This is a genomic window from Curtobacterium sp. SORGH_AS_0776 (genome assembly GCF_031453355.1).
Lineage (GTDB): Bacteria > Actinomycetota > Actinomycetes > Actinomycetales > Microbacteriaceae > Curtobacterium.
In genome coordinates this window covers 341654-398626 of the sequence record NZ_JAVIYU010000001.1, presented here as the reverse complement: position 1 = coordinate 398626, position 56973 = coordinate 341654, and the positions used below count along the sequence as shown (strand labels likewise).

The following is a 56973-nucleotide window of genomic DNA, read 5'->3' as shown; positions in this document are numbered from 1 at the left end:
CGCGTGCGCCGGGGACGGAGCCGCAGCCCGCGTTCCCGTGGAGCACCGAGGAGTTCGTCGCGGGTCGAGACGACGTCGAGGACGCCGACGACCGGGCCCGTGCTGAGGGCGGCTCCGTGCCGTCCTCGCCGCCCGTCCAGCAGCAGCGATGGGACGCAACGGACCAGATCCCCGAGGACGAGCTGCCGTGGTGGCGCCGCCCGAAGGACGACCGGTGACCGCAGCCCGGTAGGGTTGTCCCGTGCTCGAACTGGTCGTCCTGATCTCCGGTGCCGGCTCGAACCTCCGGGCCCTGCTCGAGGCGACCCTCGACGCGGAGTACCCCGCTCGGGTCGTCGCCATCGGTGCCGACCGCGACGCCGAGGGGCTCGGTCTGGGCGAGGAGTTCTCCATCCCGACGTTCACGGTGCCGTTCTCGCGGTTCGACTCGCGCGAGGAGTGGGGCCGCGAGCTCGCCGCCCAGATCCGGCCGTGGTCGCCGGACCTGCTCGTGCTGTCGGGCCTCATGCGGCTGCTGCCGCCGGCGGTCGTCTCCGAGTTCGGCCCCGCGGTGATCAACACGCACCCCGCGTACCTGCCCGAGTTCCCGGGCGCCCACGGCGTGCGGGACGCCCTGGCCGCCGGCGTGGAGCAGACCGGTGCGAGCGTGATCCAGGTCGACGACGGCGTCGACAGCGGTCCGATCCTCGCCCAGGAGCGCGTCCCCGTGCTCCCCGGCGACTCCGAGTCGACGCTGCACGACCGGATCAAGCCGGTCGAGCGACGCCTGCTCATCCAGACCATCCTCGACATCGCCAACGGCACCACCGACCTGAAGGGCACCCCGAGCGCATGAGCGTGCACGCAGCCGACCCCAGCCTGTACCGCGACCGGGACCTCGTCCCCGTGCGGCGGGCGCTCATCTCGGTGAGCGACAAGTCCGGCCTGCTCGAGCTCGCCGGGGCCCTCGCCGACGCCGGTGTCGAGATCGTGTCGACCGGTTCCACGGCGCAGACCATCCGCGACGCCGGGTACGCCGTCACGGACGTGTCGAGCGTCACGGGCTTCCCGGAGTCGCTCGACGGCCGGGTGAAGACGCTGCACCCGTCCGTGCACGCGGGGCTCCTCGCCGATCTCCGACTCGAGTCGCACGAGCAGCAGCTCGCCGACCTCGGCATCGAGCCGTTCGAGCTCGTGGTGGTCAACCTGTACCCGTTCGTCGAGACGGTGGCCTCGGGTGCCGACACCGCGACAGTGGTCGAGAACGTCGACATCGGCGGCCCCGCCATGGTCCGCGCCTCGGCGAAGAACCACCCGAACGTTGCGATCGTCGTGTCGCCGTCGTCCTACGCCGAGGTGGTCGAGGCCGTCCGCGCCGGCGGCACCACGCTCGAGCTGCGGAAGCGCCTCGCCGCCCAGGCCTTCGCGCACACCGCCGCGTACGACACCGCGGTCGCCGGCTACTTCGCGAGCGACGTCGTGGCGGACGCCGCGGCACCGACCACGCGAGGGGACATCGAGACGCCGGGGTCGTTCGACGAGCACCTGACGGTGGACGCCGACCTCGCGGCGACGCTCCGGTACGGCGAGAACGCCCACCAGGCCGCGGCGCTGTACACGAGCGCCGGTGGCACCGGGATCGCCCAGGCGGCGCAGCTGCACGGCAAGGAGATGTCGTACAACAACTACGTCGACGCCGATGCCGCCGTCCGCGCGGCCTACGACTTCGCCGAGCCCGCCGTCGCGATCATCAAGCACGCCAACCCGTGCGGGATCGCGATCGCCCCGGCGGACGCGGCCGACCCGATCGCCGCCGCGCACGCCGCTGCGCACGCGTGCGACCCGCTCTCGGCGTTCGGCGGGGTCATCGCCGCCAACCGACCCGTCACGAAGCAGATGGCCGAGACGGTCGCCGACATCTTCACCGAGGTAGTCGTCGCGCCGGCCTTCGACCCCGAGGCGATCGAGATCCTCTCGCGGAAGAAGAACATCCGCCTGCTCACGCTGCCGACCGACTTCGCCCTCGCCCCGCGCGAGGTCAAGCAGATCTCCGGCGGGTTCCTCGTGCAGGACGCCGACCGCTTCACCGCGTTCGACCAGTCCACGTGGACCCTCGTCGCGGGCGAACCGGCCGACGAGCAGACCCTGGCCGACCTCGCCTTCGCGTGGAAGGCGAGCCGTGCGGTGAAGTCGAACGCGATCCTCCTGGCGAACCAGGGCGCGAGCGTCGGCGTCGGCATGGGTCAGGTGAACCGGGTCGACTCGTGCCACCTCGCGGTGAACCGTGCGGGTGAGCGCGCCACCGGCAGCGTCGCGGCCTCCGATGCCTTCTTCCCGTTCGCGGACGGGCTGCAGGTGCTCCTCGACGCGGGCGTCCGTGCGGTCGCCCAGCCCGGTGGGAGCGTCCGCGACGACGAGGTCATCGCCGCGGCGAAGGCTGCCGGCGTGACGATGTACTTCACGGGCGAGCGGCACTTCTTCCACTGAGTCGAACAACCGGCAACTCCGGGAAACGCTTGCGCACCACGTTCGACTGTGAATAGTCTGTAAGGCTCCGCGACAGGCACGCCGACGGCCCCAGTGTCCACGACAGACACCGGCCGGCGGCACCGCGGACACAACGGTGACGATGACGACGACTGGAGTGACGATGAACACGACGACCGGAACCGTGGCGACGGCTGCCCGTGCGGGTCTCGTGCTCTTCGTGGGGACCGCTCCCGACGCACGACCGTCCGGTGGGGCACGTGGCATCCGCCCGCGTCCCGCACACGCGGCCGTCGCGCCGTACCCCCACCGGGGTGCGCCCGCCGTCACGGCACCGCTGTCCGCGTAGGGCTGCCTCCCACAGCCAGCGACGAGCCGTCGGCACCGCCCGACGACGACGAGCACGCGACGAGCCGTCGGCACCGCCCGACGACGACGAGCACGCGACGAGCCGCCGCGACACCAGCGACGACGACGAGCACGGGCCAGCGCGAGCCCACGCCTGAACCCGGGGGACGACTGTCTCCCGGTGCACTCCGACCGAACCGACGCCGCGCGCGACGCGGCGGCGGGCGACCGCGACGAGGACCGAGCACGCCCCACCAGGGCGGGCACGGCCCGGGACGCGACCGACCCGCTCGGCCGACGACCACCACGCAACGGACACCGAGCCTCCAGACCGACGGCTGCGACAGCAGCGGCCGGTCCAGAGGGTCTCGGCACGACGCACGAGGACGCAATCCATGTCCAAGACGCCAGACCAGGCGCGCCCGTCCACCGACCGCCCCTCGACCTTCCGCGCGATCGCGCGGATCTACCCCTACGTGAAGCCCTACCAGGGCCGGCTCATCGGCGGCATGTTCGCCGCCATGGGCGCCTCCCTGGTCGCGCTCGCGATCCCCTACGTCCTGCAGTGGCTCGTCGACGGCCCGCTGTCCTCGAAGGACTCCGCACAGATCTGGCCCGCGGGTCTCGGTGTGCTCGCGCTCGGCGTGCTCGAGGCGTTCTTCATCGCGTCCCGGCGTCGGATGGTCATGCGGCCGTCGACGCGCATCGAGACGAGCATGCGGAACGCGCTCTACGCGAAGCTGCAGGACCTGCCGGTGGCGTTTCACGACCGGTGGGAGTCCGGACAGCTGCTGTCCCGCTCCGTGTCCGACCTGTCGCTGATCCGCCGGTGGCTGGCCTTCGGCGTCGTGCTGCTGGTCGTCAACATCGTGACGATCGTCGTCGGCTTCGTCGTGCTGTTCACCTTCGGGTGGCTGCTCGGCCTGGTGTTCCTCGTCGCGTCGATCCCGCTGTGGATCAACGGCCTGCTGTTCGAACGCCGGTACTCCGTCGTCGCGCGCCGCAGCCAGGACCAGGTCGGCGACCTCGCCACGAGCGTCGAGCAGTCGGTGCACGGCATCCGCGTGCTCAAGGCGTTCGGCCGCGGTCGCTACAAGCTCGACGAGTTCAGCGAGCAGGCCGAGGCGCTGCGCGGCACCGAGATCGAGAAGGCGAAGGCGATCGCGGGGATCTGGCTGTGGCTGCTGCTCGTGCCCGACGTCGCATTCGCGCTCTGCCTGCTCGCCGGCATCTGGCTCGCGAGCCAGGGGGAACTGTCCGTCGGACAGCTCTTCGCGTTCTTCGCGACGGCGACGGTGCTCCGGTTCCCGATCGAGTCGATCGGCTTCCTGCTCTCGATGACGTTCGACACGCGCACCGCGGTCGACCGCTTCTTCGAGGTCATGGACTCCGAGAACACGATCACGGACCCCGAGCACCCGGAGACGATCGCGGAGCCGCACGGTGCGCTGTCGTTCAACGGCGTGCACTTCCGGTACCAGGACTCCCCACCGCAGTTCCCGGACCTCATCAACGGGGTCGACCTGCAGCTCCGACCCGGTGAGACCATGGCGCTCGTCGGGCTGACCGGCTGCGGCAAGACCACGCTGCTGTCGCTCGTGCCACGGCTGTACGACGTCACGGGCGGCTCCGTGACGATCGACGGCGTCGACATCCGCTCGCTGACCCGAGCGGAGCTGCGTCGCCACGTCGGTGTCGCGTTCGAGGACGCCACCCTGTTCTCGACGACCGTGCGCGAGAACGTGCTGCTCGGTCGCCCGGACCTGTCCGGCGACGAGGCCGAGGCCCTCATGCGCGAGGCCCTCGACATCGCCCAGGCGTCCTTCGTGGACGACCTGCCCGACGGGGTCGACACCCGTGTCGGCGAAGAGGGCCTGTCCCTCTCCGGCGGGCAGCGGCAGCGCCTGGCGCTCGCCCGTGCGATCGCGGCGCGGCCGTCGGTGCTCGTCCTCGACGACCCGCTGTCCGCGCTCGACGTCGACACCGAGGCGCGGGTCGAGGCGGGTCTCCGCCGCGTCCTCGCCGAGACCACGTCGCTCATCGTGGCGCACCGCCCGTCGACCGTGACGCTCGCCGACCGGGTGGCGCTCATGGAGAACGGCGTCGTCACGGCCGTCGGCACCCACTCGGAGCTGATGGCGAACAACGACCACTACCGCTACGTCATCTCGTCGCTCGACGACGACGACGCCACCGCACGAGAGGAGGCGATGGCATGAGCCAGCAGGAGAAGAACCTCCCGGTCGACACGTCGGCCGGTCCAGGAGGCGCGGATCCCGTCGTCGACGACATCGCCGACACGCAGGCTGCCGCGCCCGTCACCGCGTCGATCACCACGCTCGGCGTGCGCGGCGAGGAGCGCGAGGACTTCACCAAGGCGGAGAGCAAGCGCCTGCGGCGCCGCTCCCTCGCCCTGCTCGGGTCGCTCGCCGCGCCGCTCAAGGCCCGGCTCGTCGTCCTCGCCGTCGTGGTCGTGGTCTCGACCGCGGGCACGGTCGCGGGCCCGGCGCTCATCGCCTGGGGCATCGACAACGCGCTGCCGGCGGTGATGGAGCAGAACGACTGGGTGCCGGCGTTCGGCGTCGTCGCGACGTACATCGTCGTGGCGGTGCTCGGTGCCGTGCTCACGGCCTGGTACACGGTGCTGGCGGCGCGGATCAGCCAGGCGATCCTGTTCGACCTGCGCAAGCGGGTGTTCCTGCACACGCAGCGGCTCTCGCTCGAGTTCCACGAGACCTACACGTCCGGTCGGATCATCTCCCGCCAGACGAGCGACCTCGACTCGATCCGCGAGCTGCTCGACTCCGGGCTGAACCAGCTCATCCAGGGCGTGCTGTACATGGTGTTCACCGCCATCGCGCTCGTGGCGCTCGACCCGACGTCCGGGCTCGTGCTCGCGGTGTCGCTCGTGCCGCTGTGGTTCCTGATCCGCTGGTTCCAGTCCAACTCGCAGACGCTGTTCCGCGCCACCCGTGTCACCTCGGCGCGCGTGATCGTGCACTTCGTCGAGACGATGACGGGCATCCGGGCGGTGCAGGCGTTCCGCAAGGAGTCCCGCAACCGCGACGAGTACGGCGGCTACGTCGAGGACTACCGGCAGGCGAACACGAAGGTGTTCAACCTGTTCGGGACCTTCGACCCGGTGCTCGTGCTCATCGGCAACGTCACACTGGCCGCGGTCGTCGTCGTCGGTGGCTTCCGGATCGTCGGCGGGACGCTCGAGGTCGGCGCGCTGCTCGCGGTCGCGCTGTACGCCAAGCGCTTCTTCGACCCGGCCCAGGAACTCGCGATGTTCTACAACGGGTACCAGTCGGCCTCGGCCGCGATGGAGAAGATCTCGGGCGTGCTCGAGGAGCGGCCGAGCGTGCCGGACCCCGCGAAGCCGGTGAAGCTGCCGGACGCCACCGGGCGGATGGACTTCGACGACGTCGTGTTCGCGTACAACAAGGGCAAGGTCGTCCTGCCCGAGTTCGACCTGCACATCCCGGCGGGGCAGACGATCGCGCTCGTCGGGTCGACCGGTGCCGGCAAGTCGACGCTCGCCAAGCTCATGGCGCGCTTCTACGACCCGTCGCAGGGCTCGGTGAAGCTCGACGGCGTGGACCTGCGGGACCTCGACACGAAGGACATGCGCCGCGCGATCGTCATGGTCACGCAGGAGGCGTACCTGTTCTCCGGCACCGTCGCGGACAACATCGCGCTCGGCAAGCCGGGGGCGTCACGGTCCGAGATCGAGTCGGCGGCGAAGGCGGTCGGCGCGCACGAGTTCATCATGGCGCTGCCCGACGGGTACGACACCGACGTGAACAAGCGCGGTGGCCGGGTGTCGGCCGGGCAGCGGCAGCTCCTGTCGTTCGCCCGGGCGTTCATCGCGGACCCGAAGGTGCTCATCCTCGACGAGGCCACGGCGTCGCTCGACATCCCGTCGGAGCGGCTCGTGCAGGAGGGGCTCGAGACGCTGCTCGCCGACCGGACCGCGGTGATCATCGCGCACCGGCTGTCGACCGTGGCGATCGCGCACCGGGTGCTCGTGATGGAGTACGGCCGGATCGTCGAGGACGGCACGCCGGACGACCTCATCGCCGGGACCGGACGGTTCGCGCAGCTGCACGCGGCCTGGCGGGACTCGCTCGTGTAGCGGCACCGTCGATCGGCACTGTCGATCGGCGCTGTCGGACGAACCACAGATCCGACGTGGAACCACGCACTCGCGCTGGTTCCACGTCGGATTCGTGGTTCCACGTGGTTGGGTTGACCCATGAGCGACGACAGCGTGCAGCCCGGCGGCGTGGCCCTGCGCGACCCCTTCTACGGGGCACCCTTCACCGAGGCCGTCCGGAGGTTCTGGCGGAAGTACACCGTGTTCACCGGGCGGGCCTCCCGTTCCGAGTTCTGGTGGTGGTGGATCACGTCGTTCGCGATCGGCCTCGTGCTGCAGCTCGTGCCGCAGGTCTTCACGCCGGACACCCCGGTGCTCGAGAACCCGGTCGGCTCCTACCTGTTCGTGCTCTGGGGGCTCGCGACGCTGATCGGGTCCCTCGCCCTCGGCGCCCGACGGCTGCACGACGCGAACCTCTCCGGCTTCTGGCAGTTCCTGCACGTGGTGGTCGGCATCGGCTCGCTCGTGCTCTTCGTCGTGTGCCTGCTGCCGTCGAACCCGAAGGGCGCACGCTTCGACGCGTGAGGGCGCCGCTCAGAACGGGTCGTCCGCGTCCGTGGCGGGTGACCAGCGCGCCCGACGCATGTCGATCCTCCAGGTCGTCGTCCCCTGCACGAGCGGGGTGCCCTCGGCGCGGTAGTGCTCGTGCGCCCGGGCCTCGTGGTGCACCGGGGGCAGACCGCCGGACCGGACCACGCGCCACCACGGCAGGTCGGAGCCCTCGTGCGCCATGACCTTGCCGACGGCACGCGACGCCCGGGAGCCGAGCGCCGCGGCCACGTCGCCGTAGGTCATGACGTGACCAGCCGGGATGAGCCGGACGACCTCGGCGACGGCTGCGCCGAAGTCGTCGGGGGGAGCCTCGGTCACACCAACTGCAGGACCGCGAAGTGGTCGCCGTACTGGGTCTCGCGCACCACCTCGAACCCGACGGCGCGGAAGAACGCCTCGGGGCTGTCGTCGCCACCGGGTTCGTACACGACGGTGAGGCGCTCGAGTCCACGATTGCGGGCCTCGTCGGCGAGGCCGTGCACCGCGAAGCGACCGACGCCCCGACCCTGGGCCGTCGCGGACACGTTGACCCGCCAGATCGCGCTGCGCAGTTCTTCCTCGGCGTTGTCCTCGTCGAAGGTGCCGATGATCATGCCGACGACCTCGTCGCCGTCGAGGACCACGCGCGTCCACGCCGAGCTCGGCTTCACGTCCGACTCCGCGACGCCGTAGGTCGTCGGCTGCACGAACTGCTCCTGCCCGGGCTTGAGCGTCAGGGAGTTCGCCGCCGCAGCGGTCGACGCGGAGAGTTCTTCGAGGCGGAGGTCCGTCATGCCGCTCAGGGTAGCCGTGCGACCCGTGCGGGGGCCACTACCGATCCCAACGCATGACATGTAATATCTCAACATCATGACCTTCGATCGACGGATCCGCCACGACCTCACCGCGTTGCGGACAGTCGCCGTCCTGCTCGTCGTCGGCGTCCACGCGTTCGGCGTCCCGATCGGTGGGTGGGTCGGCGTCGACGTGTTCTTCGCGCTCTCCGGGTACCTGCTCGCGCGATCGATGGTGTCCGAACGGGTGCGAACCGGACGCTTCGCACTCGGCGGCTTCCTCCGCCGGCGTTTCTGGCGGCTGTTCCCGGCAGCGGTGCTGACCCTCGCCGTCGTGGCGATCGGCGCTGTGGCCGCGCTCCGCCAGCCGCTCGCCGCGTCCGTCCTGCGCGATTCGGGAGCGGCCGCGCTCGGCATCGTGAACTGGGTGTTCCTCGGCCGTGACGCCGACTACTGGGCGTCGGCGTCGTCGACGTCCCCCCTCCAGCACTTCTGGTCGCTCAGTGTCGAGCTCCAGTTCTACGTCGTGTTCCCGCTGCTCGTGGCGGTCCTCTGGCGATCGCTCCGTCGACCCGACGCCGTCTCGGTCCGACGCATCGCCGTCGCGGCCTCGGTGCTCGTGCTCGTCGCGTCCGTGGCCTGGGCCGCGTCGGCGTGGACGACCGCGCCAGCAGCCTCGTACTTCGACACGGGATCGCGTCTCTGGGAACTGGCCGCCGGAGCCGCCCTCGGAGCACTCTCGGTCCCAGTCGGTGCGCGGACGCAGCGCGTGCCGGCCCGCATCCGCGTCGGCGGCGTCCTGTCCGGGCTCGGGATCATCGGGGTCGCCGCCCTCACCGCCCCTGGTGCGGATGCCGTCCCGGTCCCCGACGCGGTCCTGGCGGTCGTGGGAACGATCGTGGTGCTCGTCTCCGGGCAGGGGCTCCCTCCGCTCCCTGTCCTCCGGTGGCGCCCGGTGCAGTGGGTCGGTGAAGCGTCGTACTCGATCTACCTCTGGCACTTCCCGGCGATCGTCGCAGCGACGTACGTCTTCCCCGAGCAGCGGGTGGTCGCCGGGAGCGCGGCCGTCCTCGTCGGGCTCGTCCTCGGCGGACTGTCACGCCGCTGGGTGGAACTCCCGGCGATGCGGGTCGGACTCCGAGCCGGTGCGACCGTCCGCGTCGTCGCCTCGGTCGCGGCGTTCGCGGTGGTGGCGTTCGGGACGGGTACGTTCACGGCAGCCCCGACCCCGCAGACCGAGCGGGTCGGCGACGGGGTGGACAGCGCGGTCGCCGAACCCTGGACCCCGCGGTCCCTCGGTGCCGCGCTCGGGAGTGGTCTCCGGTCGGAGCAGTGGCCGGTCGGACTCACCCCGGCGCTGGACGAACTGGTGCCGGGGCCGCCGCAAGGGTACGAGGCGTGCGACCGGACTGTCATCGGCGATCCCGGGCCGTGTCGCTTCGCGGCGGATGATCCCGTCCGACAGGTCACGGTCGTGGGGAGCTCCGTAGGGGTCGCCCTGATGCCCGCGGCTGTCGGGGCCTTCGGACATGACTCGATCGTGCGCGGGTTGACCGCCAGCGGCTGTCCGATGCTCGACATCGCCGTGCGCGGGAAGTCGGACGACGATCGCAGGCGGTGCAATGAGCAACGGACAGCTGCCATCGACGAGATCAACGAGACGACGCCGGACATCGTGGTCGTCACCCACGGGTACGACGGGGTCGCGCAGCTCGTCGGGCGCCCGAGTCTGCCCGAGGCTGCGCGCGAGTGGGAAGCCGCCGCCGGTCGGTTCGTCGACGCCGTCGCCGGATCGGGCGCCCGGGTCGTCTTCGTCGCCGCGGTGCCGCAGGGGGTGGGGACCCGTCGCAGTGTGCGGCGTTGCGGCTGAACGGGCCGGACGCGTGCACCTCGGAGCTGTCGGACGCGTACCAGCTCGGAGCCGCTGCCGAGCGTCGAGTCGCCGAGTCCCGGCCGGGCGTGGACTTCGTCGATTCGAGCGGCTGGTACTGCGTCGACGGCCGCTGCCCGGTCCTCGCGGACGACGTCCTGATCCGGAAGGACGGCCAACACATCACGCTCGAGTTCTCCGAGCGTCTCGCCGTGGTCCTCCGCGAAGCGGTGCTCGCCGAGCGGTGACAGCGCGGTATGGTCGCGGCATGGCAGAGCATCGACGCGGGGCGAACCTCCCGTCGATCGGCGGGTTCAACCGGACGGTGGTGCTCGACGCCGTGCGCCGCTCGCCGGACGGGCTGAGCCGCGTCGAGCTCGCCTCCCGTACGGGCCTCAGCGCGCAGACCGTGTCGAACGTCACGCGGTTCCTCATCGAGGCGGGGATGATCGCCGAGTCGGGCACGGTCGTGTCCGGTCGCGGCAAGCCCCGCACGATCCTGCGGCTCGAGGCCGGCAGCCGCTACGCCGTCGGGGTGCACGTGGACCCCGCCGTCGTGACCTACGTGCTGCTCGACCTCGCGGGCACCGTGGTCGCGTCGAGCACCACGTCGACCCCGACCGCGGACGACCCGTCCGAGGTCGTCCGGACGATCGCGACGGCGATCGACGAGCTCGTCTCGGGGGCGCGCGTCGACGTCGAGGCCGTGCTCGGGGTCGGCATCGCCAGCCCCGGACCCATCGACGTCGACGCCGGCGTTGTGCTCGACCCGCCCTTCCTGCCGCGGTGGCGCGACGTCCCCCTGCGCGACGCGCTGGCCGAGGCGACCGGGTACCCCGTCCTCCTCGAGAAGGACGTCACGGCGGCCGTGGTGGGGGAGATGTTCCTCGCCGGGGAGTCCTCCGCGCGGAACTTCGCCTTCGTGTACTTCGGCACCGGCTTCGGCGTGGGCCTCGCCGTTGACCACGAGCCCGTCCGCGGGGTCGGGTCGAACGCCGGTGACGCCGGGCACATCATGGTCGACCAGGGCTCGCTCGCCGGGACGCCGGACGGCGAGGGCACGCGGGGGGAGGTCGGCGCGGCGGTGGCACCGGACCGCCTGGTGCACATCGCGCAGGCCCGGGGGCTCGCGCTCGGCGGCGCACCCGCGGACGTCGCCGCGGTCGACCGTGCCTGGGACGCGCTCGGCGCGGCGATCGACGCCGGGGACCCGGTCGCCGTCGGACTCGCGGCCGAGGCGGGGACGGTGATGGGCAACGCGGTCGTCCTCATCGTCAACCTGCTCGACATCGACCGCGTCGTGTTCGGCGGCCCGTTCTGGTCGCGGATCGCGAGCGCGGCCCTCCCCGCTGCGCGCGAGGCGATCGTCGGTTCGCCGCTGCTCGTGCCGAAGCACCCCGTCGTCGTGACCGAGAGCGGTCGCGGAGCGGACGTGGCCGCGGTCGGCGCGGCCTGCCTCGTCCTCGACGCGGCGCTGTCGCCGCGGGCGAGCACACTCCTCATCCGTCGCTGACGGAGGTCGGTCGCGACCAGCCCGTGACGGGAGGCGCGGTGCGGGCCCGGCCCGCGCCTCCCGTCCGGCACACGGTGCCGTTCCCCGTGTCGCGCGCGACACCCGTCGTTCACCTCGCCGCCACCGGCCGGATGCCAGGATGCTGAACAGTCGTGCAGGTCCCCCCCGAACTCCCGAGAAGGACTCTGCATGCATCCCCGTGCTCTTCGCCTCGGCGCGTCCGTCGCCGCCGCCCTCGTCGTCGCCGCCGGCGTGCTGACGACGTCGCCCGCCTCCGCTGCCGTCGGTGACGACGACCCGTCCGTGGGCGCCGCGAGCCCGAACGGACTCGTCGTGAACGAGGTCGAGTCGAACGGCGACGACACCGACTGGGTCGAACTGCGGAACACCTCGTCGGCGGCGATCGACCTGTCCGGGTACGCGTTCCTCGACGACGACAGCTCGCACGAGGCGTACGTCCTGCCCGCCGGTTCGACCATCGGCGCCGGCGGGTACTTCGTCATCGACCAGGTGTCGGCGACCGCTCCCGGCTTCGACTTCGGGCTCGGCGGCGCCGACACCGCCAGGGTCTACGACCCGGCGGGCGACCTCGTGCTGCGGTACTCGTGGACGGCGCACGCCGCGGTGACGTACGGGCGCTGCCCGGACGGGACCGGCGCACTCGTGGACACCACGGCGTCGACGAAGGGTGCGGCGAACGACTGCTCCTCGCCGGTGCGCATCAACGAGGTGGAGTCCGACGGTGGGACCCCTGGCGACTGGGTCGAGCTGACGAACGTCGGGACGACCACGGTCGACCTCGGTGGGTACGTGTTCCGGGACAGCGACGACACGCACGCGTACACGATCCCGACCGGGACGACCGTCGCACCGGGCGGCTTCACCGTCCTCGACGAGCAGGACTTCGGGTTCGGGCTGGGCAAGGCGGACTCGGCGCGGGTCTTCGATCCTCGTGGCGACGTCGTCGACTCGTACACGTGGAGCGCGCACGCCGCGACGACGTACGGCCGGAACCCCGACGGCACCGGCGCGTTCGCGGAGACCTCGGCGCCGACCAAGGGCGCCGCGAACCGGTTCGCCGGGGTGGTCACCGCCGAGGCGTGGCCCGGTGGTCCGGACGAGCGGGTGCTCGACGACGAGGACACCTTCACCGGTGACCTGAGCGGCATCGACTGGACGACCTCGGGTTCGGCCGCCGGGCAGCTCTGGGCCGTGCAGAACGGAGACGGGCTGCTCTACCACCTCGTGTCCGACGGTGCGGGCGGATGGGCGCCCTCGAACGCGGACGGCACGGAACTGCACTACGCCGACGGCTCCGGCACCCCGGATGCCGAGGGCGTCACCGTCACGTCCGACGACCCCGGCGCGGTCTACGTCTCGACCGAGCGGAACAACGACGTGTCGTCCACGAGCCGCCCGGCCGTCCTGCGCTTCGCCACCACCGACGGCTCCCAGTCGACGCTGGACGCCACCGACGAGTGGAACCTCGCGGCGGACTTCCCCGGGCTCGGCGCGAACGCGGGCCTCGAGGGCGTCACCTGGATCCCGGACTCCTGGCTCACCGCGCACGGCTTCGCGGACGAGCACACCGGCGCCGCGTACACGCCGGCGACCTACACCGGACACGGCGACGGGCTGTTCTTCGTCGGTGTCGAGGGCACGGCCAGCGTGTACGCGTACGCCCTGATGTCCGACGGCGCCTTCCAGCGGGTGGCCACGATCGCGACGCCGTTCTCCGTCGTCGCGGACGTCCAGTTCGACCCGACGCTCGACGCACTCTGGGTGGTCTGCGACGACGCGTGCTCCGGCCGGACGGCGCTGTACGAGGTGGCCGACGGGGCCTTCGCGGCGACGACCGTGTACGAGGCGCCGTCGAACGCCGACCGGACGCTGGCGAACGAGGGCTTCGCGATCTCGGGTGTCTGCAGTGGTGGCTCGCGGGCGACCTTCTACGCCGACGACAACGACACGGACGGGTTTTCGCTCCGGACGGGCACCTACCCGTGCGACTCGTCGACGCCGGGCGACGGTGGGATGCCTGGCGATGGCGGGACGCCGGGCGATGGCGGGACGCCGGGCGACGGTGGCACGCCGGGCGACGGTGGCACGCCGGGCGACGGTGGCACCACGCCGACCCCGGTCCCGACGCCGGGTGGCGGGTCGACGCCCGCCCCGGGCGACACCGCGCCGGGTGGCTCCACCCCCGGAGCGGGCGCCTCGCCCTCGGGTGCGCCCGTCGCACCGTCCGAGTCGTCCCTGACCGAGGCGAACCGCGGCACGCTCACCGCCCCGGCCAAGGCACGCCCCGGCGAGACCATCACGATCGCCGTCGGTACCCGGTACGCCGGGCAGCAGGTGCACGTCTGGATGTTCTCCACGCCGACGCTGCTCGGGACCACCACGGTCGCGGCGGACGGCACGGTCACGGCGACCATCCCGGCCGACGCCCCCGCGGGCGAACACCGCATCGTGGTGACCGCCGAGGACGGCACGGTGCTGGGCTGGACCACGATCACGATCGACCCCGTGACCGGCGCGCTGGCGTTCACGGGTGCCGAGGGTCTCGGGGTCGGCGCCGTGGCGGCGTTCCTGCTCCTGGCCGCCGGTGCGGGCGTGCTCGTGCTCCGCCGGCGCAGGGGGACCCCCGCCTCGGAGTGACCCGGTGAGCAGGAATGGTCGGGTTCGTGGTGCGGACCCGACCATTCCTGCTCACGAACGCGCGCACGCGAGCCCCGACGCCCGCGAGCCACGCGCCCGCGAGCCACGCGCCCGCGAGCCACGCGCCCGCGATCGGCCCGCGAGGCCCACGCGCCCGCGGCGGTACGGTCGCATGGTGCACAACGAGATCCTCCGGTACACCGCCTTCGCCGCCGAGCCGGGTGGCGGCAACCCCGCCGGCATCGTGCTCGACGCGGCCGACCTCTCCGACGACGAGATGCTCGCGATCGCGCAGGAGGTCGGGTACCCCGAGACCGCCTTCGTCACCGGGCAGACCCCCACGGGCCCGCGCCTGCGGTACTTCTCGCCGGCGGCCGAGGTCCCGTTCTGCGGCCACGCCACGATCGCCACGGCGGTGGTGCTCGCCGAACGCGAGGGCCTCGGGCGCCGGGTGTTCACGACCGCCGCGGGGGAGATCGCCCTCGACGCCACGACCGCTCCGGACGGCAGCGTGCAGGTCGCGATGACGAGCGTCCAGCCGGCGTCCCGGCCGCTCGACCCCGACCTCCGCGACCGCCTGTTCGCCCTGCTCGGCCTGACGGTCGACGACGTCGCGGCGGGTTTCCCGGTGCTCGAGTCCTTCGCCGGCAACTGGCACCCGGTGATCGTGCTCGCCGACGTCGAGCTGTTCCACCAGTTCCGCTTCGCCCCGGAGCCCCTCGCGGCCCTCAAGCGCGAGGCCGGCTGGGCGGGGACGGTCACGGTCCTGCACCGCACCGGCGCGCTGGAGTACGAGGCGCGCAACCTCTTCCCGGCCGGCCGGATCACCGAGGACCCGGCGACCGGTTCGGCGGCAGCGTCGACCGGCGCCTACCTGCGCGAGATCGGGGCCGTGCAGCCCGGTGACCGCGTGGTGATCCGGCAGGGCCGGCACGTCGGACGGCCGAGCGTGCTGCTCGTCGACGTCCCGGCGACCGGCGGCATCACGGTCACGGGCGGTGCCACTCCGGTCTGAGCGGTCCGGGAGCGTGACCGAATCGACACGGACCGACTCTTGACACGGATAAGTAAATACGGTGGAGTAATCCTGCGCGCGGGTGACGGAGCCCGCGAACATCCCGTGCAAAGGAGCACCGATGAAACGCCGCACCCGAATCATCGCCGGACTCGCAGCCGTGGCAGTCGCCGCGGTCGGTCTGGCTGGTTGTTCCAGCTCAGGCTCTGCCTCGAGCGACACCATCAAGATCGCGTACCAGAAGTTCGGTGCCTTCCAGCAGCTCGACGCCCAGATGAAGGTCGTCAAGAAGGAGTACGAGAAGGAGAACCCGGGCAAGAAGGTCGAACTCGTGCCGATCCAGGCGCAGGAGAACGACTACTACACGAAGCTCGCGCTCATGAACAAGGCGCCGGCGACCGCACCGGACGTCATGTACGAGGACACCTTCCTCATCAAGGCCGACGCACAGGCCGGCTACCTCCTGCCGCTCGACAAGTACACGGCGAAGTGGAAGGACTGGAGCCAGTTCTACGACAACGCCAAGCAGGCCGGTGAAGGCGTCGACGGCAAGACCTACGGCATCCCGATGGGCACCGACACCCGGGCCCTCTGGTACAACAAGGACATCTTCAAGAAGGTCGGCCTGCCCGTCCCGTGGCAGCCGAAGACCTGGGACGACGTCCTCGCGGCCGCGAAGACCATCAAGGAGAAGGACCCGGGCGTCATCCCGTTCAACGTCTACTCCGGCAAGCCCCAGGGCGAGGCGTCGACGATGCAGGGCTTCGAGATGCTCCTGTACGGCGCGGACGGCTCCGGCAACACGCTCTACAAGGACAAGAAGTGGGTCACCGGCTCGAAGCAGTTCGAGGACTCGCTGCAGTTCATCAAGGACGTCTACCAGGGCGGCCTCGGCCCGACACCGCAGCAGGCACTCGACAGCCAGGTCGGCACCACGATCGCGCAGACGTGGCTCCCCAAGGGCCAGCTCGCGATCGACCTCGACGGGTCGTGGCAGTCGGGGACGTGGCTGAAGTCCGGCACCGCGCCGTGGCCCGAGTGGTCGGACGTGATGGGCCAGGCGCCGATGCCGACGCAGAACGGCCAGGAGCCGGGCTACAACTCGATGTCCGGTGGCTGGACCCTCGCGGTCGGCAAGAACTCGAAGAACCCGCAGGCCGCGTTCGACTTCATCTCGACCTTCCTCAACCAGAAGGGCTCGCTGAAGTACGACATCGAGAACAGCCAGATCGCCGTCCGCAAGGACGTCGCCGAGGACCCGACGTACGACGCGTCCAACCCGACGTTCAAGTTCTTCTCCGGGCTCGTGGAGCACACGAACTTCCGCCCGGCGACGAGTGAGTACTCCCAGGTGTCCAACGCCATCCAGGTGGCGATGGAGTCGGTCATGACCGGGCAGCAGACACCGAAGCAGGCGGCCGCCGCGTACGACAAGTCCGTCGAACAGGTGGTCGGCAAGGACAACACCGTCTCCGGCTGACGGGACGGCACCACCTGACGGACTGGAGGCGCGGCTCGCGTCGTGCGCCGCGCCTCCCGTCCGACCCCACCCACCTTCGGAACCCCCTCCGCACCCGGAAGGCAACCACTGTGTCCAGCACTCCCCTCGCGCCGACGTTGTCGGCGCCCGGTGCGCCCAAGCGCACCGATCCGCCGGTCCCGCGCAAGCGGAAGCCCCTGCGGAACGTGGGACGAGCGGTCCCGCTCCTCCCCGCCGTCGTCCTGCTCGTCATCTTCCTGCTCGGCCCGGTCATCTCCTCGTTCTACGGGTCGTTCACCAACTCGGCGCTGACCGGGGTCGGCGCCGCCGACCAGCAGTTCGTCGGCCTGAAGAACTACGTCGAGCTGTTCCAGGACCCGGACTTCCCGAAGTCCGTCATCCTCACCATCGTCTTCCTGCTCGCCTCCGCCGTGGTCGGGCAGAACGTGCTCGGCCTCGCGCTGGCGCTCCTCATGCGCAGTGCCCACAAGGTCGTCCGCGCCGTCGTCGGCACGTTCGTCGTCGCCGCGTGGGTGCTGCCCGAGATCGTGGCGTCGTTCGCGGCCTACGCGTTCTTCAACGACAAGGGGACGCTCAACGAGTTCCTCGCGTCGATCGGCATCAACGGGCCGAACTGGCTCTACACGTACCCGATGCTCGCCGTCATCCTCGCGAACATCTGGCGCGGCACCGCGTTCTCGATGCTCGTGTACTCCGCCGCCGTGCAGGAGGTCCCCGAGGAGATCACCGAGTCCGCCGAGGTCGACGGCGCCACCGGGTGGCAGCGCCTCGTCTACATCACGCTGCCGGTCATCCGTCGGTCGATCTCGACGAACCTCATGCTGACGACGCTGCAGACCCTGTCGGTGTTCACCCTCATCTACGTGATGACCGCCGGCGGCCCCGGGACGGACTCGTCCACGCTGCCGATCCTCGCCTACCAAGAGGCGTTCAAGTTCTCGCAGCTCGGCTTCGGGACGGCGATCGCGACGATCCTGCTCGTGGTCGGCGCGGTGTTCTCGATCATCTACATCAAGGCACTGAAGCCGGAGGTGGACTGATGGCCATCACAGCCCCGTCCCTCGACCAGACCACCACCCGTTCGGTGACCGCCCCGGGCTCGCTGCACATGACCTCCCCGCGGGGTCGGACCATGCGCTGGGTGTCGAACATCGTGCTGCTCGTCATCGCGGTGTGCTTCGCGGTGCCGCTGCTCTGGCTCGTGCTCGCCTCGGTCGACCCCGACGCGTCCCTGTCGGTGAAGGTGCCGTCGCAGTTCACGCTCGACAACTTCACGAAGGTCCTCACCCCGGAGCTGTCGTTCATCCCGCTCGCGAACAGCCTGCTCATCTCCGGCGGCACGGCGCTCGTCACCGTGGTGTTCGCGCTGCTCGCCGCCTACCCGCTGTCCCGCTACAAGATGCGCGTCAACAAGCCGTTCCTGTACGGGATCCTGTTCGGCACCGGCCTGCCGATCACCGCCATGATGGTGCCGGTCTACGCGCTGTTCGTGTCGCTCAACCTCATCGACAACGTGTGGGGCTGCATCTTCTTCCTCGCCGCCACCTCGCTGCCGATGGCGATCTGGATGGCGAAGAACTTCATGGACTCGGTGCCGATCTCCCTCGAGGAAGCGGCGTGGACCGACGGCGCCTCGATGATGACGACCCTGACGCGCATCGTGATCCCGCTCATGCGCCCGGGCATCGCCGTGGTGTTCATCTTCGTGTTCATCCAGGCCTGGGGGAACTTCTTCGTCCCCTTCGTCCTGCTGCTCTCGCCCGACAAGGTGCCCGCCGCGGTGAGCATCTTCAACTTCTTCGGGCAGTACGGGGCGGTGGCGTACGGGCAGCTCGCGGCCTTCTCGATCATCTACTCCGTGCCCGTCATCGCCCTCTACGTGGTCGTGTCCCGAGGCCTCGGCGGCGGCAACGCCCTCGCCGGCGGCATCAAGGGCTGACACCCGTCCCTGCTGGAAAGGAACCACCTCCATGCACCACGACGAACCCCTCGTCGAAGCCCGCATCGCCCGGCTCGTCCGGGACCGCATCGACCCCGCCGTCCTGCGCCGGTCCGCACCGGTGGAGATCGCCGCCTGGACCGTGCCGGACGAACCGGTCCCGTTCGACGTCGCGGTGGCTGCCGACTACGAGCCGTTCACGGTGGGCGGCTCCTGGGGCGGCCGACCGTGGGGGACCACCTGGTTCCGGATCCGCGGCACCGTGCCGGAGGACTTCGGGACGGCGCCGGGCACCACGGCGGAGCTCCGGGTCGACCTCGGCTTCACGAAGCGCCACCCCGGGTTCCAGGCCGAGGGGCTCGCGTGGCGGCCGGACGGTACGACCGTCAAGGGCATCGAGCCGAAGAACGACACCGTCCCGCTCGAGGTCGGGCCCGGTGAGTCCTTCGAGCTCTACGTCGAGGCCGCGGCGAACCCGGACATCGGCGGCGACTCGTTCCAGGGGGCGACGCCGCTCGGGTCGCGCTCCACGGCCGGGACGAAGCCGATCTACAAGGTGAAGGCGCTCGAGATCGTCGAGCGGGACGACACCGTGTGGGAGCTCCAGCAGGACTTCTGGGTCCTCCGCGGCCTGATGGCCGAGCTGCCCACCGACGGCACCCGCGGCGCGGACGTCCTGCGCGTGCTCGAACGCGCCGCCGACGCCCTCGACCCGGACGACGTCGCCGGGACGGCCGCCGACGCACGAGCGGTCCTCGCGCCCGTCCTCGCCGTGCCGGCCAGCGCTGCCGCGCACCGGGCGATCGCCGTCGGCCACGCGCACATCGACTCGGCGTGGCTCTGGCCGGTGCGCGAGACCATCCGGAAGTGCGCCCGCACCTTCTCGAACGTGCTCGACATGATGGACCGCGATCCCGACTTCACGTTCGCCTGCTCCTCGGCGCAGCAGTACGCCTGGATCCGGGACGGCTACCCGTCGATCTGGGCCCGCATCAAGCAACGGGTCGCCGAGGGCCGGTGGATCCCGGTCGGCGGCATGTGGGTCGAGTCGGACACGAACCTGCCCGGCGGCGAGGCCCTCGCGCGGCAGTTCGTCGCCGGCAAGCGGTTCTTCCTCGAGGAGTTCGGCATCGACACCCCCGAGGCGTGGCTCCCGGACTCGTTCGGGTACTCCGGAGCCCTGCCGCAGATCGTCCGCGCCGCCGGCTCGAAGTGGTTCGTCACGCAGAAGCCCTCGTGGAACGAGACGAACGTCATCCCGCACACGTCGTTCCACTGGGAGGGCATCGACGGCTCCCGGGTCCTCACGCACCTGCCCCCGGCGGACACCTACAACTCGGACGTCTCACCCGCCGACCTGCACCGCGGCGAACGGCAGAACAAGGAGCGCGGCGTCGCGAACACCTCGATGCTGCTCTACGGCTTCGGCGACGGCGGTGGCGGACCCACCCGCGAGATGGTCGCCGCTGCCCGACGCCAGCACGACCTCGACGGGTCCCCGCGGGTCGACCTCGGCACCCCGGCGCAGGTCTTCGAGGAGATCGAGGCCGCACTGCCGACGCCGGCGGTGTGGTCGGGCGAGATGTACCTCGAGTTCCACCGCGGCACCTACACCTCCCAGATCCGCACGAAGCAGGGCAACCGGCGCTCCGAGCACCTGCTCCGCGAGGCCGAGCTCTGGGCGTCCACCGCCGCCGTCCGACTCGGGCTCGACTACCCGTACGAGGAGCTCGAGCAGGCCTGGCACACCGTGCTCCTGCAGCAGTTCCACGACATCCTGCCCGGCTCCTCGATCGCCTGGGTCTACGAGAACGCCGAGGCGAACTACGCCGAGGTCGCCCGTGTGCTCGAGGGCCTGATCGGCAACGCCACGACGGCGCTCGCGAACGGCGGTGCCGCGGCGCTCGCCGGGGTCGGTGCGTCGTCCACCGCCCGGGCCGGCGGTGGGAGCGCCTTGCTGGACGCACCGTCGGGGGCGGACGCCGTCGGCGGCAGCGGCTCGACCGGGAACGTCGTGCGCTTCAACGCCTCGCCGGTCGCGGCTGGAGGCGCAACCGCCCTGGGTGGTTCGCTGGGCGACGAACCGCGAGCCGTGCCTCCCGTCCGGAACGGCGACCGCTTCGTGTTCGACACCGGTGTCATCACGGCGACCATCGACGCGGCCGGTCACGTCGTGTCGCTCGTCGACCACGCGTCCGGACGCGACGCCGTCGCCCCGGGTGCGGCCGCCGCGGAGTACACCGTGTTCCGTGACACCCCGAACCAGTGGGAGGCGTGGGACATCGACCGCGCCTACCAGCGCAGCGGCACGGTGCTGGAGGCGTCCTCGGTCGAGGTGTCCGGCGACGAACTCGTCGTCGAGCGCTCCTTCGGGTCGTCGTCGATCACCACCCGGTACTCCGCCGTCGCCGGCCAGTCCGAGCTGACGATCGTGACCGAGGTCGACTGGCACGAGCGCCAGAAGCTCCTCAAGCTCGCGTTCCCGCTCGACGTCCGCGCGGCCTCGGCCTCGAGCGAGATCCAGTTCGGCCACATCGACCGACCGACCCACCAGAACACCTCGTGGGACATGGCCCGCTTCGAGACGAGCGCCCACCGCTGGGTGCACGTCGCCGAGCCCGGGTTCGGCGTCGCCGTCGCGAACGACTCCACCTACGGACACGACATCACCCGGAGCACCCGGGCCGACGGCGGCACCACGACGCTCGTCCGGGAGTCGCTGCTGCGGGCCCCGACGTTCCCGGACCCGCACGCCGACCAGGGGCACCACGTGTTCCGGACGGTGCTGCGGGTGGGCGCCTCGGTGCTCGACGCCGCCGATGCCGGGTACCGGCTCAACCTGCCGGTGCGCACGGTGGAGGGGACGACCACGGTCGACCCGCTCGTGACGGTGTCGTCGCCGCAGGTGTTCGTCGAGGCGGTGAAGCTCGCCGAGGACCGCTCCGGTGACGTCGTCGTGCGGCTCTACGAGGCGTCGGGCGGTCGCGCGGCCGACGTCGGCGTCGACTTCGGGTTCGACGTCGCCGGGGTGGCGGCGGTGGACCTGCTGGAACGCCCGCTGGGGGACTCGTGGGAGTCGGGGGAGCCGGTCGTGCTCACGCTCCGGCCCTTCGAGATCGTGACCCTCCGGGTGCGTCGGGCCTGAGGCAGCGGGCTCGCGCGCGGAGGACCGCGGCGCCGGACGGGACACGGGTGCGTTCCGTCCGGCGCCGTGCTGCGGGTTGGCCTGGTCGTTCCGGGCGTAGGTGGTCGAATCGGGCGTACCTGGCCGAAAGATCTGACCAGGTACGCCCGATTCCGTCAGGGATCGCGTCCGTCCTGGGAAAGAACGTTGGTCCTCCACAACAGCGTGGGCCTGGAGGCGCGTCAACAGTTGACGAGATCGGACCGCTTTGCGCGTGGCTGGCGGGCATCGTCTCGTCCATGAACGAACCGCTGCCCATCCTGCGGGCCTCCACCACGCGCGAAGCCGGCCTCGACGCCAGCACCCTCCGCCGCCGGACACGGCTGCACGGCCCCGGCAGCGGTACGTGACCCGCGTGTACGCGCGGCTCGGTCGACTCGGCAGCCGGGCGACCGTCTCCCACGCATCCGCAGCCGCAGTGCACGGGCTGCCGCCGCTCGGCGGGTGGAGCATCCCGGTCCACGCGACCGTGCCGGAGTCGATGTACCGCGCCCGGACCTCCGAACTGGTCCTGCACACCCGGCCGGTGTCCGACACCGAACGGACCCGAGCGGGCGACCTCGCGATCACCACGATTCCACGAACCGTCATCGACATCGCGATGACGGACGACCTGCGGGCCGGAGTCGTCGTCGCCGATGCAGCGTTGCGCCGCGGCATCCGACGAGAGGACCTGTGGCGAGCGCTGCACCCGAGCGCTCGGGGACGGGCCCGGGCTGCGCAGGTCGTCGAGCTCGCAGACGGACGATCGGGTTCCCCGGCGGAGTCCCTCGCACGTGTGGTCTTCCGCGAGCTCGGGCTCCCCGTGCCCGTGCTGCAGCAGGAGTTCGTGATCGGTGGTCGTCGGTCCGTCGTCGACTTCTGGTTCCCGGACGAGGGGGTGATCGTCGAGATCGACGGGCGTGCGAAGTACACGCAGGAGCGGTACCTCGGGGGCCGCGACCAGACCGAGGTGTTCATCGACGAGAAACGTCGTCACGCCCGCCTGCTCACGGTGCCGGGCGTCCGCACGGTGCTCCGCGTCGAGTGGCGCGAGCTGTTCGACCTCGACGCGCTGGCACTCCGGTTCCGTGCCGCCGGCCTCCCGTGTGCGGTCCGACCGGTGCGGAGCGCTCGACACCCCGCGACGACGCCGATGCGGTGAGTCGGCTCAGTGCGGCCTGGTTAGCGTGGCCGCATGGCAGTGCAGGAGATCTGGCTCGTCCGTCACGGTGAATCGGTCGCCAACGTCGCCGCGGCGCGCGCCGAGGCAGCGGGCGAGGACCTGATCGACGTGCCCTACCGTGACGCCGACGTCCCGCTGAGCCCCCTCGGCGAGGACCAGTCCCGGTCCCTCGGACAGGAACTCGTCGATCGGGGCATCGACGACGTCCCCGTGGCGCTGTGGGTGTCGCCGTACCTGCGCGCACAGCAGACGATCGAGATCGCGCTGGCCGCCGCCGGACAGACCGAGCCTCCGAAGCGCGTGGACGAGCGCCTCCGCGACCGCGAGCTCGGGGTCCTCGACCTGCACACCCTGCAGGGCGTCCGGAACCGTCACCCGGACGAGGAGCGCCGTCGACAGTGGCTCGGCAAGTTCTACCACCGTCCGGCGGGCGGTGAGTCCTGGGCAGACGTGATGCTCCGGCTCCGCTCCGCCCTCGCCGACGTCGAGCGCCTCGAGGGCACCGAACGCCTCGTCATCGCTGCGCACGACGCCGTGGTCATGATGGTCGTGGCGGTGTGCCTCGACCTCGACGAACCAGCCCTGATGGACTTCGCGCGGACCCACGCGGTCGCGAACGCCTCGCTCACACGAGTCCGGCGCGAGCACGCCGGGGCGCCGTGGATGCTCGAGGAGTTCTCGTCGGTCGAACACCTCGATGACGACGAGGTCACCGCACACACCGGCAGGAAGGACGACGAAGATGTCCGTTGAACCCGTCACCCCGAACTTCCTGCGGGATTGGCCCCTCCCCGACGCGGGCGCCGGCAAGTACGGCCGCGGGCAGGTGCTCGTCATCGGCGGCGCCGCCCGTACACCGGGCGCGGCGATGCTCTCGGCGCTCGCCGCACTGCGGGTCGGTGCAGGCCGGCTCACGCTGGCGGTCGGCAGGAGCATCGCGAACGAAGTCGCCGTCGCGGTGCCCGAGTCCGGTGTCGAACCCCTCGACGAGGACCCGGACGGACACATCGCCGTCGGCGCGATCGAGGGGATCGAGGAGCCCGCTGCGAGCGCCGACGCTGTCTTGATCGGCCCGGGGCTCGATGCGCCGGACGGGACCCGTGACCTCGTCGCCGGGCTCGCGGACGCGGTCGGAGCCCGGACGACGGTGGTGCTCGACGCCTTCGCCCTCGGCGTGGCCGTCGATGTCCGGGACCGACTGGCGCCCCTGCGCGGCCGCCTGGTGATGACGCCCAACTCCGGCGAGGCCGAACGGTTGCTCGGGCGCGACGGCAGCGGAGACGACGTGGCCGATGCGATGGTCATCGCCCAGCGGTTCGGTGCGGTCGTGGCCCTCGGCGACGCCATCGCGACACCGAACGGGCGCAGCTGGCTGAAGGGCACCGGTTCCGGCGGGCTCGGGACGAGCGGGAGCGGGGACGTCCTGTCGGGGGCGGTCACCGGTCTGCTCGCTCGCGGTGCCGATCCGGCGCAGGCAGTGGCGTGGGCGTCGTACGTGCACGCGGCGGCTGGCGACCGCCTCGCCGTGCAGGTCGGGCCGCTCGGCTACCTGGCGAGCGAGCTCGTGACGGAGATCCCGCGCGTGCTGGTGGAGCTCGGCGCGTAACGAACGCGGTACATGGTGCTTTCGGTCGTACCTGCCCGAAACTTCTGACCAGGTACGCCCGAAACGGTCAGGTACGCCCCGGCGCCTCCCCGCGCAGGGACTCGACGGCCTTCGCGATCCGACGCGCACGGGTCTCCGGCGCCTTCGCCTGCACGACCGGGTCGGCGAGGGCCCGCTGCCGCGAGTTCGACAGCGTGTCGAAGGCCGCTCGGACCCCGGCGTCCTGCAGTGCCGACGCGAGGTCCTCCGGCAGGTCGACGACGCGGGGCAGCGTGTCGACCTCGATCGTGACCTCGACGGTGTCGCCGGCCGCGACCCCGGAGGCGGCACGGTGCTCCGCCGACAGCGGGACGAGGGACTGCTCGTCCATCACGCCGATCGACGACCGGTACGTGTAGGCGCCGTTCAGGGTGACCACGACGGGTGGGCGGCGCCCCGCGCCCAGCGCGTCGACGACGTCGGACGGGACCGGCAGACCGGTCGCCGTCTTCCGCGCCTGCAGGACGGTCGTCGTGAACTGCATCCGTGCCTCCTGGACTGAACCGGGCTGGACGGGCCGGCCCGATGCGGGCCGACGCCGGTGCCGGCGCCTGTGCCGACAAGCGAAACCGTACAGGCGAACCGGCTGTTCCGCCGCCGTTCACCACCGCAGCACTGGCCGGAAACCGGACGCGTCCACGATCGTCCAGGACCCGGACCCCGGTCCACCCCGACGCATCACAGCACCCGAAAGGCACACCCCGTGCAGCACAAGCGCACCCTCGCCGGCATCGCCCTGGCCGCCGCCGCCATCGTCACCCTCGCCGGCTGCTCGGCCACGAGCTCCGCCAGCACGACCAAGGACGGCACCGACTGGAAGACCGCCACGAGCGCCGAGTCCGCCGGTGGCATGGACGCCCTCGTGAAGGCCGCCAAGGCGGAGGGGCAGCTCAATGTCATCGCGCTGCCGCCGTCGTGGGCCAACTACGGCAAGATCATCGACGGCTTCACCAAGAAGTACGGCATCAAGATCACCTCCGCGAACCCGAACGGCTCGAGCGCCGACGAGGTCGCCGCGGTGAAGTCGCAGAAGGGCCAGTCGACGGCACCGGACGTGCTCGACCTCGGCAACGCCGTGCTGCAGCAGAACCTCGACCTGCTGACGGACTACAAGGTCGCGAACTGGAGCGACATCCCCTCGGACCTCAAGGACGAGGACGGCGCCTGGACCCGCGACTACACGGGCCTGATGTCGATCGGCTACGACTCGTCGAAGATCACGGACGCCCCGAAGGACCTGGACGACCTGCTCGGCTCCGAGTACAAGGGCAAGGTCTCGATCGCGGGCGACCCGACGCAGGCGAACCAGGCCGCGTCGGCCGTGTACCTCGCGGCGCTCGAGAACGGCGGCTCGGCCGACGACATCACGAAGGGCGTCGACTACTTCGGCAAGCTGAAGCAGGCGGGCAACTTCCAGAACGTGCTGCCGTCGCAGGCGACCGTCGCCTCGGGCGAGACGCCCGTCGTGATCCAGTGGTCCTACAACAACCTCGCGTGGGGTCCGGCGGCCGGCGCGAGCGGGAACAAGAACTGGAAGACCGTCGTCCCCGAGGGCCAGGCCCTCGGCTCGTACTACTCGCAGGCGATCAACAAGGACGCCCCGCACCCCGCGGCCGCGCGCCTCTGGCAGGAGTACATCGCCAGCCCGGACGTGCAGAACCTGTACCTCCAGGCCGGCGCCTTCCCGTCCACCCTCGCCGCGCTCGAGAAGTCGGGCAAGGTCGACCAGGACGCCCTCGACGCCGCTGGTGGCGCGCCGAAGGACTACGTCGAGCTGACCGACGAGCAGGTCACCGCCGCGGCGAAGGTGCTGTCGGCGAAGTGGGCCTCGACGATGGGCTCCTGAGCAGCATGACCACCGCATCGGCACCGGGGGTGCCCGCCTCAGCGGCGGGCACCACCGCATCGGCACCGGTCGCCGGGGCGACGCTCGTCACGAGCGAGCAGCCGGCGGATGCCACCGCCCGCCGCGTCGCCGGACCCCGTGTCCGGCGCCGCGGCGGCATCGCGTGGCTCGGCCTCACCCCGTTCGCCGCCTACGTCCTGCTGTTCCTGGCCGTCCCCGCGGTGGTCGCGATCAGCAGCGGCTTCTTCACGAGCGACGGCGCGTTCACGTTCGCCAACCTCGCCGCGTTCGCCGACCCGTCGGTCATCCGTGCCTTCGGCGGCTCGTTCGCCCTGTCGGCCGTGTCCGCCGTGATCGGTGCCGTCGTCGGGGCGATCGTGTGCTGGGCGCTCGCCGCGCTCCGGCCCGACGGGCTCGTCCGGTCCGTGATCGACTCCGCTGCGAGCGTCCTCGCCCAGTTCGGCGGCGTCATGCTCGCGTTCGCGTTCATCGCCACGATCGGCGCGCAGGGCCTCGTCACGACGTGGTTGGTGTCCGTCTTCCACATCGACCTCAACGCCGAGGGCACCTTCCTCTACACGGTCCCCGGGCTCGTCATCCCCTACGTCTACTTCCAGGTGCCGCTGATGGTCCTCACGTTCATGCCCGCCCTCGAAGGCGTCAAGACCCAGTGGGGTGAAGCCGCCGCCACCCTCGGCGCCTCCCGCGCGACGTACTGGCGCCGCATCGGCCTGCCCGTGCTCGCGCCGGCGTTCTGGGGATCGCTGCTGCTCCTCTTCGCGAACGGGTTCTCGTCGTTCGCCACCGCGGCGGCCCTGATCTCCCAGGGCGGGATCGTGCCGCTCACCATCCGCACGCAGCTCACGAGCGAGACGATCATCGGACTGCAGAACGTCGCCGGTGTGCTCGCCTTCGGCATGGTCGTCGTGATGGCGGTCGTGATGGGCGCGTACTCGCTGCTGCAGCGCCGGGCGTCGAGGTGGCAGCGATGAGCGCGGCTGCCCCAGTGCGTCCGTCGCGTGGGTCGCGCCCGTCGCGCTCGTCGTCTCGTCGTCGGCCAGGAGGCGCGGCTCGCCCCGGCCGCTTCGGCGCGGCCCCGTCACGGGTCACCGCCGCGATCGTGCTCGTCGTGGTCGGCCTCGTGTTCGCCGTCCCGCTCGTCGCCCTCGCGCAGTTCACCTTCCGCCAGGGGACGGACGGCAGCCTGACGCTCGCGCACTACGGCGCACTCGTCGACCCGGTGAACGCCGCGACCTACCAGCCGGTGTTCGACGGCCTCGGGGCATCCCTGCTCATCGCGCTCATCACCGTGGGGATCGTGCTGCTCGTCCTGCTGCCGGCCCAGATCATCACGGCCCTGCGGTACCCGCGGCTCCGTCGGGTCCTCGAGTTCGTGTGCATCGTGCCGATCACCGTCCCCGTGGTCGTCCTCGTCGTCGGGTTCATCCCCGTGTACCAGGTCGTCGCCCAGGTCTTCGGCTCGGGCGCGTGGACCCTGTCGTTCGCGATCGGCATCGTCTCGCTGCCCTTCGCGTTCCGACCGATCGCCGCGGCCATCACCGCGATGGACATGGCCGTGCTCTCCGAGGCCGCCCGGTCGCTCGGCGCGTCGTGGTGGACCGTCACGTGGCGGGTGCTCCTGCCGAACCTCCGCCGCGGCATCACCGCCGCCTGCTTCCTGACCATCACGGTCGTCCTCGGCGAGTACACCCTCGCCTCGTTCCTCTCCCGCACGACGTTCCAGACGGCGCTCCTGCTCGTGCAGTCGACCGACCCCTACGTCGCCGCGATCTTCTCGCTGGGCGCACTCGTCTTCGGATTCGTGCTGCTCGTCGTCATCGGCCGGGTCGGCTCCCGCCGTCGCCGTGCCCCGAAGGAGTCCGCATGACCGTCACCGCCCCCGCCGCCCCGGCATCGCTCGCCACCGACGGCGCGACCGTCGAGCTGCACGGCGTCGAGAAGCACTACGGCGCGCACCGTGCCCTCGCCGGCCTGTCGCTCCGCATCGAACCCGGGGAGTTCGTGTCGCTGCTCGGGCCCTCGGGCTGCGGCAAGACGACCGCGCTCCGGGCGCTCGCCGGCCTCGAGGCCATCGACGCCGGCTCCATCCGCATCGACGGCGTCGACGTCGCGGGCACCCCGGTGGACAAGCGGGACATCGGCATGGTGTTCCAGCAGTACTCGCTGTTCCCGCACATGACCGTGCGGCAGAACGTCGCGTTCGGCCTGGAGATGCGCCGGGTCCCCGCCGCCGCGCGCCGCGAGCAGGTCATCGACGCGCTCGACATGGTGCACCTCGCCGAGTTCGCCGACCGCTACCCGCACCAGCTCTCCGGCGGCCAGCAGCAGCGCGTCGCCCTCGCCCGGGCCCTGGTCACCCGGCCCCGTGTGCTCCTGCTCGACGAGCCGCTGTCCGCGCTCGACGCCAAGGTGCGCGTGTCCCTCCGCGACGAGATCCGCCGCATCCAGAGCGACCTCGGCATCACGACCGTGTTCGTCACCCACGACCAGGAGGAGGCACTCGCCGTCTCGGACCGCATCGCGGTGATGAACGCCGGCGACATCGAGCAGATCGGCACGCCCGAGGAGCTCTACCGGTCCCCGTCCTCGGCGTTCACGGCGGACTTCGTCGGGCAGTCGAACCGGCTCCGCGGGGACCTGCGCGGGGGTGACGTGTTCGTCTACGGGTTCAGCGTCCCGGCGCTCGACGCCTCGGTGCCGGACGGCCCGGTGCTCGCCTACGTCCGCCCGGAGGACGTCGCCTTCGCCTCGGAGGGCGTCACCGGCACGGTCGTGGCCTCGAGCTTCCTCGGGTCGATCCGGCGCACCACGGTCCGGCTCGACGACGACACCGTGGTGACGGTGCAGCACGAGGTCGGCGACCGTCGTGCGGCCGGCGAGTCCGTCGCCGTGCGCCTGCTCGGTGCGCCCGTGGCGGTCGCCCCGCTCGCGTAGACGCGACGAGCCGCCCCGGCGAGACCGAGTCTCGGCTGGGCGGACGGTTCCGCGACGCTCCGACCGCGAAACTGTCCGTCTGCTCGAGACTCGGCTGCGCGCTGCCGGACGGGAGGCGCGGTGCGGGCCCGCACCGCGCCTCCCGTCCCGTCCCGCGGGTCAGCGCTGGAAGCGCGTGGCCGGGTCGTCGGACAGGGCCGCCTCGATCCGCGCCCGCATGGTCGCGGGCATCTCCGGCAGCGCGTCGAGCCGCGCCCAGAAGGCCTCGGTGTTCTCACCGTCGGCGGGGAAGGGCTCCCCGGAGACGTACCGGCAGGCGAACACCAGGTCGAGGTACTGCGCCCGGTCGCCGTTCGGGTACGTCATCTCCGGCAGCACCTGCACCCACGCGAGGCGCTCGGCGACGGCGACGACGTCGGCTTCCTCGAGGACCTCGCGTTCGGCGGCGACCGCGGGTTCCTCGCCGGGGTCGACGATGCCGGTGACCGGCGTGAACGCGTGGTTGTCGGCCCGGCGCACGACGAGGAGCTCACGGTCCGGACCCTCGCCGCGCGTCACGACGGCGGTGACCCCGGTGAGCCAGAGCGGCTCGTTCCCGATCTTCGAGCGGAGGGACAGGACGAAGTCAGGCGTGGGCATGCCGCCACGCTACCGACACGGGGCCCTGTCGCGGACTGGTCATGACCAGTAGGCTGTCCCCGTGGAGATCATCATCCTGCCCACGCCGGCTGAGGTCGGTCGCGTCGCCGCGGCCAAGATCGCCTCCGTCGTCGCGAAGAAGCCGTCCGCCGTCATCGGCGTCGCCACCGGGTCCAGCCCGCAGGGCATCTACGCCGACCTGCAGCGTCGTGTCGACGCGGGGGAGATCTCGTTCGCCGAGGCCCGCGCGTTCGCCCTCGACGAGTACGTCGGCATCCCGCTCGAGCACCCCGAGTCGTACGCCTCGGTGATCCAGCGCGACGTCATCGAGCCGCTCGGGTTCGAGCCCTCCCGCGTGCGGGTCCCGGACGGCCGCGCGTCCGACCTCGAGTTCGCGGCGAAGGAGTACGACGCCGCGATCCGTGCCGCCGGCGGGGTCGACGTGCAGATCCTCGGGATCGGCGCGAACGGGCACATCGGGTTCAACGAGCCGACGTCGTCGTTCGCGTCCCGCACGCGCATCAAGACCCTCGCCCCGTCCACGCGCGAGGCCAACGCCCGCTTCTTCGACAGCCTCGACCAGGTCCCGACGCACTGCATGACGCAGGGGCTCGGCACCATCCTCGAGGCCCGTGAGCTCGTCCTCGTCGCCCAGGGCTCGTCGAAGGCCGACGCCGTGGCCGCCGCGGTCGAGGGGCCGCTGTCGTCGTTCGTCCCCGGGTCCGCGCTGCAGCTGCACGAGCACGCCACCGTCGTCGTCGACGAGGAAGCCGCGGCGGGCCTCAAGCTCGCCGACTACTACACGTACACGTACGCGAACAAGCCGGCCTGGCAGCTGTTCGAGTAGGACCGCGGATCAGCCTCCTGCACGTCGTTCGAACGCGGTGTGCAGGCGGCTGAGTCCGTCGTCGAGGGTCTCCGCCGAGCACCCGAAGTTGAGTCGCGCGAACCCGACCCCCTGGCGTCCGAAGTCCGGTCCGCTGCCGAGCGCGACCTTCGCCTCGTCGACGAGGAGGGCTGCGGGGTCGTCACCCCACGGCAGCGCTCGCAGGTCGAGCCACGCCAGGTAGGACGCCTGCGGCTGCCGGTACCCGGTGCCGGGCAGCACGTCGCCGAGTCGCTCGGCCAGGGTGCGGCGGTTCGCGGCGAGTTCGGTCAGCAGCGACGCGAGCCAGGGTCCGCCCTCGCTGAACGCCGCCACGCTCGCGGTGTACCCGAGGATCCCGGTGCGCTCGACCACCTCGCCGGGCATGCCGTCGAACCAGGCGCGGGCGCGGTCGGAGGCGCCGACCATCAGGGCGCACTTCGTCCCCGCGAGGTTCCACGCCTTGCTCGCGCTCGTCAGGGTGACCCCGAGCTCCGCTGCCTCGGGGCACGAGTCGAGGAAGGGCGTGAACGTCGCGTCCGCGTGCACGAGCGGCGCGTGGATCTCGTCCGAGACGACCACGGCGTCCCACTCGGCGGCGAGTCGGGCGAGGGCGGCGAGGTCTTCCCGGGTGTGGACGAGTCCGAGGGGGTTGTGCGGGTTGCAGAGCAGCACCGTCCGGGCTCCGTCCGCGAACGCCCGGCCGATCCCGTCGAGGTCCATCCGCCACCCGGCCGTGGTGTCGAACGGGTCCGCGGTGCCCTCGGGTGCGAGCAGCGGGACCTCGGTCACGGAGCCGCCGGCCTCGGCGACGTACTCCCAGAACGGCGGGTACACGGGCGGCATGATGACGACCTGGTCCCCGGGCTCGATGACCCGGCGGAGCGTCTCCACCGCAGCCACCGAGACGTCCGTGGTGGTCCGCACGAGGTCCGGGTCGAGGCGCCACGACCAGCGGGCCTCGGCGAAGTCGGCGAACGCCTCGGGAAGCGCCCGGCCGTGCCCGACGTACCCGGTGTCGCCGTTCGTGACCGCGGCCACGAGGGCGTCCCGCACGGGTTCGGCGAGCATGCTGTCCATCTCCGCGACGAACATCGGCAGCACGTCCGGCGGGTAGGCCGTGTACTTCTCGCTGGTGCGGGTGCGGTGCGCATCGAAGAGGGAGACCATGACGCTCATGGGCCCATCCTCGCAGCGGAGGGTGTGATCTGGACCTCAGTCGACGTCGGCGAGGGTGTACGGTCCGCTCGCGCCCGCGAAGGACACCACCTGCGCCCGGACGCCGACATCGGCCTGCATGCGTGCTGCTGTGCGGAGTCCCAGTGCTCGGGTCCCCGCGTCACCGAACGGACCCCCGGCCCGCTCGGTCAGCGCGCGCCACCCGACGATCGCGCGTTCGGTGCCCTCGCGGAGCCCGGCGGCGCGCGCGGACATGATCTCGGCGCGGCGGCGGCCGTTCCAGGACTCGACCTCGGTGCCGACGCGGTCGGCGGGCGCCACCACGACGGGGTGCGCGACCGGGAAGGTGTCGATTCCGCCGCCGGCACCGCACCAGACGTGGACGTCGTCACCGACTTCGAGCTGCACCCTGCTCGCGAGCGTGAACGCGTCGACCCGGTGGGCGTCACGGACGGCGGCCGAGGGCCACTCGAACGACGTCCCGCTCAGCGCGTCGAACACGTCGTTCCACGCCTCGAGGTCGTGCCGCAGGGCAGCGCTGAGGCCGAGGCCGTCCGCGTCCGGATCGACCAGGCCGACGTCCTGGGAGGATCCGCGGTACCAGAGCGGCGAGTCCCCGACGCCGTACTCGGCCATCACGAGGACGATCGCCCGCGCTGGGTGTCGTCGACCGCCCGGCGCGTGCTCGTCCCCGTGCTGCATGGCGTCCATCCAAGCAGGCGCGGGCCTGCCGGCCGATCGACGTGAACAGCAGGAGAGCGCTCGGTGACCGATCGCGCGTCCCCCGTCCGAGGGGTCTAGCGTCGCGGGCGTGAACCGTTCCCGCGTGCACCGTCGCCCGCTCCTCCGCCCGCTGCCGCTCGCCGCGGTGGCCACGATCGCCGCGCTGCTCGGGACGGGGCTGGTCGCCGCACCGGCGGTCGCCTCGCCGTCCGGGCAGGCAGGACAGGCGGCCCGGACCGTCTCCGACCCCGCCCGGTACGTCGACCCGTTCATCGGTACGAGCGGTGACGGCAACACGTGGCCCGGCGCCACCGCCCCGTTCGGCATGATGCAGTGGAGCCCCACCGGCACCGCGGGCGACCAGACCTCGACCCCGGTCGCGAACGGCTACTCGTACGACGTCGACCGACTGCGGGGGTTCAGCCTGACGCACCTGAACGGTGCCGGCTGCGCGCCGGGGGCCGCCGGTGACGTGCCGATCATGCCCGTCACCACACCGGTCACGACCTCGCCGTCGTCCGACTCCACCGACGCGGTCTACGCCGCCGGGTACTCGCACGACGACGAGTCCGCGAGCCCCGGCCGCTACACGGTCCGCCTCGACAACGGCGTCCGAACCGACCTCGCCGTCACCACGCGAGCCGGCGTCGGCGAGTTCGCGTTCCCGGCAGGCAAGGACGCGAACCTGCTCTTCCGCACGTCGAACTCGATCAACGGCAGCGAGGCGGCGACCACCCGCGTCGACGCACGGACCCGCACGGTCAGCGGCAGCGTCCTGACCGGCGGCTTCTGCAGCCGCCGAGCGAACGGGGGCGGGGCCACGAACCCCGACCGCCGCAGCTACTACCGCCTGTTCTTCACGGCGACCTTCGACCGGGCGTTCACGAGCACCGGCACCTGGCAGGACGGCGCGGTCCGACCAGGAGGCACGTCCTCCTCCGGCGGGGAGGGCTACCTGACCGGCGCCGACCGTGCCGGACGCGGCTCCGGCGCGTGGGTCGGCTTCGACGCGCGTCGCGGTGCGACGGTGCACGCGAAGATCGGCATCTCGTACGTGAGCGCGGCAGGAGCCGTCGCGAACCGCGACGGAGAGGTGACCCCGCGCTCGACCGTCGCCAGCGTGGCGGCCGGCACCCGCGCCTCCTGGAACCGCGAACTGTCGCGCCTGCGCGTCGGTGGCGGCACGGCGGACCGGACCACCCAGCTCTACACGTCCGTGTACCACGCGCTCATGCAGCCGAACACGCTGAACGACCGCGACGGCCGCTACCTGGGGCCGGACCAGCGGGTGCACCGGATGGACCGGGGACACCGGGCCGTCTACGGCACGTACTCCGGGTGGGACCAGTACCGGGCGCAGATCCAGCTGCTCGCCCTGCTGCGACCGGACGTCGCCGGGGACATGGCGCAGTCGATGCTGCGGTTCGCCGAGCAGAACGGTGGCGTGTGGGACCGCTGGCTCCACCTCGGGGCGCCGACGCACGTGATGACGGGCGACCCCTCGGCCGCGACCCTCGCCACCTGGTACGCCATGGGTGTCCGGAACTTCGACGTGCGAGCCGCCTACGCCTCGCTACGGCACCAGGCCACCGTCGAGAACGCCGACGCCGAGAGTGACATCGGGTGCCCTGGTCAGTGCCTGGCGCAGCGGCCGGCCCTCGACGAGTACCTGCAGCGGCACTACGCGGCGAACGACGACTGCTCGTGCTGGGGTGGCGCTGCGGAGACCCTCGAGGACTCGATCTCCGACAGTGCGCTCGGGTACTGGGCCTCGTCGCTGGGGCTGCGCTCGGACGCCCGGATGTTCGCGGAGCGCGGGACCTACTGGAAGAACACGTTCAACCCGGCCGTCGGCTACCAGGCCGCTCGCCAGGCCGACGGATCGTGGACACCGGACTGGTCGCCCTCGACCGGCACCGGGTTCGCGCAGGGGACGAGTGCGCAGTACACGTGGCTCGTGCCGCAGGACGTGCACGGGCTGTCGACCGCGCTGGGCGGTGACGACGCCGCTGCGGCTCGCCTGGACGCCTTCTTCCACGACAGCTCCGGCGCGTTCGCGGTGACCGGTGGTGATCCCACCAAGTTCGACCCGACCAACGAGCCCGACATCCACACGCCGTGGATGTACAACGCGCTCGGCAAGCCGTGGAAGACGCAGGAGACCGTGCGTCGGGTCGTCGACGACGCCTACACGACCGGGCCGAGCGGCTTGCCGGGCAACGACGACCTCGGCACGATGAGCGCCTGGTACGTCTTCGCGTCGATCGGGTTGTTCCCGCAGACGCCGGGGCGGGCGGAGATGCTCATCGGGAGCCCGACGTTCAGCACGGTCGACATCCGGCGGTCGAGCGGGGAGCGGATCGTCGTCCGGTCCTCCGGCACGGAGCCGTACGTCCACGGTGCACGTCTGGACGGCCGGACGCTCGAGAAGTCGTGGGTGCCGGCGTCGTTCGTGACCCGCGGTGGGACGCTGTCGCTGCGGGTCGGGGACACGGCGGACACGTCGTGGGCGAGCGGGGTGCGGGGGCGGCCGGTCGACCGGTAGGCGCCGCGGCGCGTCAGCGCAGCTCGCGCCCCGCGCCCCACACCCGCTGGACCTCGAACGACGGCGACAACGCCACGAGGTCGGCGGCGTACCCCGGCGCGAGCCGACCCAGCCGGTCGCCGAGCCCCAGCGCCGCCGCCGGCACGCTGGTCAGCGCCGCCACGGCGTCCGGCAGCGCCTGTCCCGCGAGGGTCACGGCGTTCCGCAGCGCCACGTCCTGCGTCAGCGTCGACCCCGCGATGGTGTCCGTCCCCGCCACGTGCGCGATTCCGTCCGTCACGGTCACGGCGAGGGACCCGAGCGTGTAGGAGCCGTCGGCCGCACCGGCAGCGCCCATGGCGTCGGTGATGAGGGCGACACGACCCGGCGCCGCCCGCAGCAGCATCGACGCCACGGACGGGTGCACGTGCACGCCGTCGAGGATGAGCTCGAGCGTCACACGGTCGTCGGCCACGGCCGCCGCGATCGGCCCGGGAGCCCGGTGGTGGATGCCCGGCATGGCGTTGAACGCGTGCGTGAGCATGGTCGCGCCGGCGTCGAACGCTGCCCGGGCCTGGTCGTACGTGCCGACGGTGTGGCCCACGGCGACGGTGACGCCCGCGGCGACGAACCGTTCGGTCGCGTCGAGGGCGCCGGCGAGCTCCGGCGCGATGGTGACCTGGCGGACGACGCCCTCGCCGGCCTCGAGCAGTTCCGCGACCGGACCGGGCGCCGGGTCGATCAGGAACGACTCGTTGTGGGCGCCCTTGTTGTGCGGGGAGAGGAAGGGACCCTCGAGGTGGACGCCGAGCACGAGCGGGTCGTCGGCCATCACCGTGCGGATGCGGTCGAGCGAGGCGGTCAGCGCGGGGACCGGGTTCGCGACGAGGGACAGGACCGAGCGGGTCGTGCCGTGCGACCGGTGGACCTCGAGGGCGGCCGCGATCGAGTCGTCCTCGTACGCGGTGCCGCCGCCGCCGTGGCCGTGCAGGTCGATGAAGCCGGGCGTCAGGACGGCGTCGCCGAGGTCCACGACCTCGTGCACCGAGGTCGCCGCCGGTGCCTCGGGGCCGGAGCCGACCGCGTGGATCGTGTCACCGACGACGAGGACCCAGCCGTCCGCCGTGGAGCCGGCCGCGTCGACCACGTGGGCCGAGCGGATCAGGGTGCGCCGCGCCTCCTGGCCGCCGGAGCCGCCGCCGTTCACCGGGTCTCCTTCCGGAACTGCACCACGCCGGAGAGGGCCGCCACGAGGATGAAGACCAGCCCCACCACCGGGTGCCCGATCGAGATCCAGCACCCGCCGGCCGCGATCACGAGGGCGACCTCGACGATGGTCTTGCCGACGATGTCCGTCTCGATCGGCGACGCCTGCGACCGGAACAGGCACCAGACCACCGCGGCGAACACCGGTGCGCCGATCATGAACAGGATGCCGGGCATCGGGAACGGCCACGCGATGTAGCCCCAGTACGCCAGCGAGACCAGGCCGAACGCGCACACCAGGATGCGGAGCACCGTCCAGCCGTCGAGCCTCCGGGGGCGGATGGCGTGCGGGTCCGGGGTGTCGCCCCAATCGACGGGGGACTGCGGTGCTGACATGCGGTGCCTACTTGAAGATGATGGTGCGGGCGCCGTCGAGGAGGACACGGTCCTCGGCGATCCAGCGCACCGCCTGGGTGAGCGTGCGGGACTCCTCGTCCTGGCCGATCGAGACCAGCTCGGCGGGGTCCTTCGTGTGGTCCACGCGGACGACGTTCTGCTCGATGATCGGGCCCTCGTCGAGGTCGCTCGTCACGAAGTGCGCCGTCGCACCGATGAGCTTGACCCCGCGGGCGTGTGCCTGCCGGTAGGGGTTGGCGCCCTTGAAGCCCGGCAGGAACGAGTGGTGGATGTTCACCGCGCGACCCTCGAGTGCGGCGCACAGCTCCGGCGAGAGGATCTGCATGTACCGGGCGAGGACGACGAGCTCGATGTCGTGCTCCTCGACCGCCTGCAGCACCCGGCGCTCCATCTCCTGCTTGCTCGCGGCGTCCGTCACCGGCCGGTGCTCGAACGGCACGGAGTAGAACGACGCGAGCTCGGAGAGGTCCGCGTGGTTCGAGAGCACGAGCGGCACCTCGATCGGGAGCTGTCCGCCGCGCTGCCGGTACAGCAGGTCGTTCAGGCAGTGTCCGGCCTTCGACACGAGGACGAGGGTGCGCAGCGGCCGGCCGACGACGTCGAGCTGGACGCGGGCGTCGTAGCGCTCGGCGACGGGGGCGAGCGCGGCCTCGAACGTGGTGCGGTCGACGGGTGCCATGACCTGGAGGCGCATGAAGAACGTGTTCGTGTCGACGCTCGAGAACTGCTGCGACTCGGTGATGTTCCCGCTCGCGGCGACGACGGCTCCGGAGACGGCGTGCACGATCCCGGGCTGGTCGTCGCAGACCAGCGTGAGGGTCCAGTGCGTGGGGGTCTGCTCGCTCGGGGCGGTCGGGTCGGTCACCGCATCAGGGTACCGGGATCGCGCTGTCGGGAGGCGCGGCGCGGCCCCGCCGGTCGAGCTGCGGCTCGCCGGCGGTCGCGCGGGCGCGGCGCGCGCGGCTCCGGCGCCGCCGGGCGGCGGCGCAAGCGGGCGGCGCACAACCAAAGTCACGTCGAACCGGACGATCGCGCGGTTCGACGTGACTTTGGTTGTGCGCGCGTCTGGCCAGCGGCCGGCCGGGTGGGCGGGCTGCGCCCGCCGCCCGCCGCGGCGCGCGCCGCCCCGCGGCGTCAGCGGGGGAGCGGCCGCGACAGCGCCCGGTCGGCGATCGTCAGGACGCTCAACAGCACCGCGACCCCCACGATCACCCACGCCAGCACGTGCAGGTCCGGCGTCGTCGGGGCCTGGCCGAACACCCCGCCGATCAGCGAGGACGCCCCGATCGCTCCGATGTACACGCTCGTCCGGGACAGCCCCGCCGCGGTCCCGATGTACTCCGCCGGCACCACCCGGTACAGCGCCGCCTGGTTCGACACGGACGCCAGGGCCTGCGGCACGCCGAACAGCGCCGGCGCGAGGACGAGCAGGAACACCGGCGACCCGGTGTGGAGCAGCAGGAGGAGCAGCCCGCCGACGATCGGCACCACGGCCGCGACGATGAGCGGCCCCCGCACGGCGGTCTTCCGGGCGATGAGGAACGACGCGACCCCGGCGACGACTGCCGCGGGCAGCTGGATGTACCCGGCGACGTCGCTCGAGTAGCCCGCGACGTCCTGCACCCACTGCGAGAAGCCGTAGGTCATCGTGTAGGCGAGCATGTACACGAGGAACAGCCGCATGTACGTGCGGGAGAGGGCCCCGTTGCGGGCGAGCATGCGCACGTCGACGAACGGCCGCACGGCGCGGAGCTCCCAGAGCACGAGCGCGACGAGCAGCACGACCGCCGTGCCGAGCAGCCACCAGAGTCCGGCGGACAGGTCGAGCAGGAACACGAGCAGCGCCGACACGAAGCCGGTCATGAGCAGCATCCCGAACGGGTCGAGCGCGGTGAGGACGGGCAGGTCCTCGTCGGTCCGCGGCCGGAGCCTGTCCGACGGCAGCCACAGCGCGGAGACGACGATCCCGAAGGCGGCGAGCGGGACGTTGACGAGGAAGATCGCGTGCCAGCCGAACGCGGCGATGAGCGCTCCACCGAGGGGCGGCCCGGCGGCGGCGGACACGAGCGACGTGATCGACAGCGCGCCGAGCACGAGCGGCGGGGTGGGCTTCCCGATGCGGGCGGAGTGCTGGCGCAGGGTCGTCAGCGCGGCCGGGTACGCCGACGAGGTCCCGATGCCGATCAGCACGCGCGCGAACACCGCGCCGCCGAAGCCGGTCAGGAACTCGGGCACGATCCCGGCGACCCCGACGATGACGAGTCCGGTCAGGAACACCTTCTTCGGACCGAACCGGTCGGCGAGCTTGCCCATCGTCGGCTGCGCGATGGCGCTCGCGAGGTACAGCGCCGCGACGAGCCAGATCGCCTGCGCGGCACCGATCCCGAGGTCGCGGGAGATCGGCGCGAGGGCGACCGACACCATCGTCGTGTTGATCGGGTTGAGCAGCGGTCCGACCAGGACCGGCACGAGGAGCTTCGGGCCGAAGCCGCTCCCGCCGGGATCGGTCGACGGGGAGACGGGTGTGGAGGCGGTTGCGGTGGACGTGTTCGGCTGCCTTTGCGAGGGGGTCGCGTCGTGACGGCCAGGAGGCGCGGCTCGCGTCGGTCGACGCGGGTCGCCCCTCCTGGTGGTCACGGTTCGACGAGGGGTTCGAGGATGCGGAGGGAGCGGGCGACCGTGGCACGGTCGTCGGGGTCGAGCGTCGCGAGGCGCTCGGCGAGCAGGCGGGTCCGGGCGCGGTGGGACTCGTCGCGGGCAGTGCGGCCGGTGTCAGTCGCGGCGACGATGGTCCGGCGCCCGTCGGTCGGGTCCTGCGTGCGGGTGACGAGGCCGAGGTCCTCGAGCGCCTGGACGGTCGCCCCCATCGACTGCGGCCGGACGCCCTCGGCGCGGGCGAGTTCGGCCGTCGTGGTCGCGCCGTCGCGGACGAGTCGACCGAGTGCGGCGGACTGCGAGGCCGTGACGTCGTCGACCTTGCCGACGAGGGTCGTGCGGCGGATCTTGCCGTACAGCGTCAGCAGCGCCCCGGCGAGCACGTCCGAGCCGTCGCCGTCAGATTCCATACCGTCACGGTACTACTTCGACAGGTGAACTTGCAAGGCTGCCTTCTGAACTCACGGCTCGAAGACGATCCGCCGCTTCGTCACCACGAACCCCGCACGCTCGAACGCCCGACGCATCGGGGTGTTCGTCGCGTCCGTCGTCCCGACCACCCGCGGTGCACCGGCAGCGGCGTGCACCCGGACCGCCTCGGCCAGCAGTCCGTCGACGACGCCGCGACCCCGGTGCTGCGGCAGGACGCCGATGGAGCTGACGGCCGCGTCGTACGCCGTCCGGGTCGCGATGACGAAGCCGACGACGAGCCCCTCCGCGTCGAGGGCGATCCGCCACCCGTCACGGGATCCGGGTAGCGACCGGTAGAACGCGAGGTCGTCGGCGGCCGCGCCCCGCGAGCCCAGCTCGGCGACGGCGGCCAGCGTGTGTGCGTCGAGGCTCCCGACCGCGACGCGCGCGAACAGGTCCACGAACTCGGCGTCGCCGCCGCCGCGGAACCGCAGGGCCGGCGTCGGCACCGACGCCGTCGCGGGAGCGCCCGGCTGTTCGAGCGCGACGCTGACCCGCTCGGTCATCCGTCCGAGTCCGGCGGCACGGGCCGCTTCCGTCCGCCACCGCACGGCCGCGACGGCGTCGTCGTCCGTGTGCCAGTCCACCGCGACGTCGACGATCCACTCCGGCAGCGAACCGAACGCGGCGGCCCCGGCGGCGATGAGTCCGGCGGCGATCTCCCGGCGCTCGTCGGGGTCGGACGAACCCGGTGCGATGAGCAGGTCGTCGAGTGTCGACGGTGCCGTGGCGTCCGCGCCGCCCCACCACAGGGCGCGGCCGACGGGGCGACCGTCCCGCAGGGCCAGCCACGACCACTCCGGGCGGTAGTTGCCCGTGGCGGACTCGGCCCGGTACCGGTTCGCACCGATCCACGCAACCGGTTCGTCCGTCGAGAAGGCGAGCAGCGCCTCCAGGTCGTCACCGTCGACGGGGCGGAAGGCGACGCTCACCGCGGACCGGTCAGGGTCTCGACCAGGTGCTCCTGCACGTACCCGAGCCAGTCGTAGACGTCCCGGAGGCCGACGCCCGCGTCGGCGGTGGACGACTGCTCCTCCGTGGCGGAGTCCACGATCCCCAGCCGGTCCGCGATCGTCAGCCGCAGGTCCGTCAGGCAGCGCAGCCACGCCTGCTCGTCCGAGGTCTCGAAGGCGCCGTCCCGTGCCCCGGTGAGCCACGCGTGCACGGCCCGGGCGTTCTCGGTCTTCCTCGCCACCAGGTCCGACTCGGTCCACCGCCGGAACTCCGCGCTCGCCTCGGCGTCGTCGCGGTAGGCGTCCGGGAACATCCGCGCCGCGACCGGGTCCGATGCGAGGTCCCCGTCGAGCACCTGCTGCAGCTGCTCGGTCAGCGACGTGAGCACGCCGCGCTCGCCGGAGGACATGGCGAGGTGCACGCCGTCGGCACGGCGGACGAACGGGATCACGGAGCGGGCGCCCTGTCCACCGAGGCCTGCAGCCCGTACCCGTGCATGGCCTCGACGTGGGCCTCCATCGCTTCGCGGGGGCCGGTCGCCACGATCGCGCGTCCCTCGTCGTTCACCTGGCGCATGAGTCGCTCCGCCTTCGCGCGCGGGAAGCCGAAGTACTGCTGGAAGACGTAGGTCACGTAGGACATGAGGTTCACCGGGTCGTCCCACACGACCGCGACCCACGGCGTGTCCGGTCGCACGCTCGTACGGGCGTCGGTGCGCTCGTCCACGTCGGGCGTCAACAGGGTCATGCACCCAGGGTGACACGAACCTGCTCGCTCGGTACGATCGGGGGGTCGCGACTGGCGTTGGATGGGTCACCATCGGGGAGCGACACCTGACACGGTGCGCGGCCGTACGCCTGGGCCGCGCCCACCCGTCCACCTCGTCGTGCGCGTGCGCGACGGAACAGACAACGAGGAGTCCCGTGTCCATCACCGATCTGCCCCCCGCAGCCACCAACACCGCCTTCAACGCCCCGCTGAACGAGGTCGACCCCGAGATCGCCCGCGTCCTCGAGCAGGAGCTCGGCCGCCAGCGCGACACCCTCGAGATGATCGCGTCGGAGAACTTCGTGCCGCGCGCCGTCCTCGAGTCGCAGGGCTCCGTGCTCACCAACAAGTACGCCGAGGGCTACCCGGGCAAGCGCTACTACGGCGGCTGCGAGTACGTCGACGTCGCCGAGCAGCTCGCCATCGACCGCGCGAAGGCCCTCTTCGGCGCCGAGTACGCCAACGTCCAGCCGCACTCGGGTGCGACCGCGAACGCGGCCGTCCTGCACGCCATCGCGTCCGCCGGCGACACCATCCTCGGCCTCGAGCTCGCGCACGGCGGTCACCTGACCCACGGCATGAAGCTCAACTTCTCCGGCCGCATCTACAACGCCGTCGCGTACGGCGTCGACCCCGAGACGTTCGAGGTCGACTACGACGACATCCGCGCGAAGGCCATCGAGCACCAGCCGAAGGTCCTCATCGCCGGTTGGTCGGCCTACCCGCGCCAGCTCGACTTCGCGAAGTTCCGCGAGATCGCGGACGAGGTCGGCGCGAAGCTCTGGGTGGACATGGCGCACTTCGCCGGTCTCGTCGCCGCCGGCCTGCACCCGTCCCCGGTGCCGCACGCCCACGTGGTGTCCTCGACGGTGCACAAGACCCTCGGCGGCCCCCGCTCCGGCATCATCCTGTCCAACGACGAGTCGCTCTTCAAGAAGCTCAACTCGGCCGTGTTCCCGGGCCAGCAGGGCGGTCCGCTCATGCACGTGATCGCCGCCAAGGCCACCGCGTTCCTGCTCGCCGCCACCCCGGAGTTCAAGGAGCGCCAGGAGCGCACGATCCGCGGTGCACAGGCACTCGCCGCACGGCTGACGGCCGACGACGCGAAGGCTGCAGGCATCGACGTCCTCACCGGTGGCACCGACGTGCACCTCGTGCTCGTGGACCTCCGCACGTCCGAGGTCGACGGCAAGCAGGCCGAGGACCTCCTGCACGAGGTCGGCATCACCGTGAACCGCAACTCCGTGCCGTTCGACCCGCGCCCGCCGATGGTCACCTCGGGTGTCCGCATCGGCACCTCGGCGCTGGCCACGCGTGGCTTCGGCGACGCGGAGTTCACCGAGGTCGCGGACATCATCGCGCTGACCCTCATGCCGAACCCCGACATCGACGCGCTCTCGGCCCGGGTGAAGGCCCTGACCGACGCGTTCCCGCTCTACGCGTGAGCGGCGCCGCCCCGTCGCCCGCGCCGCTGCCGCGCGAGCGCTGGGCGGGTGAGGGCAGTGCCGTCCGCATCGACGGCACCGCCCTCGCCGCCCGCACGCTCGACGACCTGAAGGTCCGCATCGACCGGCTGCACGACCACGGGTTCCGCCCCGGGCTCGGCACGATCATGGTCGGCCAGAACGCGGGCTCGGTGTCCTACGTCGCGGGCAAGCACCGCGACTCGGCGCAGATCGGGCTCGACTCGGTCCGCATCGACCTGCCCGAGACCGCGTCGGCCGCCGACATCCGGGCAGCGATCCTGCAGATGAACGACGACCCCCGGGTCACCGCGTTCATCGTGCAGCTCCCGCTGCCGCAGGGGATCGACCCGATCCCGATGCTCGAGCTGATGAACCCGGCGAAGGACGCCGACGGCCTGCACCCGACCAACCTCGGTGAGCTCGTGCTCGCCGTCCCGGGCGGTGCCGGCACGATCGACGCACCCCTGCCGTGCACCCCGCGCGGCATCGTCGCGATGCTCGAGGCGTACGACGTCCCGATCCGGGGCCAGCACGTCACGATCATCGGGCAGGGGCTCACGGTCGGTCGTCCGCTCGGGCTGCTCCTCACCCGGCTCGAGGCCACCGCGACCCTCACCCACTCCCTCACCGAGGACGTCGCCGCCGAGTGCCGCCGCGCGGACATCATCGTCGCCGCGGCCGGTGTCGCGGGGCTCGTGCAGCCGGACTGGGTGAAGCCCGGTGCGGCGGTCATCGACGTCGGCATCAGTCGCGTGGTCTCCCCGGAGACGGGCAAGGCTCGCCTCCGGGGCGACGTCGACCCCGCGGTCGCCTCGGTGGCGGGCTTCCTGTCGCCGACGCCCGGCGGTGTCGGCCCGATGACCCGCGCGATGCTGATGAAGAACGTCGTCGAGGCCGCCGAGCGCCACTTGCACTAGCGCGCTGCGCGCGCCGCGCCGCGCGTGCGCTTCGTGAGCAGAAATGGTCGGGTCCCGTCGTGGAACCCGACCATTTCTGCTCACGGAGCACGGTCGGGAGGCGCGGGTCGGCGCCGCCACGTCCGCGCGGGCCCGAGGTGGCCGGGTCCGGGGCGTGCCCCGGACGGGCGCTTCTGCCGCGGCCGGCACCGCGCTACCGTTCGGGCATGACCACCTCCGCCGCGGAGCCCCGGGCACGCGAGTCGCTCTTCACGAAGGACGCCCGCAAGCTCGTCTGGATCACGCTGCTGTGCCTGTTCCTGCAGGTCCTCGGACAGAACTGGTCCGCTCAGCCGCGGCTGCCCGGCAGCACGGACGTGCACGAACTCGGCTTCGTGCAGTTCGAGGCCCGGCCGTGGATCGGGTGGGTGCTCCTCACGGTCGGCTTCGCGGTGGCCGGCTTCGTCGTCGGGGTCGCTCGGCGCGGTGCCGCGCGGTGGGACCAGGACCGCGTGCTAGCGCTCGGTCTGGCTGGGGTGGTCGGGGCGACCGTGCTGGTGTGGGTGCTGTTCATCGTGCAGTGGCAGTGGGTGTACTGGGCCGTCGCGCACGGCGACCTGCACCCGTTCACGATCGGCGACGTCTCGTGGTCGATCCAGCGACTCGAGGGCGCGCCGTGAGCGTCGACCGCGGTGCTACGGTCTCGCACATGGGGGAGAACGTGCAGACCGCGCCCGTGATGGCGCACGCCGGACGGAAGCTGCGACCGCGAGCGCGGGGCCTCGTGCTGATCGGGGCCGTCGCGCTCCTGTCGTACCCGACGCTCACGATGTGGTCCGTCTCGTCGGAGTACGGCGGGACGGACGGCGACGGGCACTGGATCGACAACGCGGGCAACCCGCTGTCGAGCGCGCCGCCGACCGTGCAGGCCGAGGGACACACAGCGCCCGCCGCGATCGCCGTCCTGCTCCTCGTGGTCGTCGTCGGGGTGTTCCTGCCGCCGATGCTCGCGCGGTTCGGCAAGCGATCACTCGGCGACATCGTCCGGTTCGCGGCGTACCTGGCCGTCCCGGTGGTCGTCGTGGTCGGCGTGCTGATCTACACCGTGTGGCAGGGGCACGTCGTGATGGACCAGATCGACCACGAGGTCCTGCACCCGCACGGCTTCCCGTGGGGCGGCGTGACCGTCACCACGGGGCACGCGACCCGCTGACCCGCGGTCCCGGCCCGGGCGGCCGGCGCGACCCGGCGCGTCAGTCGCGCCGGGCGCCCTGCGCGGCGTGCACCGTGAACACCGTCGGCTCGCGGTACCCGGCCGCGGCGAAGGCGGCGGTGACCGCGTCTGCGATCGTCTGCCGCGCCTCCTGGTCGACCAACGCGATCGCCGCACCACCGAAGCCGCCACCGGTCATCCGCGCGCCCACCGCACCGTGCTCCATCGCGGTCGCGACCGCGAGGTCGAGCTCCGGCACCGAGATCTCGAAGTCGTCCCGCATCGACTCGTGCGACGCGACCAGCAGGGACCCGATCGCTCGCGGCCCGTGCTCGCGCAGCGTGCGGACGGTGTCGAGGACGCGCTGGTCCTCGGTCACGACGTGCCGGACACGGCGGAAGGTCTCGTCGTCGAGGAGTTCTTGCGCGCGCGGCAGGTCGTCGACCGACAGGTCGCGGAGCGCCTCGACGCCCATCACGGCTGCACCGTGCTCGCACGACGCGCGACGGGCCTTGTAGCCGCCGGTGGCGTGTGCGTGCTCGACGCGGGTGTCGACGACGAGGACCTCGAGCCCGTTCGCCTCGAGCGCCAGGTCGACCACGGCGGTGTCGAGCGTGCGGCAGTCGAGGAAGACGACCGCGTCCTGCTCGCCGAGCAGCGAGGCGGACTGGTCCATGATCCCGGTGGGGGCGCCGACGGCGTGGTTCTCGGAGTACTGGCCGACCCGGGCCAGGGTCTTCCGGTCGAGCCCGAGCTCCCACAGGTCGTTGAAGGCGAGTGCGACGCCGCACTCGATCGCCGCGCTCGACGAGAGCCCGGCGCCGACCGGGACGTCCGACTCGATGAAGACGTCGAAGCCGGTCTTGCCGGTGAGGTCGGCGCCCGCCTGCTCGCGGAGCGCCCACGCGATGCCGAGGACGTACGCCGACCAGCCGTCCATGCGCTCGGGCGCCAGCTCGTCGAGGGAGAGCTCGACGACGGTGCCCGCGTCGAACGCCGACGCGACGCGCAGCTGCCGGTCGTCCCGGGGCGCGATCGACGCGGTCGTGCGACGGTCGATGGCGAAGGGCAGCACGTACCCGTCGTTGTAGTCGGTGTGCTCGCCGATCAGGTTGACCCGGCCGGGCGCGGAGTACCGCACCGCGGGCTCGTACCCGTAGACCTGCTGGAACGTCATGCGCGTTCGATCCCTCCTCGGATGAACTCGGCCGCCTTCTCGGGGACGAGGTCCCCGATCCAGGCGCCCATGGCGGCTTCGCTGCCGGCCAGGAACTTGAGCTTGTCCGCCGCGCGTCGCGGGGACGTGATCTGGAGCATGAGCCGCACGGTGTCGCGCCCGGTGTGCACCGGCGCCTGGTGCCACGCGGCGATGTACGGCGTCGGGTCGTCGTAGAGCTTGTCGATCCCGCGGGTGAGCCGGAGGTGCATGTGCGCCAGCTCGTCCTTCTCGGCGTCGGTGAGCCCGGCGAAGTCGGGGACGTGCCGGTGCGGGAGCATGTGGATCTCGATGGGCCAGCGTGCGGCGAAGGGCACGAAGGCGGTGAAGTGCTCACCGGCGAGGACGACCCGGTCGGAGGCGCGCTCGTTCGCGAGGTGCTGCTCGAACAGGTCCGGCCCGAACCGCTGGATGCTCTCGAGCAGGCGCTGGGTGCGCGGGGTGACGTAGGGGTAGGCGTAGATCTGCCCGTGCGGGTGGTGAAGCGTGACGCCGATGGCCTCGCCCCGGTTCTCGAACGGGAAGACCTGCTGGATGCCGGGCATCCGGGACAGCGCCGCCGTGCGGTCCGCCCACGCCTCGACCACGGTGCGGGCGCGTGACTCGGAGATCGACGCGAAGGAGCCCTCGGTCGCGGGCGAGAAGCAGACGACCTCGCACCGCCCGACGCTCCGGAACTGCCGGTTCAGCCCGACCTCGGTCAGGGAGTCGAGCGACGGCGGGGCGTCGTCCGCCCCGTCGGGTCCGGCGAGCATCGGGCCGAAGGACGGGGAGCGGTTCTCGAACACCGCGACGTCGTACCGGCTCGGGATCTCGGAGGGGTTCTCCGCCGACTGCGGCGCGAGCGGGTCCTGGTCGGCCGGCGGCAGGAACACGCGGTTCTGCCGGCTCGCCGCGATGGACACCCACTCGCCCGTGAGGACGTCCTGCCGCATGCGCGCCGTCTCCGGCCGCGGGTCGAGGACACGCTGGTCGATGCTGCGTTCTGCGGGCAGCGTCGAGTCGGCGTCGTCGAAGTAGAAGAGGTCGCGTCCGTCCGCGAGCTTCGTCACGCGCTTGGTGATCACCGCACAACCCTAGCGGCTCCACGAAGCATTGCGAAAGTGTTCGTAAGCACGCGAAACTGGTGGCATGACGGACGACGACCTCTCCTTCCTGGCCGGCGCGCTCCCCGCGCCGCTGCGGCAGGACCGCATCGTCTCGATCGTTGAGGGCGCGCCCGGACTCGTCCGCACGGCCGCCCTGGCAGCGGCCCTCGGCACCAGCGAGGTGACCGTCCGGCAGGACCTCTCCCTGCTCGACCAGGAGGCGCGGATCCGGCGGGTCCGCGGCGGTGCCGTCCGCCTCGGGGCCGGTTCCACCGAGCGCCCCTTCGAGGAGACCGCCGTCGAGCACCAGGTGGCCAAGGCCGCCATCGGCCGCGCCGCGGCGGCGCTCGTGCGCTCCGGGCAGTGCGTCGTGCTCGACGTCGGCACCACGCCCGCAGCCGTGGCGACGGCACTGGTCGCCCGCGAGGACCTCGTCGACGTCACGGTGGTCACGAACTCGCTGACGACCGCGCTCGTGCTCGAGGCCGCCGTCCCGCGCTTCACCGTCATCGTCACCGGGGGGACGCTCCGTCCGTTGCAGCACTCCCTCGTGGCGCCGTTCAACGGCACGCTGCTGCCGATGATCGCCGCGGACCTCGTGTTCCTCGGTGGCACCGGGGTCGACGTCGCGCACGGCCTCACCAACGTGAACCTGCCCGAGACCGAGGCGAAGCGGATGCTCGCGGCCGCGGCTCGGCGTACGGTCGTGGTCGCGGACGGGTCGAAGTTCGGCCGGGCCCACATCGGGGTCGTCCGCGGGCTCGAGGACATCGACGTCGTCGTCACCGCCGAGACCACGGCGGAGCAGGTCGCCCCGATCCGGGCGGCCGGCGTCGAGGTGGTCGTGGCGGACGAGCCGGCAGTACCAGCACCATCCGCACGATCAGCACCATCCGCACCGGGAAGGACCCGTACCTCATGACCGCAGCTCCCACCGGAGGGCAGTACCACCTCCGCCACGCCGGACCCGACGGGGTCGTCGAGGCGATCGTCACCGAGGTGGCGGCCGGCATCCGGGAACTCCGCGTCGCGGGGTTCGACCTCACCGAGCCGTTCCCCGTCACGTCGCAGCCGCCCGGGGCGAACGGGATCGTGCTCGCGCCGTGGCCGAACCGCGTCGCCGGCGGCGTGTGGGAACTCGACGGGAAGCAGCAGCAGCTCGACGTCTCCGAGCCGAAGTACGGCAACGCCTCGCACGGGCTGCTCCGGTTCGCGCCGTACCGCGTCGTGTCCCAGACCGAGTCCGGCATCGTGCAGGAAGCCACGATCCACCCGCAGCACGGCTGGCCCTTCACGCTCGAGACCCGCGTGCACCACGAGCTCGTCGACGACGGCATCCGGGTGACGCACGAGGTCGTGAACCGCTCCGGCGTGCGTGCGCCGTTCGCGATCGGCGCGCACCCGTACCTCCGTGCCGGGGACACCCCCGCCGAGGACCTCGTCGTCCGGCTCGACGCCGCGACGGCGTTCACCGTGGACGAGCGGAAGATCCCGAACGGCACCGTGGCCGTCGACGGCACCCCGTTCGACCTGCGCTCCGGTGTCCGCGCCGGTGACGCCGACCTCGACACGGCGTACACGGACGTCACGCCCGACGCCGAGGGGATCCGGCGCACGACGATGCACGGGCCGGAGGGCGACGGCGTCGAACTCTGGCAGGACGGGTCGTTCCCGTACGTGCAGGTGTTCACCTCCCGCGAGTTCCCCCGTGGCGACGGCACCGGGCTGGCCGTGGCGGTGGAGCCGATGACGGCGCCGGCCGACGCGCTCAACTCCGGGGAGGGGCTGCGCTGGCTCGAGCCCGACGAGGCCTGGACCGGCAGCTGGGGCATCCGCCGCGTCTGGTCCTGACCCGGGCGCGGCCGGTCCGCAGCCGAGACTCGGCCGTGCGGACGGTTTCGCGTGTCCCGCGCCGCGACGGTGTCCGCGGAGCCGAGACTCGGCGTACACGTTCGCGCCTCGTGCGGCGCGAGGGTGTCCGCGAGGGCGAGACTCGGCAGGGCGCGGGGCGACAGCCGGACCGCCGCGGCTGGTCCGCGCCGGACACGACGAAGGCCGCCCCGAGGTGGGGCGGCCTTCGTCGTTCGTCCGGGAGGGTCAGGCGCGACGCATGCGCAGCGCCTCGACCGCGAGGGACTCGCTCGCGTAGCGGCCCACCTCGTGCGCCCACGCCGGGTCGTCGCCGCGGAGGGCGATGAAGTCCTTGCGCTGTCGGCAGACGTAGCCGAGCACCGCGGTGCCGGTCGCGACCTCGACGAAGTCCTTGCGGATGTGGCGGGTCGTGACCTGGGCGTTCCGGCGGAGCGTGTCGAGCAGGAGCTCGTTGCTCATCGTCGTGTTGGTCGCTGCTGCGAGCTCGACGATGCGGCGCGCGTCACCGGTGGTGCTGGTCTGCGTGGCTTCGATGGGCTCGATCACGGTGTACCCCGTTCGTTCTGCGATGGTGCGGTGCTGCAGGATCCGTCGATCGGATCCGGGAACGACACTATCGGCGGCAGCCCAACAGTCGGCTGAACGCGGACTGAACTGTGCAGTGGAACCACCCTGAGGCTCCTGAGGACGACTTGTACCCCGGTCGAGTGCTCAGAGGCACTGCTCGCCGTCGGGCTGCGTCGCGAGCTGCTCGAGCTCGGCGTCGATCTTGCCCGCGAGGTACAGGTACCCGGCGTCGTTGAGGTGCTGCTGGTCGGTCGCGGCGTAGCTGCCGCTGTTCATCGCGGTGAACCACTGCCCGTCGATCGCGTCGATGTACGGGACGCCCACGGCGTTGGCACCCGCGGCCACCGCGTCGTTGATGCCCGTCGTGGCCTCGGCGCGCGGCTGGGGTGCCGACGGGCCGATCGCCACCACGACCGCGTCCGGCCACTGCAGCTCGGCCTGCCGGAGCGTCCGCTCGACGGTCTTCTCGAGGGTGGTGGAGTCGGTGAGCCAGTCGTTCTGGCTGCCCTGGACGATGACGAGGTCCGGCGTGAGCGCTGCCCGCTGCTCGATCCGGGACAGGTAGACGGTGCGCGACGAGCGACCGCGGCCGGGGTTCACGTAGCCGGTGCCCGGGTAGCCGTTGATGGTCGCGTCCCACTGCCGCTCGGACACGAGGTCCTGCGCCCACCCGTGCACGTCGTCGTAGGAACCGCGACCCGTTGTGTACGAGTCGCCGACGATGAGGACGTCGGAGCCCGGGGCGATTGCGTCCGCGACCTGCTCAGCGGAGAAGTCGGATGTCGCGGGCACCGGCTGGCATGCGTCGGACACGGCGGGCAGCATGACGAGCAGCCCGGCGATGCCGAGGCACATGGCGCCGAGGGCGATCGCGGGGACCGCTCGTCGGCGCCTGGTCTGCGCGGTGGACCGACGGGAGCCGCCGGGCACACCGCCGTCGGTTCGTCGAGCCACACCGGGATTGTAGGTGCTCAGCATCCGTGCCCCCGGACACCCGCCCGGCGAGGTGCTGAACCGTCAGACAGCCTGCGGGACGGGTGGACGGCTCGAGAGCGACTTCGCGATGTGCTTCGCCAAGCGGTGCGCCGGCAGTTCCACGAGCCGCGAGAACACGTAGGCGACGCCGATGCCGATCGGGATCGCGACGAGGACCAGCCAGGACGGCAGGGCACGCGGGAGGAGGTTCGCGACGGTCACCGTGATGGGCTCGTGCACGAGGTAGAGGCTGAACGAGAGCCGCCCGAGCTCGCGGGGGATCGCACCGAGCAGGAAGCGCTCGGCGGGCAACCACCTGCCGGCGAGCACGACGATCGTGCCGGCCGAAGCGAGGATGATCGCGGGCAGCACGGGCGACCACCACGCCGTCGTCGGCAGCCACCACTTCACGGTGATGCCGAGGAGGCTCACCACGAGCAGGACCCAGCCGAGCAGCGTCGGGACGTCCGGCAGGCGCTCCCAGCCGGCCGCGAGCGCGGAGCCGAGCAGGAACATCGGCAGGTACATCAGCCACTTCGAGTGCTCGTACTCGCCGAGGGCCGACAGGAAGACGGCGACGATGGCGGTCACCCACCACCAGCGTCGGGTCACCGCGGCGATCGAGACGAAGAGCGGCAGCAGCAGGGAGAAGAGGACCTCCCACGTGAGCGACCAGAGCGGGCTGTTCACGAGCGTCGGAGCGAGGAGCGTGAGGTCGTTCACGAGTCCGTGCAGGGTGAACGGCTCGGCGTGCCGGTTGATCCAGAACGACTGGTGCGGCTGGTCCTGCCGGGGAACGAGGAAGAAGAACACGAGCGCGAGCGCGATCGACGCCACCACCGGCAGGTAGAGGCGGACGAGCCGGCTCGGGTAGTAGGCGATCCAGTCCTGCGACCGGCGGAGGGCCGGGAGGGTCAGGACGAAGCCGCTCAGCACGAAGAAGACGAAGACGGCCTCGCTGCCGGCCCACACGAGGTGGGCGGGGGAGTACACCATCCAGCTCGCCCAGTCGGGGACGTCACGGCGGTAGTTGCCGTCCGAGAGGGTCGGGATCGAGAGGAAGGCGTGGTGGACGACGACGACGGCGGCAGCGACGCCGCGGAGTCCGTCCAGTGAGCCGATCCTGCCGGTTGGGCGATCGCGCATGCCGACGATCCTACGGGAAGCCCGGCCAAGCCAAGGAACGGTCACGTTCGGTGGGCCCCGTGGGGCTCGAACCCACGACCCTCGGATTAAAAGTCCGGTGCTCTACCAACTGAGCTAGAGGCCCTCACCCGCAAGGCTAGCGGGTGAGGGCCTCCGGGAAGAACCGAGGGGACGGGTCAGCTGCGACGCCCGGTGAGCGTGCGGACGAGCCACAGCACGACCGCGACGATGAGCAGCACGAGGCCGACCCAGAGCAGGAACTTCAGGCTCGCGGTGAAGCCACCGACGAACAGCAGGATGACCGCGATCACGGCCAGGATGATGAGCAGGGGGTTCATGGGAGTCCTCTTCCTTCGCGTGCGGGAGGAGCGCCTCCCGATCAGACACCGTACGCGCGACGGAGCGGTTGCGTTCTGGGCGAACGGAGGGCGGGCGCGTCACCGGCCGTGCCTACACTGACGCGGTGCCTCGCGATCACCACCGTCCCGTCCACTTCACCGACCAGGAGTTCGCCGCGATCCAGGGCGGCGAGGACCCGGCCGTGGTGAACCGCGTCGCGCACGAGACCGCGAACGCCCTGCTCCACCGCGTGCGTCAGGATCCCGACCCGGCGGTCGTCGAGCGCCTGGTGACCTACACGGACGTGCACGGCATCGACGCCATCGCCGAGCTGTGGGCGCGGGTGGGGGCGCACACGCTCCCGGGCGCACTGTGGCGGATCTACCTCGTCCGCACCGTCATCCGGCAGAACCCGGAGGAGATCGCGTACCTCTTCGCGCGCGGCACGGAGCGGATCGGCACGATCGACCAGGCCGTCGCGGGCGCGGAGCAGCCGACCGGACCGGCGGAGATCCTGACGCTGGCCGACCGGATCCTGCACGGCCTCTACACGGGTGACCTCGCGGTGGCGCTCGACCGTGGTGCCGCGTTCTGCCGGCTCACGGCAGCGGGGGCGACCGCGGTGGCGGACGACGCGGACCTCACGGCGGGGGACCGGGCGTCCGAGCTCACGACGCGCGCGCTGCGCCTGTCGGAACTGGCGGCCGACCTCACCGAGGCGGCGTCGCTCTGGCGTCGCGACAGCCTGGACTGAGCGGGCCGCGGGGCGGACCCGCACCGCGCCTCCAGGCCCGACCGCGACGACGCCCACCGGGCACGCGACACGCACGCAAGAAGCGGGCACGGAACGCGCACCCGAGAAGCGCGCACGGAACGCGCACCCGAGAAGCGGGCACGAGGCACGAAGCGGGCAGAGAAGAACCGGGCCGCAGAAGCGCCTCTCGGCGCGAGGCCGCTCGAAGCGGCGAATTTTGGAGCCCGGGGCTTGCTGCGGCCCGGCGACATCGATTCTACGAGACCGCGGCCGTGCACACGACCCTGTTCACTCTCGGTGGACAGAACCGACGCCGGGCGTGCCCCGAGCGCGCCCCAGCGACAAGCCGTGAGAACCGCTCCAATCCGGTTGGGCGAGGGTGCCGAATCATCACCGTGACAGGCGATGAGCCGGTCACGACAGCGAGGGTCCCGCGAGACCCGGTCCGCTCCCTGGCGGTCAATTCCCTGCGGGTCACGCGGGCCCTCGTGCTGTCCTGCACCACTGTCCGACCACGAGACCCGAACGCGTGGTCGGACAGGACTCACAGCCAGATCGCAACCGAGAGGAGGGAAACCTGCAATGCTTGCCATCGTGGACAGTGACACCGAGAGCTGGAGCTCGACCGAGCCGGCTCAGGCGTCCCCAGACGACCTCCTCACCCGCGTGGCGACCGGCGACCAGGCAGCCTTCTCCGAGCTGTACGACGTGCTCTCGGGCCGCGTGCTCGGCCTCGTGACCAGGCTCCTCCGGGACCGCGCGCAGTCGGAAGAGGTCACGCAAGAGGTCTTCCTCGAGGTCTGGCAGCAAGCCACCCGCTACGACCGCAAGCGCGGCACCGCAGCGAGCTGGATCCTCACCATGGCCCACCGCCGAGCGGTCGACCGGGTGCGGGCATCGCAGTCCTCGCACGACCGTGACACGAAGATCGGCATCCGCGACTTCGAGGCCGGCTTCGACCAGGTCTCCGAGTCGGTCGAGATCCGGATCGAACACGAACGCGTCAGCCGGGCGCTCGCGAAGCTCACCGAGTTCCAGCGCCAGGCAGTCCAACTCGCGTACTACGGCGGCTACTCGCACAGCGAGATGGCCGACCACCTCGGTGTCCCGATCGGCACCGTCAAGACCCGTCTCCGTGACGGGATGATCAGACTCCGCGACGAGATGGGGGTGACATCATGACCGAACGACACGACGACCCCGCACTGCTGACGGGTTCACACGCCCTCGACGCGCTGTCGGACGACGAGCGGGCACTGCTCGACTCGACGCTCGCCACCTCGCCGGAGCTGCAGGCCGAGACGGACTCGCTGCGCGAGACCGCGCTGCAGCTCGCCTACGCCGTCACCCCGATCGAGCCGCCCTCGTCGCTCAAGGCGTCGCTGATGGCCCAGATCGCATCGACCCCGCAGGCTGCTCCGGTGGCCTCGCGGTCCGAGGCGGCTGCCACGACCGCTCCGGTCGCTGACGCGCCGGTCGGCGATGCCGGCCAGGAGGCGCGGTTCGCCCCCGCCACGGACCTCACGTCCGCCGGTGGTGCGGCTGCGGAGAAGGCTCGCCGTCGCTGGTTCCAGCGTCCGGCAGCGGCACTCTCCGCCGCGGCCGCCGTCGCCGTGGTCTTCCTCGGCGTCGGACTCGGCGTCGGCACGTCCTTCACGCCCTCGAACGAGCCCGGCCCTGGTACGACCCAGGCTTCCGGCGGACTCGACCGGATCTACGCCGCGTCGGACTTCCAGCGCAGCACCGCCAAGGTCGCGGGCGGCGGGACGGCCACGGTCGTCTGGTCGAACGAGGTCGGCAAGTCCGCGGTCATCCTCGACGGGGTCCCCGCGGCTCCGGAGGGCAAGACCTACGAACTCTGGTACATCGGCTCCGAGGGCACCGGCGGCAAGATCAACGCTGCCGGTCTGATGGACGGGGTGTCCTCCGGGGTGCACTCGGCGGTCCTCAAGGGGTCGCTGTCGCACGGTGCGACGATCGGCATGACGGTGGAGCCCGCCGGCGGCTCGGACCAGCCGACGACGACGCCGATCATGGCGGTCCCGACCACCTCGGCCTGACCCGGGCACTGGTTCGCACGTCTCCCCGCTCGCGTGGCACGGTCCGCGGGCGGGGAGTTCGTCGTGCCCGGCGGGTGGCGGTGATTCGTGAGCTGCCTGTGGGCGGTGGGATGCGCCTCCTGGCTGCCGCGGCGTGCGGACCCGGAACGACATCGCCGCTGTCGTACGACGAGCGCGTTGTCGCAATCCTGCGCCCGCAACAGCCCGCGCGCACAACGAACGACAAGACCGACGTCGTACGACGTCGGTCTTGTCGTTCAGGGTCCGCACGGGCGGACGACGATCACCCGAAGCGGCCGGAGACGTAGTCCTCGGTGGCCTGCACGGACGGGTTCGAGAACATCGTCGCGGTGTCGTCGAACTCGATGAGCTTGCCGGGTGCGCCGGTGCCGGCGATGTTGAAGAACGCCGTCTTGTCGCTGACGCGCGAGGCCTGCTGCATGTTGTGGGTCACGATGACGATCGTGTACTCCTTCTTCAGCTCCTCGATGAGGTCCTCGATCGCGAGGGTCGAGATCGGGTCGAGCGCCGAGCACGGCTCGTCCATGAGGAGCACGTCCGGCTGCACCGCGATCGCCCGGGCGATGCAGAGGCGCTGCTGCTGGCCGCCGGACAGCCCCATGCCGGGCTTGTCGAGGCGGTCCTTGACCTCGTTCCAGAGGTTCGCGCCCTGCAGGGACCGCTCGACGACGTCGTCCGACTCGGAGCGGGAGAGGCGCTTGTTGTTGAGCTTCACGCCCGCGAGCACGTTGTCCTTGATGGACATCGTCGGGAACGGGTTCGGACGCTGGAACACCATGCCGACCTGGCGACGGACGAGCACCGGGTCGACGCCCGCGCCGTACAGGTCGTCGCCGTCGATCTTGACCGAGCCTTCGACGTAGGCGCCCGGGATGACCTCGTGCATGCGGTTCAGCGTGCGGAGGAAGGTGGACTTGCCGCAGCCGGACGGACCGATGAACGCGGTCACGGTGCGGGGCTCGATCGTCATGTCGACGCCCTCGACCGCCTTGAACTTCGAGTAGTAGACGTTGAGGCCGTCGACCTCGATGCGCTTGGACACTGTGTTCCTTCGGGGTGGGTGGATCCGCGCGTCAGCGCGAGAGCTTGGGGGCGAAGAGGCGGGTGATGAAGCGGGCGAGCAGGTTCAGCAGCATCACGATGAGGATGAGCAGGAGGGCTGCCGTCCAGGCCCGGTCGACGAACGGCACCGGGTTGGCGCCCTGCTGCGAGTACTGCGTGTACGCGAACACCGGCAGGGTCATCATCGGGTTCTTGAACAGGTCGTAGTTCATGCTCGCCGTGAACCCGGCGGTGACCAGCAGCGGGGCGGTCTCGCCGATGACACGGGCGATCGAGAGCATGACGCCGGTGGTGATGCCGGCGAGCGA

Annotated in this window: 56 protein-coding genes, 1 tRNA gene and 1 riboswitch (2 of these 58 only partly in view); of the genes, 34 read left to right on the top strand and 23 right to left on the bottom strand. The window is 71.7% G+C overall.

The annotated features are described in order from the left end of the window. The 7 genes from QE359_RS01990 to QE359_RS01960 all read left to right on the top strand — a co-directional run. Positions 1–218: the 3' end of a DUF6350 family protein gene (locus tag QE359_RS01990; RefSeq protein WP_309777216.1), read on the top strand. The gene continues 1987 nt to the left of window position 1, outside the view; only the last 218 of its 2205 coding nucleotides appear in the window; the start codon falls outside the window, past its left edge; it ends in the stop codon at positions 216–218. A 23-nt stretch (positions 219–241) separates the two neighbouring features. Further along, positions 242–835: a phosphoribosylglycinamide formyltransferase gene (gene purN / locus QE359_RS01985; RefSeq protein ID WP_070417751.1), complete on the top strand. Its 594-nt coding sequence runs from the start codon at positions 242–244 to the stop codon at positions 833–835. Continuing rightward, positions 832–2466 (top strand): bifunctional phosphoribosylaminoimidazolecarboxamide formyltransferase/IMP cyclohydrolase, encoded by a 1635-nt coding sequence (gene purH / locus QE359_RS01980; protein WP_309777214.1) that lies wholly within the window; start codon positions 832–834, stop codon positions 2464–2466. The genes purN and purH overlap by 4 nt, the downstream gene beginning before the upstream one ends. A 142-nt stretch (positions 2467–2608) precedes the next feature. After that, entirely contained in the window at positions 2609–2815 is a 207-nt protein-coding gene (locus tag QE359_RS01975; RefSeq protein WP_309777213.1) for a hypothetical protein, read from the top strand. A 394-nt stretch (positions 2816–3209) separates the two neighbouring features. Continuing rightward, positions 3210–5033 carry an ABC transporter ATP-binding protein gene (locus QE359_RS01970; protein WP_070417754.1) on the top strand — a complete coding sequence of 608 codons (1824 nt, stop codon included), beginning with the start codon at positions 3210–3212 and terminating at the stop codon, positions 5031–5033. 110 nt (positions 5034–5143) lie between these two features. Continuing rightward, on the top strand, positions 5144–6952 hold the full coding sequence (locus QE359_RS01965) for an ABC transporter ATP-binding protein (protein ID WP_071294800.1): 1809 nt from the start codon (positions 5144–5146) through the stop codon (positions 6950–6952). 120 nt (positions 6953–7072) lie between these two features. Continuing rightward, complete coding sequence (locus QE359_RS01960; protein WP_309777211.1) at positions 7073–7498, top strand: DUF805 domain-containing protein; 426 nt, start codon at positions 7073–7075, stop codon at positions 7496–7498. Between the two features lie 9 nt (positions 7499–7507). On the opposite strand, the gene QE359_RS01955 is transcribed toward QE359_RS01960, so the two are convergent. Then, positions 7508–7843 carry an MGMT family protein gene (locus tag QE359_RS01955; RefSeq protein WP_070417756.1) on the bottom strand — a complete coding sequence of 112 codons (336 nt, stop codon included), beginning with the start codon at positions 7841–7843 and terminating at the stop codon, positions 7508–7510. After that, complete coding sequence (locus QE359_RS01950) at positions 7840–8298, bottom strand: GNAT family N-acetyltransferase (protein WP_070417757.1); 459 nt, start codon at positions 8296–8298, stop codon at positions 7840–7842. Before QE359_RS01950 ends, QE359_RS01955 begins: the two co-directional genes overlap by 4 nt. 76 nt (positions 8299–8374) lie before the next feature. Between QE359_RS01950 and QE359_RS01945 the strand changes: the two genes are divergently transcribed. The 12 genes from QE359_RS01945 (at position 8375) to QE359_RS01890 (ending at position 24749) form a co-directional block, all read left to right on the top strand. Further along, positions 8375–10168, top strand: a complete 1794-nt coding sequence (locus tag QE359_RS01945; RefSeq protein ID WP_309777207.1) for an acyltransferase — start codon at positions 8375–8377, stop codon at positions 10166–10168. Beyond that, positions 10159–10416, top strand: a complete 258-nt coding sequence (locus tag QE359_RS01940; protein ID WP_309777206.1) for an SGNH hydrolase domain-containing protein — start codon at positions 10159–10161, stop codon at positions 10414–10416. The genes QE359_RS01945 and QE359_RS01940 overlap by 10 nt, the downstream gene beginning before the upstream one ends. Positions 10417–10436: 20 nt before the next feature. Further along, complete coding sequence (locus tag QE359_RS01935) at positions 10437–11681, top strand: ROK family protein (RefSeq protein WP_309777205.1); 1245 nt, start codon at positions 10437–10439, stop codon at positions 11679–11681. A 189-nt stretch (positions 11682–11870) separates the two neighbouring features. Next, positions 11871–14339, top strand: coding sequence for a lamin tail domain-containing protein (locus QE359_RS01930; protein ID WP_309777204.1), 2469 nt, complete (start codon positions 11871–11873; stop codon positions 14337–14339). Positions 14340–14511: 172 nt separating this feature from the next. After that, positions 14512–15354 carry a PhzF family phenazine biosynthesis protein gene (locus QE359_RS01925; RefSeq protein WP_309777203.1) on the top strand — a complete coding sequence of 281 codons (843 nt, stop codon included), beginning with the start codon at positions 14512–14514 and terminating at the stop codon, positions 15352–15354. Between the two features lie 121 nt (positions 15355–15475). Further along, complete coding sequence (locus QE359_RS01920; protein WP_309777201.1) at positions 15476–16834, top strand: extracellular solute-binding protein; 1359 nt, start codon at positions 15476–15478, stop codon at positions 16832–16834. Between the two features lie 110 nt (positions 16835–16944). After that, complete coding sequence (locus QE359_RS01915; RefSeq protein ID WP_396127713.1) at positions 16945–17895, top strand: carbohydrate ABC transporter permease; 951 nt, start codon at positions 16945–16947, stop codon at positions 17893–17895. 68 nt (positions 17896–17963) lie between these two features. Continuing rightward, a complete protein-coding gene (locus QE359_RS01910; RefSeq protein ID WP_309780391.1) occupies positions 17964–18794 on the top strand; it encodes a carbohydrate ABC transporter permease in 831 nt (276 codons plus the stop codon). 31 nt (positions 18795–18825) lie between these two features. Then, the gene (locus QE359_RS01905; protein ID WP_309777199.1) at positions 18826–21939 is read left to right on the top strand and encodes a glycoside hydrolase family 38 C-terminal domain-containing protein; all 3114 of its coding nucleotides are present in this window, start codon (positions 18826–18828) and stop codon (positions 21937–21939) included. A 385-nt stretch (positions 21940–22324) separates the two neighbouring features. Beyond that, entirely contained in the window at positions 22325–23122 is a 798-nt protein-coding gene (locus tag QE359_RS01900) for a hypothetical protein (RefSeq protein ID WP_309777198.1), read from the top strand. Between the two features lie 33 nt (positions 23123–23155). Then, the gene (locus QE359_RS01895) at positions 23156–23896 is read left to right on the top strand and encodes a histidine phosphatase family protein (protein ID WP_309777197.1); all 741 of its coding nucleotides are present in this window, start codon (positions 23156–23158) and stop codon (positions 23894–23896) included. Next, the gene (locus QE359_RS01890; RefSeq protein ID WP_309777196.1) at positions 23886–24749 is read left to right on the top strand and encodes an NAD(P)H-hydrate dehydratase; all 864 of its coding nucleotides are present in this window, start codon (positions 23886–23888) and stop codon (positions 24747–24749) included. The genes QE359_RS01895 and QE359_RS01890 overlap by 11 nt, the downstream gene beginning before the upstream one ends. Before the next feature lie 67 nt (positions 24750–24816). Here QE359_RS01890 and QE359_RS01885 read toward each other — a convergent pair whose 3' ends face one another. Then, the gene (locus tag QE359_RS01885; protein ID WP_309777193.1) at positions 24817–25272 is read right to left on the bottom strand and encodes a YdeI/OmpD-associated family protein; all 456 of its coding nucleotides are present in this window, start codon (positions 25270–25272) and stop codon (positions 24817–24819) included. Positions 25273–25491: 219 nt separating this feature from the next. On the opposite strand from QE359_RS01885, the gene QE359_RS01880 reads away from it, so the two are divergent. The 4 genes from QE359_RS01880 to QE359_RS01865 are packed head-to-tail and all read left to right on the top strand — an operon-like array spanning position 25492 to position 29589. After that, positions 25492–26634 carry an ABC transporter substrate-binding protein gene (locus QE359_RS01880; protein ID WP_309777191.1) on the top strand — a complete coding sequence of 381 codons (1143 nt, stop codon included), beginning with the start codon at positions 25492–25494 and terminating at the stop codon, positions 26632–26634. A gap of 5 nt (positions 26635–26639) precedes the next feature. After that, positions 26640–27626 carry an ABC transporter permease subunit gene (locus QE359_RS01875; RefSeq protein ID WP_309777190.1) on the top strand — a complete coding sequence of 329 codons (987 nt, stop codon included), beginning with the start codon at positions 26640–26642 and terminating at the stop codon, positions 27624–27626. Then, positions 27623–28522, top strand: coding sequence for an ABC transporter permease subunit (locus tag QE359_RS01870; RefSeq protein WP_309777188.1), 900 nt, complete (start codon positions 27623–27625; stop codon positions 28520–28522). The genes QE359_RS01875 and QE359_RS01870 overlap by 4 nt, the downstream gene beginning before the upstream one ends. Continuing rightward, positions 28519–29589, top strand: a complete 1071-nt coding sequence (locus QE359_RS01865) for an ABC transporter ATP-binding protein (protein WP_309777186.1) — start codon at positions 28519–28521, stop codon at positions 29587–29589. Before QE359_RS01870 ends, QE359_RS01865 begins: the two co-directional genes overlap by 4 nt. Before the next feature lie 159 nt (positions 29590–29748). On the opposite strand, the gene QE359_RS01860 is transcribed toward QE359_RS01865, so the two are convergent. Continuing rightward, positions 29749–30228, bottom strand: a complete 480-nt coding sequence (locus QE359_RS01860) for an NUDIX domain-containing protein (RefSeq protein ID WP_309777185.1) — start codon at positions 30226–30228, stop codon at positions 29749–29751. Positions 30229–30289: 61 nt separating this feature from the next. Here QE359_RS01860 and nagB point away from each other — a divergent pair, with 61 nt between their 5' ends. After that, on the top strand, positions 30290–31075 hold the full coding sequence (gene nagB / locus QE359_RS01855) for a glucosamine-6-phosphate deaminase (RefSeq protein WP_071302113.1): 786 nt from the start codon (positions 30290–30292) through the stop codon (positions 31073–31075). 9 nt (positions 31076–31084) lie between these two features. Here nagB and QE359_RS01850 read toward each other — a convergent pair whose 3' ends face one another. Together QE359_RS01850 and QE359_RS01845 are read right to left on the bottom strand one after the other, a co-directional pair. Beyond that, the gene (locus QE359_RS01850; protein WP_309777183.1) at positions 31085–32272 is read right to left on the bottom strand and encodes an aminotransferase class I/II-fold pyridoxal phosphate-dependent enzyme; all 1188 of its coding nucleotides are present in this window, start codon (positions 32270–32272) and stop codon (positions 31085–31087) included. Between the two features lie 36 nt (positions 32273–32308). Next, positions 32309–32974: a hypothetical protein gene (locus QE359_RS01845; RefSeq protein WP_309777182.1), complete on the bottom strand. Its 666-nt coding sequence runs from the start codon at positions 32972–32974 to the stop codon at positions 32309–32311. 109 nt (positions 32975–33083) lie between these two features. Here QE359_RS01845 and QE359_RS01840 point away from each other — a divergent pair, with 109 nt between their 5' ends. Then, positions 33084–35540 (top strand): GH92 family glycosyl hydrolase, encoded by a 2457-nt coding sequence (locus QE359_RS01840; RefSeq protein ID WP_309777180.1) that lies wholly within the window; start codon positions 33084–33086, stop codon positions 35538–35540. Between the two features lie 13 nt (positions 35541–35553). On the opposite strand, the gene nagA is transcribed toward QE359_RS01840, so the two are convergent. The 8 genes from nagA to clpS all read right to left on the bottom strand — a co-directional run bounded on the left by nagA (position 35554) and on the right by clpS (position 41969). Then, positions 35554–36726, bottom strand: coding sequence for an N-acetylglucosamine-6-phosphate deacetylase (nagA, locus tag QE359_RS01835; protein ID WP_309777179.1), 1173 nt, complete (start codon positions 36724–36726; stop codon positions 35554–35556). Further along, complete coding sequence (locus tag QE359_RS01830; RefSeq protein ID WP_309777178.1) at positions 36723–37121, bottom strand: YrdB family protein; 399 nt, start codon at positions 37119–37121, stop codon at positions 36723–36725. The genes nagA and QE359_RS01830 overlap by 4 nt, the downstream gene beginning before the upstream one ends. 7 nt (positions 37122–37128) lie before the next feature. Next, positions 37129–38007: a formyltetrahydrofolate deformylase gene (gene purU / locus QE359_RS01825; protein ID WP_071302110.1), complete on the bottom strand. Its 879-nt coding sequence runs from the start codon at positions 38005–38007 to the stop codon at positions 37129–37131. 269 nt (positions 38008–38276) lie between these two features. Next, complete coding sequence (locus tag QE359_RS01820; RefSeq protein ID WP_309777176.1) at positions 38277–39611, bottom strand: MFS transporter; 1335 nt, start codon at positions 39609–39611, stop codon at positions 38277–38279. A gap of 164 nt (positions 39612–39775) precedes the next feature. Further along, on the bottom strand, positions 39776–40207 hold the full coding sequence (locus tag QE359_RS01815; RefSeq protein WP_309777174.1) for a MarR family transcriptional regulator: 432 nt from the start codon (positions 40205–40207) through the stop codon (positions 39776–39778). A gap of 51 nt (positions 40208–40258) precedes the next feature. Then, a complete protein-coding gene (locus tag QE359_RS01810; protein WP_309777173.1) occupies positions 40259–41200 on the bottom strand; it encodes a GNAT family N-acetyltransferase in 942 nt (313 codons plus the stop codon). After that, on the bottom strand, positions 41197–41673 hold the full coding sequence (locus QE359_RS01805; RefSeq protein WP_309777172.1) for a DUF2017 family protein: 477 nt from the start codon (positions 41671–41673) through the stop codon (positions 41197–41199). Before QE359_RS01805 ends, QE359_RS01810 begins: the two co-directional genes overlap by 4 nt. After that, positions 41670–41969, bottom strand: coding sequence for an ATP-dependent Clp protease adapter ClpS (clpS, locus tag QE359_RS01800; protein WP_083403394.1), 300 nt, complete (start codon positions 41967–41969; stop codon positions 41670–41672). Before clpS ends, QE359_RS01805 begins: the two co-directional genes overlap by 4 nt. 37 nt (positions 41970–42006) lie before the next feature. After that, positions 42007–42092: riboswitch (ZMP/ZTP riboswitch) on the top strand. A gap of 59 nt (positions 42093–42151) precedes the next feature. Between clpS and glyA the strand changes: the two genes are divergently transcribed. The 4 genes from glyA to QE359_RS01780 all read left to right on the top strand — a co-directional run bounded on the left by glyA (position 42152) and on the right by QE359_RS01780 (position 45565). After that, on the top strand, positions 42152–43435 hold the full coding sequence (glyA, locus tag QE359_RS01795; protein ID WP_302847420.1) for a serine hydroxymethyltransferase: 1284 nt from the start codon (positions 42152–42154) through the stop codon (positions 43433–43435). Between the two features lie 26 nt (positions 43436–43461). Then, the gene (locus QE359_RS01790) at positions 43462–44373 is read left to right on the top strand and encodes a tetrahydrofolate dehydrogenase/cyclohydrolase catalytic domain-containing protein (RefSeq protein ID WP_261647001.1); all 912 of its coding nucleotides are present in this window, start codon (positions 43462–43464) and stop codon (positions 44371–44373) included. Positions 44374–44579: 206 nt separating this feature from the next. After that, positions 44580–45032, top strand: coding sequence for a hypothetical protein (locus QE359_RS01785; RefSeq protein WP_309777171.1), 453 nt, complete (start codon positions 44580–44582; stop codon positions 45030–45032). Between the two features lie 29 nt (positions 45033–45061). Further along, on the top strand, positions 45062–45565 hold the full coding sequence (locus tag QE359_RS01780) for a hypothetical protein (RefSeq protein WP_309777170.1): 504 nt from the start codon (positions 45062–45064) through the stop codon (positions 45563–45565). A 40-nt stretch (positions 45566–45605) separates the two neighbouring features. Here QE359_RS01780 and galK read toward each other — a convergent pair whose 3' ends face one another. Both galK and galT read right to left on the bottom strand, forming a co-directional pair. Then, the gene (gene galK / locus QE359_RS01775; protein ID WP_071302107.1) at positions 45606–46742 is read right to left on the bottom strand and encodes a galactokinase; all 1137 of its coding nucleotides are present in this window, start codon (positions 46740–46742) and stop codon (positions 45606–45608) included. Further along, positions 46739–47848 carry a galactose-1-phosphate uridylyltransferase gene (galT, locus tag QE359_RS01770; protein WP_309777168.1) on the bottom strand — a complete coding sequence of 370 codons (1110 nt, stop codon included), beginning with the start codon at positions 47846–47848 and terminating at the stop codon, positions 46739–46741. The genes galK and galT overlap by 4 nt, the downstream gene beginning before the upstream one ends. Positions 47849–47912: 64 nt before the next feature. On the opposite strand from galT, the gene QE359_RS01765 reads away from it, so the two are divergent. Together QE359_RS01765 and QE359_RS01760 are read left to right on the top strand one after the other, a co-directional pair. Then, positions 47913–48791 carry a DeoR/GlpR family DNA-binding transcription regulator gene (locus tag QE359_RS01765; protein WP_309777166.1) on the top strand — a complete coding sequence of 293 codons (879 nt, stop codon included), beginning with the start codon at positions 47913–47915 and terminating at the stop codon, positions 48789–48791. Beyond that, entirely contained in the window at positions 48788–49720 is a 933-nt protein-coding gene (locus QE359_RS01760) for an aldose 1-epimerase family protein (RefSeq protein WP_229085266.1), read from the top strand. The genes QE359_RS01765 and QE359_RS01760 overlap by 4 nt, the downstream gene beginning before the upstream one ends. 246 nt (positions 49721–49966) lie before the next feature. Here the strand turns inward: QE359_RS01760 and QE359_RS01755 are convergent, their stop codons facing one another. The 5 genes from QE359_RS01755 to QE359_RS01735 form a co-directional block, all read right to left on the bottom strand. Then, positions 49967–50287 (bottom strand): hypothetical protein, encoded by a 321-nt coding sequence (locus QE359_RS01755; protein ID WP_070417782.1) that lies wholly within the window; start codon positions 50285–50287, stop codon positions 49967–49969. Positions 50288–50452: 165 nt separating this feature from the next. Further along, the gene (locus QE359_RS01750; protein ID WP_309777164.1) at positions 50453–51262 is read right to left on the bottom strand and encodes an SGNH/GDSL hydrolase family protein; all 810 of its coding nucleotides are present in this window, start codon (positions 51260–51262) and stop codon (positions 50453–50455) included. A gap of 63 nt (positions 51263–51325) precedes the next feature. Beyond that, positions 51326–52429 (bottom strand): acyltransferase, encoded by a 1104-nt coding sequence (locus QE359_RS01745; protein WP_309777162.1) that lies wholly within the window; start codon positions 52427–52429, stop codon positions 51326–51328. Between the two features lie 51 nt (positions 52430–52480). Beyond that, positions 52481–52553: transfer RNA gene (locus QE359_RS01740), tRNA-Lys, on the bottom strand. Between the two features lie 52 nt (positions 52554–52605). After that, entirely contained in the window at positions 52606–52767 is a 162-nt protein-coding gene (locus QE359_RS01735) for a hypothetical protein (RefSeq protein WP_175473634.1), read from the bottom strand. A 125-nt stretch (positions 52768–52892) separates the two neighbouring features. Between QE359_RS01735 and QE359_RS01730 the strand changes: the two genes are divergently transcribed. The 3 genes from QE359_RS01730 to QE359_RS01720 all read left to right on the top strand — a co-directional run bounded on the left by QE359_RS01730 (position 52893) and on the right by QE359_RS01720 (position 55582). Beyond that, entirely contained in the window at positions 52893–53522 is a 630-nt protein-coding gene (locus QE359_RS01730) for a DNA-directed RNA polymerase subunit beta (protein WP_070417785.1), read from the top strand. A 582-nt stretch (positions 53523–54104) separates the two neighbouring features. Further along, positions 54105–54704, top strand: coding sequence for an ECF RNA polymerase sigma factor SigK (sigK, locus tag QE359_RS01725; RefSeq protein ID WP_309777158.1), 600 nt, complete (start codon positions 54105–54107; stop codon positions 54702–54704). After that, positions 54701–55582 carry an anti-sigma factor gene (locus QE359_RS01720; RefSeq protein ID WP_309777156.1) on the top strand — a complete coding sequence of 294 codons (882 nt, stop codon included), beginning with the start codon at positions 54701–54703 and terminating at the stop codon, positions 55580–55582. Before sigK ends, QE359_RS01720 begins: the two co-directional genes overlap by 4 nt. A 283-nt stretch (positions 55583–55865) precedes the next feature. On the opposite strand, the gene pstB is transcribed toward QE359_RS01720, so the two are convergent. Together pstB and pstA are read right to left on the bottom strand one after the other, a co-directional pair. Next, positions 55866–56645: a phosphate ABC transporter ATP-binding protein PstB gene (gene pstB / locus QE359_RS01715; RefSeq protein ID WP_070417788.1), complete on the bottom strand. Its 780-nt coding sequence runs from the start codon at positions 56643–56645 to the stop codon at positions 55866–55868. A 31-nt stretch (positions 56646–56676) separates the two neighbouring features. Next, positions 56677–56973 carry the final stretch of a phosphate ABC transporter permease PstA gene (pstA, locus tag QE359_RS01710; RefSeq protein ID WP_070417789.1) on the bottom strand. The gene runs 789 nt beyond the window's last position, so 297 of the gene's 1086 nt are visible here — the last part of the coding sequence; its start codon lies off the right edge, out of view; the stop codon is at positions 56677–56679.

What these genes read in the sequence shown, in the direction of transcription:
- QE359_RS01935 (WP_309777205.1), top strand. Translation starts at nt 10,437, where the DNA reads ATGGCAGAGCATCGACGCGGGGCGAACCTCCCGTCGATCGGCGGGTTC.
- QE359_RS01850 (WP_309777183.1), bottom strand. Translation starts at nt 32,272, where the DNA reads ATGAGCGTCATGGTCTCCCTCTTCGATGCGCACCGCACCCGCACCAGC.
- QE359_RS01975 (WP_309777213.1), top strand. Translation starts at nt 2,609, where the DNA reads ATGACGACGACTGGAGTGACGATGAACACGACGACCGGAACCGTGGCG.
- QE359_RS01720 (WP_309777156.1), top strand. Translation starts at nt 54,701, where the DNA reads ATGACCGAACGACACGACGACCCCGCACTGCTGACGGGTTCACACGCC.
- QE359_RS01735 (WP_175473634.1), bottom strand. Translation starts at nt 52,767, where the DNA reads ATGAACCCCCTGCTCATCATCCTGGCCGTGATCGCGGTCATCCTGCTG.
- QE359_RS01905 (WP_309777199.1), top strand. Translation starts at nt 18,826, where the DNA reads ATGCACCACGACGAACCCCTCGTCGAAGCCCGCATCGCCCGGCTCGTC.
- QE359_RS01890 (WP_309777196.1), top strand. Translation starts at nt 23,886, where the DNA reads ATGTCCGTTGAACCCGTCACCCCGAACTTCCTGCGGGATTGGCCCCTC.
- QE359_RS01780 (WP_309777170.1), top strand. Translation starts at nt 45,062, where the DNA reads ATGGGGGAGAACGTGCAGACCGCGCCCGTGATGGCGCACGCCGGACGG.
- galK (WP_071302107.1), bottom strand. Translation starts at nt 46,742, where the DNA reads ATGACGTTCCAGCAGGTCTACGGGTACGAGCCCGCGGTGCGGTACTCC.
- QE359_RS01925 (WP_309777203.1), top strand. Translation starts at nt 14,512, where the DNA reads ATGGTGCACAACGAGATCCTCCGGTACACCGCCTTCGCCGCCGAGCCG.
- QE359_RS01920 (WP_309777201.1), top strand. Translation starts at nt 15,476, where the DNA reads ATGAAACGCCGCACCCGAATCATCGCCGGACTCGCAGCCGTGGCAGTC.
- QE359_RS01815 (WP_309777174.1), bottom strand. Translation starts at nt 40,207, where the DNA reads ATGGAATCTGACGGCGACGGCTCGGACGTGCTCGCCGGGGCGCTGCTG.
- QE359_RS01870 (WP_309777188.1), top strand. Translation starts at nt 27,623, where the DNA reads ATGAGCGCGGCTGCCCCAGTGCGTCCGTCGCGTGGGTCGCGCCCGTCG.
- QE359_RS01830 (WP_309777178.1), bottom strand. Translation starts at nt 37,121, where the DNA reads ATGTCAGCACCGCAGTCCCCCGTCGATTGGGGCGACACCCCGGACCCG.
- QE359_RS01885 (WP_309777193.1), bottom strand. Translation starts at nt 25,272, where the DNA reads ATGCAGTTCACGACGACCGTCCTGCAGGCGCGGAAGACGGCGACCGGT.
- purH (WP_309777214.1), top strand. Translation starts at nt 832, where the DNA reads ATGAGCGTGCACGCAGCCGACCCCAGCCTGTACCGCGACCGGGACCTC.
- sigK (WP_309777158.1), top strand. Translation starts at nt 54,105, where the DNA reads ATGCTTGCCATCGTGGACAGTGACACCGAGAGCTGGAGCTCGACCGAG.
- QE359_RS01845 (WP_309777182.1), bottom strand. Translation starts at nt 32,974, where the DNA reads ATGCAGCACGGGGACGAGCACGCGCCGGGCGGTCGACGACACCCAGCG.
- QE359_RS01960 (WP_309777211.1), top strand. Translation starts at nt 7,073, where the DNA reads ATGAGCGACGACAGCGTGCAGCCCGGCGGCGTGGCCCTGCGCGACCCC.
- QE359_RS01865 (WP_309777186.1), top strand. Translation starts at nt 28,519, where the DNA reads ATGACCGTCACCGCCCCCGCCGCCCCGGCATCGCTCGCCACCGACGGC.
- QE359_RS01765 (WP_309777166.1), top strand. Translation starts at nt 47,913, where the DNA reads ATGACGGACGACGACCTCTCCTTCCTGGCCGGCGCGCTCCCCGCGCCG.
- QE359_RS01945 (WP_309777207.1), top strand. Translation starts at nt 8,375, where the DNA reads ATGACCTTCGATCGACGGATCCGCCACGACCTCACCGCGTTGCGGACA.
- QE359_RS01745 (WP_309777162.1), bottom strand. Translation starts at nt 52,429, where the DNA reads ATGCGCGATCGCCCAACCGGCAGGATCGGCTCACTGGACGGACTCCGC.
- QE359_RS01860 (WP_309777185.1), bottom strand. Translation starts at nt 30,228, where the DNA reads ATGCCCACGCCTGACTTCGTCCTGTCCCTCCGCTCGAAGATCGGGAAC.
- clpS (WP_083403394.1), bottom strand. Translation starts at nt 41,969, where the DNA reads ATGACCCTGTTGACGCCCGACGTGGACGAGCGCACCGACGCCCGTACG.
- QE359_RS01760 (WP_229085266.1), top strand. Translation starts at nt 48,788, where the DNA reads ATGACCGCAGCTCCCACCGGAGGGCAGTACCACCTCCGCCACGCCGGA.
- QE359_RS01895 (WP_309777197.1), top strand. Translation starts at nt 23,156, where the DNA reads ATGGCAGTGCAGGAGATCTGGCTCGTCCGTCACGGTGAATCGGTCGCC.
- QE359_RS01950 (WP_070417757.1), bottom strand. Translation starts at nt 8,298, where the DNA reads ATGACGGACCTCCGCCTCGAAGAACTCTCCGCGTCGACCGCTGCGGCG.
- QE359_RS01875 (WP_309777190.1), top strand. Translation starts at nt 26,640, where the DNA reads ATGACCACCGCATCGGCACCGGGGGTGCCCGCCTCAGCGGCGGGCACC.
- QE359_RS01910 (WP_309780391.1), top strand. Translation starts at nt 17,964, where the DNA reads ATGACCTCCCCGCGGGGTCGGACCATGCGCTGGGTGTCGAACATCGTG.
- QE359_RS01785 (WP_309777171.1), top strand. Translation starts at nt 44,580, where the DNA reads ATGACCACCTCCGCCGCGGAGCCCCGGGCACGCGAGTCGCTCTTCACG.
- QE359_RS01930 (WP_309777204.1), top strand. Translation starts at nt 11,871, where the DNA reads ATGCATCCCCGTGCTCTTCGCCTCGGCGCGTCCGTCGCCGCCGCCCTC.
- QE359_RS01970 (WP_070417754.1), top strand. Translation starts at nt 3,210, where the DNA reads ATGTCCAAGACGCCAGACCAGGCGCGCCCGTCCACCGACCGCCCCTCG.